Here is a 57,671-nt window from a genome sequence, read left to right as displayed (position 1 = left end):
CATATGTGGTTGAATATCTCCTGTCGCCACACGGAAAGTACCTATAAATATTAATATCACTAACCCTATAATGAAGAGATATACTGGATAGGATAATACGGTGGCAGATTCAGTTAAACCACGTAAATTTAATATTAAAATAAAAAGTACAAGTAAACATGCAATCAGTACTTTATGCCCATATAAACTTGGGAATGCAGCAACAAATGCATCAGCACCAGATGATATACTAACAGCAACAGTCAGTATGTAATCGACTAATAATGAGCCTCCTGCAAGCAATCCCCATTTTTCTCCTAAATTAGTCTTGGACACCATATACGCGCCGCCACCTTTAGGATATGCATAAATAATTTGCCTATAAGACATAATTAAAGCAGCTAATAAGATCAGAACAGCACCTGCAATCGGTAAAGTATACCAAGTTGCAACTGCACCCACTACTGATAATGTAATCAGTATTTGTTCGGGACCGTAAGCCACTGAAGATAATGCATCCGACGAAAGAATCGCTAACCCTTTAAACTTCGATATCTTTTCGTCTTTTAGTTCTCTGTTTTTTTTAGGTTGCCCTATAATAAGTCTTTTAAATTGATTGAACATAATCTCCTATTCCTTTTTATACTTTTTGATGGATATCACTATACGCCTATCTTTCCAAAAAGTATAGAGAGTTAATTAATATTTTTTATGTAATTATACACCTATTAACATATAAGGTGTCAAAAATAATGGTAAATATACCTCTTTAATTAATTTATTCAATAGAACTGGTATAATAAAATAAATCTCATTAGGCACTTAAGTAAATTTAACATATAAAAAAAGGAACGTTTATGACTACTAAAAAACTGTATTTTCTATCCATTTCAATTATCATTTTAGTCGCCATTTCAATTGCTATATATATAACATTAAATAGCAATACGAAGACGCGGTTAACCAATGATTCGCAACAACAAATAGATACAATTATCGAGCATGATTTACAAAAGGGACATATTCCTGGAGCATCAATTTTAATAGTAAAAAATGGTAAAGTTTTTTTAAATAAAGGTTATGGTTATCAAGATGTTGATAAAAAAGTCAAAGCTTCTCCCACAACAAAGTATGAAATTGCTTCTAATACGAAAGCTTTCACAGGTCTTGCAATTTTAAAATTAGCTCAAGAAGGTCGATTAAACTTAAATGATGCCGTATCCAAACATGTGCCTCATTTTAAAATGAACTATAATGGTCAAAATGAAACTATTACGATTAAGCAACTTTTGGCTCAAACAAGTGGTATACCTAGTGATATTACAAGCGAAGACGCCGTAACAAATAAAAATAATCGTTTAAATGATGTAACCCATGCAATTATGGGTGATGAATTACATCATAAGCCCGGAGAAGAATTTGAATACTCAAATATGAACTATGATTTATTGGGTTTAATTATCCAAAACGTTACGAAGCAATCCTATACAAAATATATTACAAATTCATGGCTCAAGCCTTTGCATATGACCCATACATCATTCAAACAAACCAATAACAAATCAAAGCATGATGCTATTGGCTACGAATTACAAGGTTCGACACCTGTCGTCTCTAAACCTGAATTTAACCTTTGGGATACACCATCAGCATATATGATGACATCAACTGAAGATTTGGAACATTGGATAAAATTCCAACTTAATCCACCTGATAAATACAAATCATTAGTTCAACAATCACATAAAAATTTATCATCAACAATTGGTGAACCTAATGCCAATGCATATGCTTCCGGCTGGTTTACCAATAATGATGAACATTTAGTGTTTCATTCAGGAACGCTCGATAACTTTTCATCATTTATTTTACTAAATCCAAAACAAAATTATGGAATTGTTGTGCTTGCAAATCTAAATTCGGAATATGTACCCAAATTAGTTGAGCATCTTAACACACAAATTGTAAATCACAAGCGATATTCGACAGTTGCGTCTATGCTCAATCAATATAAAAATCAATTTAATATTGTTACCGTTTTGATGACAACACTTATTTTATTAGCATTTATATTCTCAGCTTATCGTGCTTGGCAAATGCGTCACGGGAAAATCATCCTGCGCAAATCAAAACTTACCACATTTTTAAGTTGGCTAACTTTATGTTTATTTATCGCTATAGCACTCATATTATATGCATTACCATATCTCATTCTCGGTAGCAATAACTGGTCTTTTGTACTGACTTGGCTGCCAATAGAAATTAAATTAACGTTAACTACAACATTTATTGCATTATTCAGTATGTTAATTACAATTCTGTTAGTACTACATACAACGACAATTAAGAAACCATAAAAAAGACTTGTTCAATCGCCCATCAATCCGAAACATACATATTTATGTATGAGGATTAGCGATTTGAACAAGTCTTCATTATTAACATGCTATATGCAGAAATCGATTATTTAATTGGATTCATGCCATCTTTCCAAGTTTTATAAATCAGAGTACCACCTTGCGCTTTAAACTTCTCATTGCTTACGCCACGTTCAAATGGTTGCGCAGGTTGAATATCAATATTTGGTTCAACACCAAGTTGTTTTTTATACCATTCTGCAAATTCAGAACCTTTAACAGGCGCATCATCTGCTACATTATAGATACCATTTTCAAAATGAATAGCTTGAATAGATGTTTCAACTGCATCATCAAGATGCACAAATGATGTTACGCCATCTGAAAGTGTCACTTGACCATCCATAAATTGATTATAAATCATGCCATCTTTTCCGTACCAAGTACCTGGGCCATATAACCAGCCAAAACGTAAAACAACGTATTCATCCATACGAGCCGTTTCTTCTTCTAGACCAACCACACCATCAACCGTTACTTTTCTATCACCAGTTGAGTTAAAATCAAGTGAAGTTTCCTCATTTGCTAATCCTTCGCCCGGTTCATACATAAAGGCAATACTTTGGGCAATTACTTTCTTAACATCATGCTTTTTCGCCGCATCAATTAAATTTTTAGAACCTTCAATACGTACTTTCGTGTTTGCTGCCATATCAACATTTTTTAAATCCGTAATTTGGTTGATAATGATTTCTGGTTTAAAATCTGCTAACGCTTGATCAATGGTATCAGCTTTTAATATATCACCAATATATGCTTTTACATTAACAGCAGCTAGCTTTTGTTGACCATTCTCAGATGTAGTAAAACCAGCAACCTCATGCCCCTCTTCTTTTAGTCTTTGAACTAATTTAATGCCAATAAGGCCCGTTGCACCAGTTACAAAAATTTTACTCATTATATACACCTTTTCTCTATTTGTCTTTTAATATAATTACTTGCTTGATGAGTGTACAAAATTCACGTGAGACTTCCAAATGATTTGCCTCAAAATTTTTCAAAGTGTCGTCGTAAAAACTGTCTAGCAAATGCTAGTAGTATGTCGTAGACCTATGACAAATCTGAATTATGACGAAGACCAATCAAGAAAAACAGCACCAAGATCATTTCAATTTGAAAGTACCTTACTGCTGTTCTTTATTTATTACATTTCAATTTTAATAATGACCGTAATTATCACGTGATAGTCATTTCCTTGTAATCATACCTAAAAACACTAATTAATCCTGTGCATGTCGCTGACTTTCTTTAGTATGAATTAAATCAGTAATAAAGCGATTGACTGGCGCTTCAATATGACGTTGTTTACCTAATGTTGCAACTGCACCATTAATATAATCAATTTCAGTTTTTCTATTATTAACAATTAAATCTTGATACATGGATGGATAATGCGCACCAACTTTTTCATTTAAATCAACTAAATATTCAAATACTTCATCAACATTTAAATGAACATTATCAATCGTCGCTACATGCACTATTTCTTGCGTTAATTTATAAATCAAACACTTCGCATAACTACTTTCATTCAGTGATGCCATATTACACTCCAACACTGTGCTTAATGCATTTGCCGTACCATTAACACAAATCTTTTTCCAAATCGATTGGTATAAATCTTTACTAATGACACCATTCAATTCCGCTTCGTTAAGTAAATCAGCAACTTTTATAACATTTTCTTTACCTCCATCCACTAGTTCACCTATTTCAACTGGTCCACTACCAAGTAAATGACTGTGCCCAGGGCTTTCAAGACCTGCCGTCCAAGTCGTAACACCTCTGACAATTTGTGATTGAGCAACATACTGCGCAATGACTTCTTCATGCTTCAAACCATTCATCGTACATACGACAATCGTTTCATTATCAATATGTGGCTTCATAGCTTCCATCACTTCTTTTAATTGCATAGACTTTGGAAATAGAAAGACAACATCGTAAATGCTTCCGTCCGGTTGATCATTAAAATGGTACATCGGAATGTTCAACTCGAATGCCTCTCCATTAATCGTTATATTTAATCCATGTTGCTTAACCGCTTCAACATGAGATGTATATCCGTCAATAAGTGTGACATCATATCCTGCTTGAAATAGTTTGGCACCAAAGCCACTACCTAATGCACCCGATCCAGCAATTGCAATTTTCATCCTATAAACCTCTCTTCATCGTTGTTGTTCATTTTAAAAATACTACTTTCGCATATTAGCGTCAATTTGAAAATCATTCGCTTAATATACACACACAGCTTTTATCGTCTATAAAAGAACACACCTAACATTAAACGTCAATACGCAACATTAAGTGTGTATGATATACTTGCTTTCACAAAATTTCCTTTAAAATCTCTACATAATAACTTGCTTTCATTTCAGTTTTACAAATTCGTTTGATTTTTAGGAACTAATAGTAAAATGACTAAAAATGCAACAATTGCTAGCAAGGCATTAAACATCATACCTGTGAAACCACCTAAGTTCAAATTTAAATTAGCTGCTAACACAGTATAAACCGTACCAGATACTGCTACTCCAAATGCATTTCCTAATGATGACGCCATTTTATATACGCCTGAAGCAACACCCGACTTATCATCTGGCGCACTAGCAACTGCTGTATCAGTTGATGGTGTAGCATATAATCCTAAACCAGTACCAAATAATAAATATCCAACTATACTAGATACGATATACCACATTTCTGGTAAAAATGTTAACGACAATAAGATTAACCCAATCACTGTAAAGCCACTTCCTAGTAATAGTGGGCGTTTCGGACCATGTTGAGATAAAATCTTTTCACCTACACGAATCATTGACAACACTGCTATTAAATACGTTAATGAAATATAACCCGTTTGCGAAGAATTAAATCCTAATTGTTGTTGATAATACGTGTTAATGACGATAAGTGCACCACCTGCTACACCATTTAATAAGAAGTTTGAAATAGTTGCACCACTGTATCCTCTATTTTTAAAAATTGAAAAATCAACAAGTGGATGCTTTATTTTATTTTCGTAATATACAAAACCAACTAATGAACAGATAAACACTACAATTAAACCTAGAATTAACGGTGAAACTAAACCAAAATGAGACGTCTGTGTGATGATTACATTTAAACTTAACATTGTCACCACTAAAATGACTAACCCGATAACGTCAAACTTTTTAGCTTCTGCTTTCATACCTTTGATTGGTTCTGCTTTAGTCTCAGGTGCGTGTTTGATTAAGTACATTGCTAATAATGTTAATAGAATTGAAACAACAAATATTGAACGCCAACCTATATATGTAGCCATTAAGCCACCAAACAACGTACAAATACCACTACCACCCCAAGAACCAATAGACCAATAGCTTAAGGCACGTTGTCTTCTTGTACCAATATAATATTCGTTAATAATAGCAAGTGTGGATGGCATAATACATGCTGCAGACAAACCTTGAATTATTCTACCTATAATTAAAAATGCTGGCAAAGGTGTAATAATGATGAGTAATGAACCTACAACATTTAATATCAATCCTACATAAGTAATTTTGACGCGACCAAATTTATCAGCAACATCACCAGCACCTACGATAAACAAACCAGCAAATAAGGCAGATAAGCTAACAGCGATATTTATCGTTCCAACGTCACTACTATATGTTGATTGTAATGGGACAACAAGATTAACAAGTGACTGCGCGAATAGCCAAAAGGTAATAACCCCTAAAACGATACCCAAAAGCAATCGGTTGTCACCTCTAAATTGTTTTGATGTGTCCATGAATTAGATAAGCCTCCTATGTTTAAGAAAAACAAATTTTTAATATGATATATTAAGAAACAATATCATAAATTTGCAGAAAATTATAAATAAAACATCTCATTTTTTAGTATTTTTACAATAATTAACGATTTTTATCCAAAAACTTTCATGATAATAATTGCTATTTTAGTGTAAACGCATACAAACATAACCTATAAAAAGGCTACTCAAAGATTATTTGAGCTCCTTGAGTAGCCTCATTTTTTATAAATCATGAAACGGAATCGCTAAATTATAAACATCTTCTACTATTACATATTAATACTTTGCGGACGATGATTAGATTGATTTTTACGATGTCGTGTCGTTGGGTCTAATCGTTTTTCTAAAAATCTTAATAGTACATCAATGACGATTGCAATGATAGCAATCGGAATCGCACCTGCTAAAATAAACGTTGTGCCATCCGTCGCATTTGTACCACGAATCACAATGTCACCAAGCGTAGGTGCTCCTATAAATGATCCAACGGCAACAACACCTATCGCAACAACCAAGGCAATACGAATGCCACCGATAATAACCGAAACAGATAACGGTAATTCAATCATTCGTAGCACTTGATTGCGTGTCATTCCCATACCTTTGCCAGCATCCTTAATATTCGCATCAACACTAGCTATACCAGTATAAGTGTTTTTTATAATTGGAAGTAACGCATATAAAAACACTGTTAAAACTACTGTTTCTGAGCCTAAGCCCATGACTAACATTAAAATAGCTAACATTGCAATGACTGGAACTGTTTGAATTATATTTGCAATTGTAATTACAAATCCAGAAAGTTTTGTGTATCTTGCAAGCAAGATTCCCAATGGAATACCAATTAAAGCAGCAAACAGCACACCATAGACAGACATTAATAAGTGTTTGAAAAATAAATCCCATAGATAGCCAAAGTTCGTAACATAATAATTGAATAATTGCTGTAATAAATTACCTTCCATTACTTATGACCACCTTTCTGTTTATCAAAATAGTGGTGTTTTTTCAAAAATTCTTCTGCGACGACAGCAGGTTCTTTACCTTTACCATCCGCTTCATAATTCAAGCGCTGCATCTCTGAAGTTGAAATCTTTCCAGTCAACTTATTAATCGTCGTTTTAAGTTCTGGGTGTTGACGTAATAATTCATTTGTTGCAACAGCACTCGCAGCATAAGGTGGGAAAAATTGTTTATCATCTTTAAGTACTTTCAAATCATACGCCGCAATTCGACCATCTGTAGAATAACCTAATGCAACGTCTAACTTCTCTGAGTTTAATGCGTCGTAGACTAGACCTATTTGCATTGGTCTCACTGTACCAAAGTCGAAACCATACTCTTTTTTAAACCCTTCATAGCCATCGCCTTTACGATTCATCCATGAACTATCCATACCTAAACGTAAATCTTTACTATGCTTTGCTAAATCTGAAACTGTCTCTAAATGATATTTTTTAGCAGTTTCCTTCGTTACCATGAATGCATACGTATTCGCAAAACCATACGAATCAAAAAACGTTTGATCAAATTTCTTTTTAAATCCTTGTTGTGTGGCTATCATTGCTTTCTTAGGGTCTTTAATTGGTGCTTCCTTCAAAGCTCCTGTTAAATCTGTACCATTGTATCTAACACCCGATATATTAGCATCGCCATTAATTAAGGCATTATGTTGAATCGTACTTGACCCTAAATTATTTACTAATGTTGGCTTTATCTTACCATGTGTATCATGCTCTATTAACAACCGTAACATATGTGAAATAATTTGCGATTCGCTTGTTGATAATGCTGTAATTTTGACATCATTTTTCGTGCTCTTACTACCTAGTCCAGGCAAACTACATCCAGATAATACGATAAGCGATAAGACAAGCACGACAAGTATATATTTAATTTTCTTCATTATCTTAGCCTCCTAATTATCCAGATACTTTTAAGCCTTTGGGAACTACCCATTTTTCAACTAAAGCTAATAAGGCATCAACACCTAATGCTAGTGCAGTAACGAGTACCGTTGCAGTTACAATCATCAGTGGATCATATAAATTTAATCCATTGAAAATGAAATCACCTAATCCACCCGCACCTACATAACTTGCAAGTGTAGCCCAACTAATTACATACACAGACGACAAGCGAATACCGCCTAGTATAAGCGGTAAGGCTAATGGCAATTCCACATCCTTCATCAATTGAAATTGCGTCATCCCCATACTTTTTCCAGCTTCTTTAATGTTGCTATCAATATTTTGAACACCGAGTACCGTGTTATTTAAAATAGGTAATAATACATAAATAAATAGCGCTACAATTGCAGGCGTTTTACCAACACCAAAAATCGGTATCATAATAGCAAGTACAGCTAGTGTTGGAATAGTTTGTAAGACACCTGCTACAGTCAATATAATATTGGCAGTTCGCTTTGTTTTTGATAATAAAATGCCTATAGGTACTGCAACAATGATGGCAAGTAATAATGCCACTATAGAAATATAGAAATGTTCCAGTGTTTTCGACATCAACTGTCCACCATGTTCATGTAGGAACTCAATCATGATTTATCATCTCCTATGTCATGTACTTTGACATTAGTAGTATGTTGCTCATGCACTTTTGAGGACGTAGTGTCTTCCCCCACATGTTCTGTTTGCACTGTATCCTCACTATCGCCCCAAATTGTATCATATACAATATCAACAACATTGGCACGCGTAATCAGTCCTACTAAACGCTGTTGATCATCTACGACAGGTACATTCCTAACGTTTCTTTTTAAAATCGTACGTACAGAATCTTGTAACTTAGAATCAATTTGAACGGTATAAATATGTTGTTGCATTGTATCTCGTAAACTTTTGTGTCCACGTATACCCTGATTTATATCTTCAATGTCTAAGAAGCCTAGTAAATGGTTATTACTATCTACTACAAAAATAGTATCAACACGTTTTTGTCTCATAATATGAACGGCGTCATTCAGTGTTGCTTCTGCTTGTATCGTGATTGGTTTAATCATTACACCTTCTACAGTCTTGTCATTGGGACGGTCTTGAATCAGTCTATTTTGTCCTATAAAATCACGTACAAAATCATTTGCGGGATGTCTTAAAATATTGTCTGGTGTATCAAATTGCACCACCTTACCTTCTGACATAATACAAATTTTGTCTGCTAATTTAATCGCTTCATCCATATCATGTGTTACAAAGATAAACGTCTTGCCTAATTTTCGTTGTAACGTTTTAACTAAATCTTGTAACGTATCTCTCGTAATAGGATCCAATGCACCAAAAGGTTCATCCATTAAAATAATATCTTGTTCGGCCGCAAGTGCTCTTACGACACCGATACGTTGTTGTTGCCCACCTGATAGTTCTGCTGGATAACGTTCTAAAAATGACTCCGGTAAATCCACAAGTTTAATTAATTCCTTTGCACGTTTATCCTTTTCTTCTTTAGTCCATTTCAACAATTTAGGTACCAACACAATATTCTCTTTACTCGTCATATGAGGCATTAAGCCAATTTGTTGAATAACATAGCCAATATTTCTACGTAATTCGACAGGATTCATACTCCGAACGTCTTTACCATCAATTTCAATTTGTCCTTCTGTCGCTTCAATCATACGGTTTATCATTCTTAAAGCAGTCGTTTTGCCACTTCCACTGGTTCCAATAAATGCGATAAATTCCCCAGATTGAATATCTAAAGAGATGTCATCTACTGCCTTTTTATTACCAGAATAAATTTTCGTTAAATGCTTAATACTTAACATAATCATTTCTCCTTCCTCATAAAAAATATGACGAATGATACGCATAAAATAAAAAGACCATCATCGCAATTGTTAAACAAATAGAGTCATAAGTTAAACAAGTACACATCATGGTCTTGATTATGTAGAATTTTATATTTTTCATCTGTAATGTGAATACCTAACAGTAAACGGCGCTATGTATGTTGAATTTCTACCGATTACTTTGTTTGCACATTCGTATATTCGACATTTAAAACTAACATACTCTATATGATGTTATTAAACATTATTATTTTATCTTTTGCAACTAAATAGATAACTCATATTTTTTAAAAGCGAATTTATTATCGCTCAATTGGTTGTTTTATAGCAAAAAAGTGTCAAAAATGTGAAATATTATTGCAAAAGTCGAAGTTTTGTAATAATGCACACGCATCCATTGTTACAGACGGACAAACGCCCATCCGCCACTCACAAAGTCATCCTTATATTTTAATATCTTCATCATTCATTGTAGAAATCCTTGCCTTTTGCTAACAGTTCCTACTCCCAAGCCTGTAACGGAATTCCAACGTCAAAGTGTTGCCTATGACAGGCACACCTAAAAAAACAACCAACAGCATGAGCCATTGGTTGTTTCGTGTCATCTTGTATGTTGTTGTATAACCGGTATGCTTTTACTCATTAATTACTTATCATGCATCCCTTTACCTTCTAGTATTTGGTTAATATACTTTTCAACACGCTTTTGTCTTGTTTCACTGCGTTTAGCTTGCCCAATATGATATATATATTGATGTTGTCTGCCTGGCGTTAATTTATAAAATGACGACTCTAACTGTGGCATTTCTTCGAACTTAGCTTCTAACTCTTTAGGAATAACATATTCCTCTGTTTTCTTCATTTCAACTTTTTTACCAGCTTTTTCAGCTTTAATTGCTTCAGCTAGATAATATTTAATTTCTTCGGTACGTGCTTGAATCTCTGTTAAATTTTCAAATCGTAACTGACGAGCTGCTTGCACCTTTTCAGTCTGTTGAATGAGTGTATGATATTTATCCTCCAAAATGGCACCTTTATGAAATAATAGTGCAACATAATTTTTGAAGCCATGGATAAGTACTACATTTTTATTATTCAACGTGTAACAAGGATGCATCCATTTATACGCTTCCTCTAATTCTGTTTCATTAAAGATTAACGCTCTCAAATATTTATATTCTTCTTGCCATTGACTCTCTTTATTTAAAAATGCCTCAACTTGTTCATTCGGTTGTTTCTCACTCATAGTCATCACTTCCATTTCATTTTTCAATACACATTGTATTATATATCCTAATTTTATAAAAAACTAATTTTACAAATGCTTTTGCATTATTACAAAAAATGAATTTGACTATTATTATAATAAGCGTATAATTGTCGCATATTATTTTTTGTATTTTTGGCAATAACGAAGGAGTATTTATGAATAAAGACAAGCAATTGCACAACGACAAAATCAATCTATCCCAATTAGTCTTATTAGGGTTAGGTTCTTTAATAGGATCTGGTTGGCTATTTGGTGCGTGGGAAGCATCATCAATAGCTGGACCAGCAGCAATCATATCATGGGTTCTTGGATTCCTAGTCATTGGAACCATTGCCTATAACTACATTGAAATCGGCACAATGTTTCCTCAATCAGGTGGCATGAGTAACTATGCCCAGTATACACATGGCTCATTATTAGGCTTTATTGCTGCTTGGGCGAACTGGGTGTCTTTGGTGACAATAATACCTATCGAAGCTGTGTCAGCTGTTCAATATATGAGTTCTTGGCCGTGGCATTGGGCGAAACCAATGAAACATTTAATGGAAAATGGCTCTATTAGCACATATGGATTGCTAGCTGTATATCTCATCATTGTTATTTTTTCATTATTAAACTATTGGTCCGTAAAACTTTTAACATCATTTACGAGTTTAATTTCTGTATTTAAATTAGGCGTACCCATGTTAACCATCATCATGTTGATGTTATCAGGATTCGACACTTCAAATTACGGCCATTCGGCAAGCACATTTATGCCTTACGGAAGTGCACCGATTTTTGCTGCAACAACAGCATCAGGGATTATTTTTTCATTCAATTCATTCCAGACAATTATTAATATGGGTTCAGAAATTAAAAATCCTGAAAAAAATATCGCAAGAGGCATCGCTATCTCACTGTCAATCAGTGCAGTGTTGTACATCATTTTACAAAGTACGTTTATCACTTCTATGCCTCAATCAATGTTACAACATAGTGGATGGAATGGCATCAACTTCAATTCACCATTTGCTGATTTAGCTATCTTATTAGGAATTAATTGGCTCGCAATTTTACTATATATTGAAGCTTTTGTATCACCATTCGGTACTGGCGTGTCATTTGTCGCCGTTACAGGTCGAGTTTTACGAGCAATGGAGAAAAATGGACATATCCCTAAATTTCTTGGGAAGATGAATGAAAAATATCATATTCCACGTGTAGCAATTATCTTTAATGCCATCATTAGTATGATTATGGTTACGTTATTTAGAGATTGGGGTACGCTAGCAGCAGTTATTTCTACTGCAACTTTAGTAGCCTATTTAACTGGCCCAACGACAGTGATTGCATTAAGAAAAATGGGACCAACAATGACTCGTCCATTTAGAGCAAAAATTTTAAAAGTAATGGCACCATTATCATTTGTATTAGCTTCATTAGCTATATATTGGGCAATGTGGCCAACAACGGCTGAAGTTATTTTAATCATTATACTTGGATTACCAATCTACTTCTTCTATGAATATCGTATGAATTGGCGTAATACAAAGAAACAAATTGGTGGTAGCTTATGGATTATTGTATATTTAATCGTGCTATCAATACTGTCATTTATAGGAAGCAAAGAATTTAAAGGCTTAAATATGATTCACTATCCATTTGACTTTATAGTTATTATTATTGTGGCGCTTATCTTCTATTACATCGGTACAACGAGTTCATTTGAAAGCGTCTATTTCCGTCGCGCAACACGAATCAATACGAAGATGCGTGAGTCACTAAATAATGAATCAAAGTCATCTCATTAAATATTTTAAAATGCAGTGCCATATATGATTTCAACACACACATTAACCAACCATTGATTTCAACATCTTGGTTGGTTTTTTATTTTGAAAATGGGTTATAAATAACTAACATAACAAGATGGTGAGAGTGATATTGTAATGAAATGTCACTGTAGAAGAACATCATATAATGCTGAAAATGGTTTGAGTTAAAACAGATATCAAGCTCGTCTGATTCAGTCACAAAATTGTCTTGTTATACTTGTCACCTATCATCTATAGACCGTGGTATGATTAAATTGGGGATGATAAAGGAGGTTAATAAATATGAAGATTAATACTACAGGTGGTCAAATTCATGGTATTACACAAGATGGTTTAGATATCTTCTTAGGCATTCCTTATGCAGAACCACCAGTTCATGACAATCGCTTTAAACATTCTACGTTAAAAACACAATGGTCAGAGCCAATTGATGCAACTGAAATACAACCCATCCCACCGCAACCAGACAACAAATTAGAAGATTTTTTCTCCTCACAATCTACAACTTTTACTGAACATGAAGACTGTTTATATCTAAATATTTGGAAACAACATAATGATCAGACGAAGAAACCTGTCATCATTTATTTTTATGGTGGTAGTTTTGAAAATGGTCATGGTACAGCCGAACTCTATCAACCGGCACATTTAGTACAAAATAACGACATTATCGTTATTACATGCAATTATCGTTTAGGCGCATTAGGATATTTAGACTGGTCATATTTTAATAAAGATTTTCATTCCAATAATGGACTTTCAGATCAAATCAATGTCATAAAATGGGTGCATCAATTTATTGAATCCTTCGGTGGCGACGCTAATAACATTACTTTAATGGGTCAGTCTGCAGGCAGTATGAGCATTTTGACTTTACTTAAAATACCTGACATTGAGCCATACTTCCATAAAGTCGTTCTGCTAAGTGGCGCACTACGATTAGACACCCTTGAGAGTGCACGCAATAAAGCACAACATTTCCAAAAAATGATGCTCGATTATTTAGATACAGATGATGTTACATCATTATCGACAGATGATATTCTTATGCTGATGGCGAAGCTAAAACAATCTCGAGGACCTTCTAAAGGGCTTGATTTAATATATGCGCCTATTAAAACAGATTATATACAAAATAATTATCCAACAACGAAACCAATTTTTGCATGTTATACAAAAGATGAAGGCGATATTTATATTACTAGTGAACAGAAAAAATTATCGCCGCAACGCTTTATCGACATTATGGAATTAAATGATATTCCTTTAAAATACGAAGATGTTCAGACGGCGAAGCAACAATCTTTAGCGATTACACATTGTTATTTCAAACAGCCGATGAAGCAATTTTTACAACAACTCAATATACAAGATTCAAACGCAAAACTATGGCTTGCTGAATTTGCATGGCATGATACTTCTAGCGCACACTATCGCAGTGCTTACCATATTCTAGATATGGTATTTTGGTTCGGAAACTTACAAATATTAGCAGCACATCAATATCCAACAACTGCTCACCTTAAATTTTTAAGTCGACAAATGCAAAATGATTTAGCTAATTTTGCTAAAAGCGGTAAAATGCCTTGGCCGATGTATCATAATGAACGTCGCTATTATCGCTCATATCAATAACGTTATAGCATCTAAAAAAGCACACCTGAATTTGATAGCAGGCGTGCTTTTCATATGAGAATTATGATGATTTAAATGTTTTAGCATAATGATTATTTTTCAATGTGAAAACAACGATTAATCCTAATGCGCCAATGATGGCACTCGTATACGTGATAGCTTGAACAGAAACATGTGTCATGACCAAGCCTCCAATAATGCCTCCAACACCAATACCAGCGTTTAAACTAGACATGTTCCAACTCATTACTTGGCTTGTGTCGCCTTCAACATGTTGAATCACACCGCTTTGCACTGCTGGATTAGTACTCCATTGCATGATATTCCAAATAAATAGTCCTGCTAACAATAGACCTGAACCAGGTAAAATTAAATTCATAAGTAACATCATGACGATAAAAATAGAAACAGAAATCATTAACCAACGCTTACTTGTAATTTTATCGGAGAATATACCACCTAATGATGTTCCAATAACGCCAGCGATTCCATTTACTAGAAGTGCTAATGAAACGAATGACATATCATGACCATTAGATAAAATAAGTGGATTTATAAAGACGAATGTCACTGAGTTTGCAATCAATACTAAAAACGTAATAATTAAATATTTTGCTACTTCAGCAGGTCTTAATATTTTCGAAGTAACATGATTTTCATGAGAAGGTGCCTCATGATTCACAGGGCCTCGTTGTATTTCCTGATCCTTCGGTAAATAGATCATCATCAAGAAGCCAACAATAATACTCACAATAATTAAGAATAGAAATGTATAGCGCCAACCTACTAAATCGCCGATAACCGTTCCAATTGGTACACCAAAAACATTGGCACCACTAAACCCTGTATAGACAAGTCCAATCATTTTGCCACGATTTTTAGGTGCTGATAACATCGCTGTAATAGCTAATACTTTTACGATAATTAGTGCTGCTGCTGCAGATGAGATAATTCTACCAACTACTAATATTGAAAAATTTGGCGCTACAGCAATAATGCCATTACCAATGATAAATATAAATAATGTCCATAATAATACAGGCCTTGATGAAAAACGGTTCGTTAATTTAACCAGAATAGGTCCACATATCGCAAATGTTAAAGCGTACATTGTCACTAATTGACCAACGACAGCTTCTGATACATGTAAGTCCTGACTCATCAAGTTCATAATTCCTGCAACCATCATTTCAACCATTCCTACGATAAAAATACTTAAAATGAATGTAAATAGTCGCATGATTGACATTTTAAAACTCCTTTCAACAAAATTTCCGATATTCATTTCCCTTAGAATAACGATTTATTAAAAATGTGTGCAACACAATTTTATATATAACCGTTCTATTATATAATATTTTGCTTTAATTTTCTGTGCTTAATTGGAAAATTATTGAAATTGTTTTTCAGTATTTGAAAAATTAACACAAGTATGTCATTTAATAATTATGTATAATTACTTCAGTTTCAACAATGACTCCAAAAAAGCACGCACGCTTTATATGTCAGAACAGATAACTGACTACAAAGTATGCGTGCCTTTATGAATATTTTCGCTGCGCTAAATAATAGCATTACTATATGTGTGCATCACTTCATTTCCAATTAAAACTAATGCCTAAATCTGATGCGGTAAAATCTATCATGACTCACTCTTAACATCCGTATTTCGTGCTACTAATTGATGTCTTGCATTGAAAAATTGACCATAGCTTAAATATGTCGCAATCAAAGCAGACATAATGGTCGCAGTTGTATGAATAAACACGACTAACAATTGAAATTTAATCGCTTGTAAAGGTGGTACGCCACCAATAATTAAGCCTGTCATCATACCAGGAATCGACACAAGCCCATATGTTTTAACTGAATCAATTGTTGGCACTATAGCTAAACGAATACTTTCACGTATTGCACCTTTAGAAGCCAATTTAGGTGTAGCTGCAAGTGATAATTTAGATTCAATATTAGTACCATCTTGTACGAATGTACGATCTAAATTTTGGTAAGCTAAATTAATTGCAATCAAGCCATTATTAGCAAGCATGCCGCCGATAGGTATAACTTCATTGGCTGTAAATTGGATGGCCCCTGTCACAATAGTACCTGCAAGCGGTAATGCCGTTCCAACAAAGATAGCAACAAAGGAAATCAAAAAGACATGGTGCATGACTGGTGATGATCGACTAATCGTATTCCATGATGCGTTGACAATAATGACAAATACACATAATACTAATAGCCATTTGTCATTAATTTTAAAAATATAGTGCAGTAAGAATCCTAAAATGATTAATTGTACGACCGCACGTAGTGTCGCCACAATCAAATCTTTAATAATATGTAGACCTTCTTTATAAGAAATGATGATTGGAATAACTAATAGCAATGCCGTCAGTCCTAATGCCGTATTACTCATGTTGGTTCAACTCCTCTGTATTAGAAATTTGACCTTCAACAATGGTTATACGCTTTTGAAAGTGTCGCATACTTTGGTCATCGCTGTGGGTAATCCACATAATTGCCACGCCTTGATCTGCTAATTTAAAAATGATATTTTCTATTTTTTCTTTATTATTAATATCTAACGCACTTGTTGATTCATCTAATAGAAGGATGTCTGGGGTATACATTAATTGGCGTGCAATCGCGATCCTTTGACGCTCGCCACCTGACATATGTTCTATTTTAGAACTTAGCTGATAGTGTCCTAAACCTACATCTTTAATCAATTGCTTGGCACGCTTCTTATCAAATTTATCATTACGTGCAAGAGACGGAAAAATCATATTATCTTCAATCGTTTCACCAAACAAATCGCTTTGTTGCATCAAATAGCTAATGTGACGGCGTAATATTTCTGGTTCGTAATCATCATATGGTTTACCTTTAAAGTAAAGCGTTCCACTGGTTGGGCTAATTAAATTACATATTAATTTTTGAAATGTACTTTTACCACTACCTGAAGGACCAATAATCGCAATGGTTTCACCTTTATCTACTTTTAAATTAATATGGTTTAGTATGACTCTATCACTTGCCTCATACACTAAATCTTTTATCTCTAACAACATATTTCCCCCTCCTCGTATCATGAGTTATTTCGATATAATAGGGTATTCCTTTTCTTGAATAGTGTGCTTACCTATAAGTCGACCTAGTCAATGCTTATTACCCCTTAAAATCGCTCTAATAAGCCATATCAAATATAGTATTCCCATTTTTGAAAAATTTAGTGCCATTTCATTCCGGAAAATTTTTTTAATATTTATGTCAAAATTGAAGTACACTGCAGTGACTTATTCTCACTTTTTGAAAATAAAAAGCCTTTAACATGACATCTCATGCTAACTAAGAATCTAGCTTAGTTCTTGCATGACATCATATTAAAGACTTTCTTTATTATTTATGGATTTGACTACCACATTATATTTTTATAAGTTTCATCATTCAATGAACGGACAATTTCAGTAACAAGACGGATAGAATTTTCATAATCATCCACATTGAGTACCGATACATTAGAGTGCATGTATCGTAACGTGACACCTATTGTCATCGTTGGAATACCTTCATTTGCGACATGAATACTTCCCGCATCTGTACCTCCACCTGGTGTCGTATCCCATTGTACTTCGATGTTATGTTTCTTAGCTACACCTTTAATATGCTTGCGCAAACCTTGGTGCGCAATACTTGTAGCATCCATCATAATAACAACTGGACCACCGCCTAGTTTACTATCGCTCGTTTGACCTGACATACCTGGGGTATCATAAGCAATACCCACATCGACGGCTATCGCCAAATCTGGTTTAATTGTATTCGCTGCCACTTTCGCACCACGTAACCCAACTTCTTCTTGCACTGTGGCACCACTGTATAAGTTAATGCCAATATTTTCATCTTTTAAACGTTTTAATACCTCAACAGCTAATGCACAGCCATAGCGATTATCAAATGCTTTCGCAGTTAAATATTTATTATTTGCAAGCACTTCAAATTCACTATATGGCGTAACCATATTGCCTACTTCAACGCCAGCTTCTTCAGCTTCTTCCTTGCTACTAACACCAATATCTATAAACATATTTTTGATTTCCATCGGCTTTTTACGTTCTTCAGGCGTTAAGACATGCGGCGGTTTAGAACCGATGATACCTCTAATTTCTTTGCCTGAATCTGTTGTAATCGTTACTTTTTGAGATAGCATGACTTGATTCCACCATCCACCAACTGGCGTAAATGAAATAAAACCATGTTTATCAATCTTTGTTACCATAAAACCAACTTCATCCATATGACCAGAAATCATAATTGAGTATTGACCATTCTCAGCATTTTTCTTTCCAAAAATGCCACCCAAGTTATCTTCAATAATTTGATCACTGACAGGCTCTATATAGTTACGCATTGCTTCTTTAACTTGCATTTCATAACCAGCAATGCCGTTTACATCTGTTAAATGTTTAAGTAATTTGACTGACTGATTCATGTTATTCATCCTCCTGTATTTCAACTTAAAACTATTGTATCACTAACTTTCAGAAAAACGTTCCCTACCGCTTTATCGTTTTCATGCTTAAATATTTTTAACTTTTTGTGAGAAGTACACTTAAAAAACCTCATATCTTCAAAAAAATGACAAAATTTAAATTTTTGAATAACATCATTTTTTAGTAAATGTTATAATTTCTTTATAATACAAATATCGAAAGAAGGCGACTGACTTTGAAAAAATTATGTTCATTAATTGTAGTAGCATTAGTTTGTATCATTGCATTATCAGCTTGTGGTAAAGAACAAACCAAAACATATGAAGGTGATGTTAGTGGTAAACATGTACTAACTTCTATCACATATAAAGATGATAAAGTTTTAAAACAGTCTACAATCAACACAATTAAATATGACGATCTAGGTATGGATAAAGACGAAGCCAAAAAGTTATTCGCCAAATCTGAAAGTATTTTCAAAGACCTTAAAGGCGTAAAATACAATGTAGACTATAAAGATAAAAAAGCAATTGAACACTTAGACATAGATTACACAGAAGTTGACATGAAAAAATTAAATAAACGTCTTGGTGTTTCAACTAAAGAAAATAAAGATATTAGTTTTGAAAAACTTGAAAAGCAATTAAAGCACAGAGGCTTAAAAGAAAAAGATAAAATGGACGACAAATAGTTTATAACATAAAAATGCCCTCAGATAAGACTAAGGTTACAAACCTTAATTCATATTCTGAGGGCTTTAATATTTGAAATTCTTGTGTGACCAACATCCACTACTAATATAAAATTATTTGCAGTAACGCTAAAATCCGCTGCTTTCATTTTCCCGAAATAAATAAGTTAACTAATGAGTTTTAATTTATAATCATGTATCGTTTGCAATTCACCATCGACTTTTCGATATACAATATGATCAGCAGTAATTTCTGTAGGACTGGATACGCCAACAGCTGCTGCAATATTGAATAAGCCTTCATGCAAACTTGTTACATAGTTTGTGACACGATATTGCTTTTCTCCAACAATCAATGCTTTTTCTTTTTTCGCATCTGTCGTTGCAACACCTACAGGACATGTATTCATATGACATTGTTGACTCATAATACAACCGACACTAATCATCATGCCACGTGCAATATTAACAAAATCTGCACCTAAACCTAGTGCAATCGCAATTTTATCTGGTGTCACTAACTTACCAGATGCCGCCAATTTCACTTTATCTCGAATACCATATTTTTCTAACATGCCAGACACAATAGGTAGAGCTGTAAATAGCGGTAATCCAACACCATCTTGTAATTCTTGGAATGTTGCACCAGTACCACCTTCACCACCATCAATCGTAATAAAGCTTGGATACTTATCTAATTCCACCATCGTACGTACAAGTGTTTCAATTTCTGAAACTTTGCTTACTACAATTTTGAATCCTACTGGTTTTTGACCTAATTGCTGCAACTGATCGACGAAACGAATCAAATCTTCAGCATTATGAATAAATTCGTAACGGTTAGGTGAATTGATTGTTTTATAAGGTTCAACATTTCGGATTTTAGCAATTTCTTCGTTTACCTTTTCAGCTTCCATATGACCACCACGAGTCTTAGCACCTTGTGCCAACTTCAGCTCAAATGCACGTACGTTAGATAACTGTGCGACCTCTTTAAATAAACCTTCACTAAAATTACCTTCCTTATCACGAACACCAAATAAACCGGGACCAATTTGGAAAATGATATCCCCATTACCTTTTAAATGATATTCTGATAAGCCACCTTCACCTGTATTCATCCAAGTGCCCGCTTTAGCTAGACCTTTAGATAAAGCTGTAATGGCATTTTTTCCTAATGCTCCATAACTCATACCAGATTGCCCTACGATACGTTTTAAAATAAACGGATGTTTTAAATGTTCACCTAATTTTATTGCATGATCATCACTTAAGTAATACGGATCAATCTTTGTCGGTACACGATATTCTTCACGACTAAATAAACGCTCATTCGCGATTTTATAAATGAATGTTGATAACAATGTTGTATTATCTACTGAAATCTCATTACGTTGCATCGGAAACATTGTGTTCTGTATGTAAAAGCCGTCTTGATAATCTTTAGTAGTACCGAAGCTGGTCATACGAGAGTTATATTTTCCAGCCAAAACGATATTTTTATAATCATTACGTGAAAAAGGTTTCCCTTCATTATCCCCAGAAAATAAATACTGACGTAATTCCGGTCCCATTTTTTCTGAAATATATCTAATACGTGCTAGTAAAGGATAATTCCTTAATACACTATGTTGTGATTGTCTTTTATCTTTAATTAACCAAATAAGCCCGATAACCATGACCGTAAGTAGGAAGCCTATAATGATAATATTAACTATAAATTGCATGACTGTAAGAAACGTCATTACAATCCCTCCCCCAAAATTTCAATTCAATATTTATGATACACCTTACAAAATAAAACACAATGGAAGCGCTTCATTTTATAAAACAATTTTATGATATGTTTTTCATTTTAAATTTTAATGTATAAAACATACAATACAAAGTAATATGTGCTAAAGTATATATATATAATACAACTATTTAAGAGGTATACTATGTCAAATACAAATAAACATTACATAGAAGAAGAATACGCTACCGAACAATCGCGTTTTTTCAAACGTGATATTGGATTTATTTTCCTTTATATATTTTTGGTTAACATCTTGCCAATCATTATCGTTTTTTTAACTTTTGGGTTAGTAGCTGTATTCACTCAACAAGCCCCATGGGGTTTCTCTTTTCCTATTTCAATGAACATCAGCTATTTACTCGCAGTTATTATTTCACTAGCTATTTTTCGTCGGATGCATGAAGATGCATTTGTTCCAATGATACGTTCGCAAATCGTTGCCAGTGCTAAATATAAATGGCATATTCTTATATCATTTACATTAAGTATCGTACTCTTTTTACTTTTAAATCATTTCGATATTTTCGCACTAAATGTAGATTCCTTTACTGTCTTTGACATTTACCCGCTCATTAGAGAATATGGTTCCATCAGTTTAATAGCTATATTTTCGTTAACCATTATATTAAATACTTTGATTTGTCAACTTATTTTCCGTCATATTTTAATTCAAGAATTAAGCAGATTAATACCTTTAAAGATTACAATAGTATTATCCGTTATCCTTGAAACACTGTACTATTATCCATACATTAATACATGGTGGGAATTCATTCCAGCATTGATACTAGCTAGTAGTGCGACTTACTTATATTTAAAATCAAACCGTAATTTTATGGTGAGCTATTTCTATCAATTAGCAGTTATACTCGTTTTGCATATTTTCATGTAAAATTTTTCAGAATATTATCCATTATCCATACACATCAAAAAGCACACTTAAAAGTCAGTATCACAACTCACTTTTAAGCGTGCTTTATTTAGATATACTGTCGTTCTAAAAACGAGCCATATAGAGAGCTTGAGACATAAATCAATGTTCAATGCTCTACAAAGTTATATTGGCAGTAGTTGACTGAACGAAAATGAGCTTGTAACAAGCTTTTTTCAATTCTAGTCAACCTTGCCGGGGTGGGACGACGAAATAAATTTTTCGAAAATATCATTTCTGTCCCACTCCCATGAATCGCCATGCTCAATATACCTTTTAAAATTTAAATATTTATTAACTTAATATGCTTTAATTCACTTCATTAAAGACTATTTGCTGGGCGTGGTGTTGGTTTTTTCAATAAACTCATAATCATTATTACAATGACTAACATACCACAAATTAGATACATCCATTTAAATCCTACTAAATCGGAAATAGGTCCCATCAATGCGCCACCTAACGATATACCTAAGTCTGCACAGGCAATAAATAAACCTAACAACATATTACGACCTACTTTTGGTAAGACGAAACTTAAGTATGATGTTAATGTTGGATACACCATTGCTTGTGTCATTCCTATTAATATTGCACTACCATAGAAAATAATTGCACCTACTTGCGGACCAAATGCCACTACAAATGACGCGATCACTAATAATGATAGTACAGATACCATATATTTAGGATGCCACATACCATCTGACGGAATGTATTTCCTTAAGTAAAATCTTGCCGCAACAACTGCGATGGCCTGTATTGTCAAAAAGATTCCCGCATTCGCGAATCCTAAACTCACTGTGTATAACGGTACAAATGTACTAACTGCACCAAATACAATCGATGCAACAATCATGATAATACCACTGTTCAACAACTCTTTATTTTTGAAAAATTGCGCAAAAACAGTTACAGCGTTAAACGGCATTTTTTCAATCTTATCTGACGTATCGGGTTCCTGTTCAGCAAAGGTCACGCGATAGCCAAAGAATGTTGTTGTTAATGCGATAAAGATAATGACAATTGCAAATAGTGAAATATTATTTGCATTCCAAATACCTACGGCAACTAATGGTCCGATTAAGTTTGGAATCGTTGAAAATAGCGAGTACAATGATACACCTTCAGAACGATGTTCCTCTGGTAATGCATCAATAATACCTAGCTGTAAAGACATAGAAAAGAATGCCGTACACACACCTTGCATAACACGTGCTACGAAATAACCTTCTAAGCCAGTAAAACCATAAATAATTAAAGCTATGGCATTGATAATCAAAATAATTCTTAATACTTTAATGGGACCGACACGAGCAATAATTTGTCCTGCCCATGGTCGAAATACCATTGCTGTTAACATGTATGCCCCCATAACGATACCGATAACCGTATTCGTTGCGCCTAAATCATGCCCTCGTAAAGGTATAAACACGTTTAAGATTGCATTGGCACTAAAGAACATCAATGTTAATATATATAATCTCAAAAAGGGCCAAGCCATTGCACCTTTCATTATCTCACTCCTTAGAATGATAGTTGTTTTTCTATTAATTCTCTTGTATAAGCATTGTCACTTTTATGCAATGCGCTTGTCGGAATTTGTTCTTCTATTTTTCCGTTTTTAAAAATAATTAATTGATCACATAAATACGTGGCAGCTTGAATATCATGTGTGATAAAAATATAACTCAACTGACGCGTTTCACGTAAATGAATCAATAAATCTAATATTTGTGTTTGAATTGACATGTCGAGTGAACTAATGGCTTCATCAAACAAAATATATTTAGGGTTAATACATATTGCGCGCGCAATCGCAACACGCTGTGCCTCTCCACCTGATAACATATTAGGGTATTTATCCATGTATGCCTTAGATAGACCGACTTCTTCCAACAATGTAATTGCTTGGACTTCCATAACATCTTTAGGTTGTCCATCACATTGACACATCACTTCAAATAAGATCTCTCTAACAGTCTGAAATGGGTGTAATGATGACGTATAATCTTGAAATACCGCACCAATTTGATGACGTCTCACTTTCTTCTTATGCATCGGTTGATCATTTAAGGTTACACAGCCTTTATCCGGTTTCTCAATACCTAATATCATACGACTCAATGTCGATTTACCGCTACCACTTTCTCCGATAATCGCAATCGTCGCACCGATTGGACACTCAAATGACACACCTTTCACGATAGGTGTTCGACGACGCTTAAAAACATGTGCGCTTTGATATGACTTTTCAACATCTTTAATTTTAATCATGTACATCACCCCTCATCACATGTTTAAAATGATCATTAATCTTCTTCTTAGTGGATAATAAATACTTCGTATAAACATGTTCTGGATGATGCAAGACTGATTCACGCGTACCATGCTCAATCAGTTGACCATTTTTCATCACAACAACACGGTCTGCAATCTTGTTAATAACCGTTAAATCATGTGAAATGAAAATCATCGCACAGTCAAAGTGTTTTTTAATATCTATAAATGCTTCCAGTACATCATATTGTGTAATTGTATCTAAAGCCGTTGTCGGCTCATCAGCAATGATTAACTTTGGTTTCAAAGCTAACGCTAAAGCAATCATCAATCGCTGTAACATTCCTCCTGATAACATGTAAGGATATGATTTTAATATACGTTTGGGATCTTTCAAACTTAAATAATCCATATATTCAATCAATGTCTTTTCAATTTCTTGTGTAGACATTGACGTATGTACTTTCATAGTCTCAAACATTTGTTTACCGACAGTAGTTGATGGGTCAAAGGCACGACTACCTTGTTGCATGACCATCGCAATATCTTTACCACGGTATTTTTTCAATTGTGCTTCCGATAACGACAACATTGGCTTACCATCAAAGGTTATATCACCTGTTACGCGTAATCGTTCTGGATTTAAACCTACAATCGATTTGCATGTAATTGATTTACCGCTACCACTTTCTCCAATAACGCCTAAAGTTTCACCCTTAGTTAATGTAAAATTCACATCACTCACGAGTGGTTGATCCGTCCAGGTATCTGTAATCGTCAAATGCTTAACTGTTAACAATGTCATGATTGCACCACTCCTTTTTTCACAGAACGAAGTTTATCTTTAGAAGAAATGCGGGGATCAATGGCAATTTGTAAAGCATCAGATAAGAAGTTAAATGCCATCACTATAATCACTATGGCAATACCTGGCGCAAACATCATTTCAGGATGTGTAAACATCACTTTTCTAGCTTCGTTAAGCATCATACCCCACTCTGCAGTAGGCGCTTTGACACCTAATCCTAAAAATGAAAAGCCAGATATTTGCAAGATCATTGAACACATCGAACTACTAGAAATGATAGCAATATCTGCTAATGTTAACGGCATAATATGTTTGTGAATAATTTTCATATCATTCATACCGATTGTTTTAGCAAATCTTACATGGTCAGAAGCAGTGTACTGCATAACACTTGTACGTATAACACGACAGAACCATGCCCAACGCGTCAATATAAATGCCATGATAATATTTTCGGCACCCATACCAAACAATGCAATCAATGCTAACGTTACAACATAACTTGGGAATGCCAACATAACATCACACGCACGCATGATTAAGGCGTCAACAAACCCTTGGAAATATCCTGATAAGAATCCTAAAATAGACCCAATAAGTACAGAAACAAATAGCGCAACAAAGACATATAACAAACTTGGTCTAATCGCATAAATTAACCTAGTTAAAATATCTCTACCTAAATGGTCCGTACCTAGTAGATGTTGAAAACTCATGCCAGCAAATTTGTTTGCTGTATCAATATGGTTAGGATCATAAAATGTCACAAGTGGTGCTGCTAATCCTAAAAAGACATATAATACAATAATGCCTAAAGCAATCACTGCACCTTTATCTTGTAATAATCGTTTTAAAATTATCATCGTGCGCCCTCCCTTAATCTTGGATTTAATAGCGCATTAATGATATCTGCTAATGTATTAAATACAATAAATAATACCGCTACAATTAATACATATGCTTGAATGACTGGAAAATCATGTTCAAGTATTGCTTTTAAACTTAATTGACCTAGTCCAGGCCATGCAAAGATATACTCGATAACAACTAGTCCACCCATTATCATTGGTATAGACATACAAAAGATTGATACCGCAACTTGTAAAGCATTACGCAACACATGCAACATTAATGTGATAGATTTCACACCGCTTGCTCTTAAATAAAGTACATAATCTTCATTTAATTGTTCCACCATCGAGCGTCTAACATTTCTAAAGTAAATACCAGCATAGGCAATCGTAATAACGATCACTGGCAATATGTAACTTTCTGGACCTGTTAATCCAGAAGTCGGCAATATGTTTAACTTCACTGAAACGTAAATAATAAGTATTGAAGCTATCCAATATGATGGTAATGCAGTTAGAAAGAAAGCCACTGAACGTATCGCACGATCAGTGAACTTTCCTCTTTTTAATGCACTAACTACACCTAAAATAATTGATGTAATCATCACCATAACACTTGAAATTATTGTTAATTTCAATGTATTCATAAATGCTGGACCAATGCGTTCAGCAACAGGATCACCTGTAATGTAGCTTGTACCAAAATTAAATTGCATCGCTTCAAGTAACCAATTTTTATATTGAATTAATAATGGATCATTGAAACCGTACTTCTCATTCGTTTCTGCAATCAACTCTGGTGTTACATTTGGCGTTCCTTGTGCATGTAAAATTGTCACAGCTGGATTTTCATTTGTAATATACGTCAATAGAAATGTCATAAAACTTACTACAATCATCAATGGAAACATGAGCGCAATACGTTTTAAGATAAATTTGAACATCTAAACGCTCCTTTATTTATACTGCATTTCATTGAATGGTAATTCGTACTGTGATTGTGTGAATGATACTTTTTCTAAATCTTTCGGCGCAACAACTGTCATACTACCGTGTGAAATAGGGATAAAGATACCTTCATCATCAATTTGTTTCAAAATGTTTTTATAAGCGTCTGAACGCTCTTTACCGTTTTGGATCTTAAATGCGTCATCAATGCTGTTGTATATTTTATCTTTGTTTTCAATGCCTGATGTTGCACTTTCATAACCATTTTTCGCTTTAAATGCTGCAATAGTACTTTGTGGATCGTACAATAATCCCCAAGTTTGGTTGAACATTAAGTCATAATCACCAGAAGTACGACGTTCAGCAATTTTATCTGATGTTTCGCCATTGATGTTTAACTTAATACCCATTTTCTTAAATTCTGCTTGTAAGTATTCTGCTTGTTCTTTTTGACTTGAAGAACCTTTGTCATAGTACATTGCCATTTCAAGGTTTTTACCATCTTTTTGACGAACATCGCTGTCTTTACCTTTCTTCCAACCAGCTTCATCTAATAATGATTCTGCTTTTTTAAGGTCATACTTACGTGTTGGCATATCGAAATTAATGTCTGTTACATTTTTCGCAAATAATTGAGTTGCTGGTTTTTCTTGACCATCTAAAATTTCTTTGGCAATTTTATCTCTGTTTACCATATGACCAATCGCTTGTCTGACTGTTTTGTCACTGACAGCGTTATCTTTTTTACCAGAATTGACAACTAACATTTTCGTATTCATAGGTTGACTACGCTTAACTTGATAGTCACCAGTATCTTTCAATTGTTTTAAAGAGTCTTTGTCTAAGCTATCTGTACCTCTATCATCTGTGAAGGCAAAGTTCGTTTCACCTTTTTTCATTGATAGGAATGCTGTTTCACCAGCAGGCATTACTTTTGCTTGTACTTTGTTAAGTTTAGACTTTTCGCCCCAGTATTGATCATTTTTGTTAAAGTCTGCAGACTCATCTTTTTTGTGTTCACCTAATTTAAATGGACCAGTACCATCGAACTTTTTAACGCCATCTTTTGTTGTGCCGTTTTTAAAGTCTTTTGGAGACACAAATACATATGGACGAGGCATCGCTAATTCAGCCAATGCAGGTTGATATGCTTCTTTCAAATTCAATTCAACCGTGTACTTATCTTTAACTTTAACATTGTCAATTAATGTTGAAATCTTTAACCAAGAATGCAATTTTTTGTTTTCTTGAACTGCGTCAATATTTTTCTTAACTGCGTCAGCATCAAATGGCGTACCATCATGGAATTTAACGTCATCTCTCAAATGGAACGTGTATGTTTTCCCATCTTCAGACACATCCCATTTTTTAGCTAATAAAGGCTTAATCCCATCTTTCGTGTTACGTACAAGCGGCTCGTATATCATACTTTCAGCAGACATCGATCCACCGTAAACATGCGGGTTCATATCCCCGATATCTTTAACCGTCGTATACGTTAATTGCTTGTTTTCTTTTTTCTCCTCTAAACCTTTATTACCGCCACAACCAGTTAAAATTAGCCCTGATGCAAGTAACATTGCACTCATTTTAGTTAGTTTTCTCATTTGCTTTTCCTCTTTCTAAATTGATAAGTTGCATTACTTAATCAAATCGTAATGATTATTTTTCTCAATTATTTGCTTATTTTTATGTAAATGTCAAACATAATTCAATAATTTTTTTCTATTATAAAACTTCAAACCCTTATTATGAAAGCGTTCTATTGATTTCCAAAAATTTTGTGACGAGTGCTTTATCTTCTTCAAATAAATTTGTATTAAATTGAGAAGATAAGTGTTGATCTTGATGCATATCCTTGTATGCCTGGCAACTTGCTTCATAGCGAGTTAGGAACTGATCAATCATTGGCGTTTGGATACCTAGCATTTTCCCAATATGCTGAATCATCGCTGTTCTGTAATAATCCTCACTTGGCATTCTTGGAATTTGAACAACATCCTGTTCATTTTTATAGACTTGCTTAAATGGTACAGCTGAAAAATCAAAGTAATGTCCGTTTTCGTCTGGCTGTGAAAATGGATCAATAAGGATTGCGGTATATCTTACATAAAGCAGATATTCTTGTAAGATATCTGGCAAGATTTCGAAATGCTCAATATCACCTTCATCCAAAGTTTCAGGACGTACTGGATAATTTTCCTTCACCATAAATTGAAGCAGGTTGACTGACGGCACTCTAAATGCTTGTAAAATAGCCATCATTTCCTTCCACATTAAACGCATTTCACGGATTAATGTCATCGTTATCGGTCCTTCAGGAAATAACTTATACACATAAACCGGTACATCCGTTCCTTCGAAAATGGCTTTCAATGAAAAGTCATTCATAAATAGTGGTGGGTGCACATAAAGCGAACTGTTACGTGTTTCAGCATGCAGTGGCGATTCAACGACTTCTAATTGAATCTTCAACTGCTCAGCTAAAGCAGAGATTCGTTGACACATTGTTGAGTTTGAATGTGTCGATCCCATGTACAATTTCTTTTTTACACCTGTTGTCAACACATGATTAGGTGCTTCTTTATCAACAATACGTGTATCGCCAAGATAAGTTGAAAATGAAATCACTTCGATATCCTGACTGAACTTAGACATAAATTGTTCCACAATCATTTGCGATCCAAATGTCGGTGAAATTAAAATGACATGTTTGACACTTTGCAAAGTTTCTAACGACAATTGCTGTAGTGTGTCATAATAAGCATCTGCTGTGCATGCCATGACAACCGTTTCGTATTCACCCTTAACGTTTTTTACATCTTTATACAAACGATTAATTTCAAACTTACCTTCCAGATGTTGATGCGCCTCGTTTTGTATTTTGACTTCAAATTGTTTCTCTTTTTTATACGCTTGATATAAGCGTTTTGATTTTTCTGATGTTGAGGCACGTCCAACCATATCAATCTCATAATCTGATTTTAAATAGCAAATATTCGCTAATTGGATTGCGACCGGACCAGTGCCTATCATTAATAATTTAGACATCCGTAATACCTACCTTTATAGCTGCTTTTTTATAAAGTGCTATATCAAAAATTTGCTGTGGTCTCATATGTTTATTCACACATTGCCACTTATCTTCCGCTGTTTCTTGTGACGGATAATTAAATATTGCTTTGATGCCATCACCAAAACGCATTGCAACTACGACATTTTCATTTGTTAAATCATATAATTCTTCTAAAATGCTGTACTTTAAAGGAATTGTCGAGCTGAATATGATATGCGTCACATCTTTGATATCTTTAAGTTCAGATACCTTTTGATCCGTAATTGTTATATCTTCATTTGGTGCTAAGACGTTAACGATTCTGCGTCCTAGGTCAACGGCTTGTGGATCAATATCAATACCGATAACTGAAGCACCTGTTTCTTTTGCTACTTGAATTAACGTCATTGGATATGCACCTGAACCAACTAACAATAATTTGTCATGGCTAGCTATACTACATTGTCCAAACTCTTCATCAATACAGTGTTCTATATTGTCAAAGTAACCTGTGGTAGACGCCTGTCCGTCTAATAGACGTCTAGCTCTAATGACTTCCACTTGTTTAACACACTGCGCTGTAATATATTGCAGTGATTTTATTAATTGTGCTTTTTCTTCAACGTCACGCCAAGCATTAAATTGTTGTTCATAAATAGGATTTAAAATAAATTCACTATAGTCGTCCATCAATGTTTCTAATGCTTCGATATATTGATCGTCTTGTAATACACGCTCGTAATGCGCTTCAAACTTTTCTAAATATTGTTGTAATATCAATTTGATTTCATTATTAAAGTTATTCATTGTAGGCTCCTTATTCTATATATGCTTTTCCTGTAGCTACAGTTGTAACCTGTCCTTTAATTGAAGTTTGATATCCCAATTGATGACATCGCTTTGATGTCACTAAAATACTGCCCCCTGGCTGATGTACTGTAAAATCTTTGCATGCGTCATTACGTTGATAATTATTAAAAACCCCAATTGATGCTGTACCAGAACCACAGCTATTTTCCCAAATTAAACTTTGTATTTCTGGTATATAGATTAATGGCTGTAAAAATTGACGTTGTTCATCAAAAAGCATCATACCTACTGTTTTATATTTGTGATTCCATTGTTGCTCACGCACATATGTTTCAACCAAATGTTGAATTTCTGTTGTTACTTGATTAACTGGAATCACATAATGTACATATGTTTCATAAATAATTTCTATTGCTTTCCATGAATGATTACCCATATTAATTGTTGTTGGCACAACACGATGGGCTTGTGGCATTTGAACTTCATAGTATTGGCAATCATGAATTGCACATTGCACTAAATCCGAACAGCCAGATACCTTCACCTTAAACTGTTGGTCTTTAAGCAAATGACTTTCCTGCAAATGATGTATATATGACATCGTCGCATTACCGCAAAATTCATTACCGCTCATGACTAAGTGAAAATCATTGCCATCATCATTTTGTGTTGATTCTATAAAGCCTACCTGTTCACAACATACATGTGTTGCGGCCATCAACTGATTGGCGATAGATGCATATTCACTAGCATCATGTTTTGAATGAACAAGTATCGTCATATTCCCCGAAGGATTATACTTAGAAAATTCTATAACCTGCCGATTCATACGACACTCCTTTAGATGTATTTTTTAGAGCCTCTGTAATTTTAATTACTAGAGGCTCTTATGCAGTTGTTGCGAAGCAAACAACTGTATTCCTCTATACCTGTAATTTTTTAGAAGATGAACCTAATAGTTTCCCATTTATTAGGTAAGTCATGCTAATCCGCAAAGTGGAAAGCATGACTTAGTAATCGGTTGTTGCATCAACATGCAACCGTAAACCTTATTTAAAGTTGCTTCTTGTGGCTCTACAAGCGAATGCAGTTGTCCGTTAACTACATTCACTTAGATGCTTTTACAGTTTTCACCTCAACTAAAACTTCAAAAAAGTTGCAGAAAACAAATCGTAACTATTACGATTTGATTATATACTATATTAGTTGAGAATCATTGTCAATAAAGGTTGTAAATGAATGCTCATTTATAATTTGTGAATCCCTCCATAAACATCGTATTCTCAGCACATTCAAGTCTTTTTGAAAATTTTTATCAATAATTGAGTAGAAGTTCCGTTCTCGTCAGTTCAAAATTTTACGTAAGTTGTCTCTGCGTATTGGTTTAGTGAGAATAACCCACACTAGTGGAAACGTCCTTTTGTTAATCTACAATGGATACCCTTGTCTTTCGCTAACATTTCCTATTACCAATCCTGTAACGGATTTTCATCGTCAAGTTGTTACCCATGCAATGCGCACCAAAAAAGCTTTGTACAATTTCGTACAAAGCTTTAAAAATTCAAATAAAAATATCATTATTTTAATGAACTAGCCATATCAGATTTTATTTCGTTTGCTAATACTTGTAATTCAGGGAAATAATTATTAGCAAAGCCAATTATTATTTTATTTTTTACAAACGTGTTAATCTCTCGATCTTCTGGAATCGTATTTCCTATTAAATTCAAAAGCTCACTATGACTTATGTTCTCTATACTTACTGTATTTAAATATTTTAAAATCGCAAGATGCAATTCATCAAATACTTCATGTTCAAAATCAAAGTCCAATAATAATAAACTAACGGAATTAGTTTCTAACTGATTACCTCCAATTTTATCTGCAATCTCTCTTATAGCTTGATATAGCAATCTAAAACTTTCTTTTTCTTTTAACATAAAATTCTCCTTAATTTATTAGAATAGACAAAATACAACTTATTTTAAAGATACTCCAAAAGTTCGAACTCGAGATTCTGATAAATTAGATGCACGACCTACAATACGTTAAAACTAGCCTTAAGCAATACACTTCAAATGAACAATATGTGATTTTCAAAGATTAATTAATCTCCGCTTCATATGCCTGTCATTGTGACAATATGCATACATTGCCTACTTCATGCCAAATTATTTTCCGCTGGATATCGATTTTAAAACAATTATTCCAATGTCCGCTTCCACGAATCATCACTCAACATCTCGCCAGGCCATGTGTAATCCATAACACCACCGTCAATGCGAATTGTTTCACCAGTAATAAATGAACTCTCATCAGATGCTAAAAAGACAACGAGCTTGCCTACTTCTTCTGGTTTACCTAAACGTCCCAGCGGTGTCATCCATTTCTGATTTTCTCTGAATGCTTCGCCTTCCTTATCTTCGCTAGTACCTGTCAGTTTATCTACTAACGGGGTTTCAATCGTACCTGGTGCAATTGCATTAGCTCGAATGCCATCTCTACCATATTCTATTGCAATGGATTTAGTAAAATTAATCACTGCCCCTTTCGCAGCATTATATCCTGAGCGATACAAATCTGCTGCCTGTCCTGAAAATGAAGATGTGTTAACAATAGAGCCACCTTTAGTCATCATTAAAGGTAACATCATTTTCGTCATTAAAAATGTCCCACGCATATCTACATTCATAATCTTGTCATATACGTCTGTTGGATACTCATGAATTCTACCAGCCGCATTATCCACACCGGCATTATTAAATAACACATCAACATGCCCAAACTGTTCTCTAATTTCTGATGCAAAATTGTCAATTTGTTGTTCGCTTGCAATATCCACAACATAAGCCTTTGCTTTGTCACCATTACTTTTAATTTTATCGACAGTCTCCGATACCGCTTCAGCTATGTCTACCGCCAATACATACGCACCTTCTTGAGCTAAAGCGATTGCAGAAGCTTGTCCGATACCTGTACTTGCTCCTGTTACGACTGCAACTTTATTTTCCAAACGTTTCATTCAGTCACTCCTATACAACATATCTTAAACTTACAGTCCTTATTTTCCACTGTTCAATGCTTCATAAACCTTATAGCTAAGTCTCCAGGCAGTCTTAGCTACTCTCTGCTATAGAATTTCTATTGAATAACTCAAAATATTTAACAATATTAGATTTTTCATTTTCTGAAAATTGTTACTTTTGAGAGTATTTTTTGTTACACTTTAAATATTTAACAAAGGGGGGGAATCATTGATGACATCAAAACATCAACAAAAGGGGTCTATCGTCAATCGTTTCTTGAATAGTGTTGAAAAAATTGGAAATAAATTGCCAGATCCTAGCGTCTTATTCTTTTTAATGTGTGTGGGCTTAGCCATTATGACGTGGGTTATCTCATTATTTAATGTATCTGTTAAGCATCCAGGTACGCATCAAACCATTTATATTAAAAATATAATTAGCCATGATGGATTTACGATGATAATGAATGATACGATTAAAAATTTCTCAGAGTTCCCAGCATTAGGCTTAGTACTAGCAGTGATGATTGGTATTGGTGTTGCAGAGAAAACAGGATACTTCGACAAGTTAATGATTTCTGTTGTGAATCGCGCACCACGTTTCTTAATTTTACCGACTATTATATTAATTGGTATTTTAGGTAGTACAGCCGGCGATGCTGCTACAATTATCTTGCCGCCGCTCGCAGCGATGCTTTTTATTAAAATTGGCTATCACCCTATCGCTGGACTAACGATGGCATATGCTTCCGCTGTAGGTGGCTTTGCCGCAAATATAGTTGTTGGTATGCAAGATGCTTTGGTCTATTCATTTACAGAACCAGCAACACGTATCGTTTCAGAATCTATTAAAACAAACGTTGCTATGAACTGGTACTTTATCGCAGCGAGTGTCGTTGTATTACTTCCTACGATATTGCTAGTTACAACTAAACTGATTATTCCTAGGTTAGGTCAATATGATGATCGTTTAATGCATGATGATCATGAAGAAACGTCTTCACATATTACTGACAAAGAAGCACATGCTTTAAAATGGGCAAATATCAGTTTCATAGTCACAATTATTTTATTAATTATTACAGCTATTCCTGAACATAGCTTTTTAAGAAATGCTAAAACAGGCAGCTTACTAGACGATGCGCCATTAATTAACGGTGTCGGATTAATTATTCTTGTTGTATTTTTAGTACCTGGATTAGTTTATGGGATTTTAAGCAAAGAAATTAAAAATACAAAAGACTTAGGTAAAATGTTCGGCGATGCTGTAGGATCAATGGGAACATTTATCGTTATTGTGTTTTTTGCAGCACAGCTACTTGCATATTTAAAGTGGAGTAATTTAGGAATTATCGCTGCTGTTAAAGGTGCCAAATTATTAGAACATCAAAACGGTATTGTATTGATACTAGGTATTATTGTACTGAGTGCAATGGTCAACATGTTAATCGGAAGCGCATCGGCTAAATGGGGTATTTTAGGACCGATATTCGTACCAATGTTAATCCTTATCGGCTTTCACCCCGCATTTACACAAGTCATTTACCGTGTAGGAGATTCAATTACCAATCCAATTACACCGATGATGCCGTACTTACCTTTACTATTAACTTATGCACAAAAATACGATAAACGCATGAAACTCGGAGCCTTACTTTCTAGTTTAATGCCGTATTCAATCGCGCTAAGTATTGTGTGGACAGTATTTGTCATTATTTGGTTCTTATTAGGTATCCCTGTTGGACCAGGTGGACCGATATTCGTTAAATAACAGCACTCAAGGGGATAAATTAAAATGCCACTATACATGATTTGACCTGTATAGTGGCATGATTTGTTATGATATAGCGTTCGAGATGAAACTCTGTATTTATATGAACAATTATAGTTTATCACTAATAATATTTAGTCTGTTCCAACCGTTAATTTGGTTTACAACAAAGACAAGATCAATAATTTGTTCTTCATCATAAAATGATTTTAGCCGGTCAATAATTTCAAACTTCTTAAAGTCTTTGATTGAATTTAACATTTCTGCAAATTCAAGCGTCACTTTTTCTTGATCAGTAAATAAATCTAAATGTCTAAAACTCAAGACTTCATCAATTTTCATTTGCGTTACACCCAATTCCTTTAATTCTTTTTTATGGATATCAACACAATAATGACAACCGTTAATTTTAGAAATTAATAACTTAATCAATGCACTAAGTTCATCATTAACGGGTGATTGATGAATAAACTTTTCACCTTGGCTCATTACAGACATTAACTCTCCATTTTGTTTCTTGTAATTATACGGCATTTGCAATCTCTCCTTCTTTACATTGTTTAATATCAATCCAGTGATACTACACTTCGAACAATATTTGATAGAATTTGAAATTCTGTATAACATCTTGTCAATCTGTGCTTTAGTTAAAACATTTAGCGCTTATATTTAAAAAATATATAAAATATGAAAACAGATTGAAAGGATATTATACCTTGCTCTACCCTTTTTTATAAAAAATCACACACATTTGAGAAAATTTGATAATGTCAATAAATCACGTCATCGCCATTGTTATTCGGTATATAATGTTTTTATAATGGTCAAACTATTATTTCATTTACATTAATGGGGTTTACTTGTGTTAATGTACTGTAAAAAACTGGCGAAGTATTGGTGATGATGAGGTGATTGATATTAATTGCGAAACACCTTCGATAGCAATGAAATAGATTATTGGAAGATTAAATCAAAAATAAAGAAGACCCTAGTGGCCTTCTTTTTTATCTAATTCTTCTTTGATTTTTTCTGGTGATTTTAATTGATTTGCTGGTTTTAGTAATTCACTTAATTTTTCACTTTCTATCATATCTCCACCAAATTGATAATTATGTTCTGGAGACCCATATGCAACAAAATCATCTTTTTTGTTTTCATTGATGTAACCTTCAATTACTGCATCTCCCATAGGTCCTCTTTTTAAACTTGTGAAATGTACAGATTTGATGGTATTGGATTCTTTGGTATTATGCTTGAGATAAAGTGTAATGCGCTCTTGTTGTTCTTTATAATAAATTGCTTTTTGTTTTTCTTTTTCATCATATTTCATTTTAAAATGTATGACCGTAGCGACTATACATATACATAAAATAACACCAATAATTATAAAAACATGTTTTTTGGTCATTAAACCATCTCCAAATTTTAGTGATTCTTCTTTTTATTTAGTTCTTTTTTATATCATCAGGTGACTTTCTTTCATGTGCTGGTTTTAATAATTTATCTACTCCTTCACTTTTTATCATAGCGCCACCAAATTGATAATTATGTTCAGGTGTAGCATAAGCAACAAAATCATCTTTTTTGTTTTCGTTTATGTATCCTTCAATCACAGCACTTCCCATAGGACTTGTTTCCAAGTTAGTGAAATGTACAGATTTGATCGTGTTCGGTTCTATAGTATTATGCTTGAGATAAAGTGTAATGCGCTCTTGTTGTTCTTTATAATAAATTGCCTTTTGTTTTTCTTTTTCGTCATATTTCATTTTAAAATGGATACCTGCAATAAGCATACATACGCATAAAACAACACCAATGATTATAAAACCGTGTTTTTTGGACATTAAAGTAACTCCTAACTTTAGTGACTCTTCTTTTTATTTAGTTCTTTTTTTATATCATCTGGTGATTTTCTTTCATGTGCTGGTTTTAGTAATTCACTTAATCTTTCACTTTTAATTAAATCACCACTAAATTGAAAGTCATTTTCCGGGGTAGAATAGGCAACAAAATCATCTTCTTTATTTTCATTGATGTATCCTTTAATCACTGCACTTCCCATAGGACTTGTTTCCAAGTTTGTGAAATGTACAGATTTGATGTTATTGGGTTCTTCGGTATTATGCTTGAGATAAAGTGTAATGCGCTCTTGTTGTTCTTTATAATAAATTGCTTTTTGTTTTTCTTTTTCATCAATTTTAATTTTTAAATAGACACACACAATAATAATTAATATAATTAACATAATACTAGTTAATATTAAAATTTTCTTTTTCAACATATATCACCAGCTCCTAAAATGCGGTGGAATTTTATACAGTTTACATAATTATGATACTACATAACACACTCTTAAAAAGTAAAAGTAGCTATTTAGTAATGAAGAAATACTATATTTAAAATTGTATGTTTATATCAAGCTAAGTTTAACGGATTAAAGGGAGCAGGTCTATCACCTGTTGCTAAAACTTATAGACTCAAAACCAATTAATTGTATTTAATATTTGCAGAGACAAATTCGAATCACTTGTTAGACTTCGAGTTTTATTCTGTCGAAGATTCAAATACAATATTTGATAAACATTAAGCAATTAAAAGTGTTGATATAAAGTTCATCTAAGATCATCGGAATATTGCGGTTATGAAGTGGTTAACAGATAAATACAGTGAAAATTGTACTAAAAATTCAACTTTTCATTTTTATGTGTAAGTATGATTAACTTGAAAGCAAAATTAAAACGACCGCATAGTTTTAGCGGTCGTTCTTTTTAGACTCTAATTCCTTTTTTATCTCATCAGGTGTTTTGGTTTGATGTGCTGGTTTTAATAACGTGCTTAAATTTTTACTTTTGATCAAACTTCCACCAAATTGATAATGATGTTCTAGTGACCCATATGCAACAAAATCAGCTTTTTTGTTTTCATTGATGTATCCTTCAATCACTGCACTTCCCATAGGACTTGTTTCCAACTTTGTGAAGTGTACAGATTTGATCGTATTCGGTTCTTTAGTGTTATGCTTGAGATAAAGTGTAATACGCTCTTGTTGTTCTTTATAATAAATTGCTTTTTGCTTTTCTTTTTCGTCATATTTCACTTTTAAATAAATGACTGTAGCAACTATACATATACATAAAATAACACCAATAATTATAAAAACATGTTTTTTGGTCATTAAAGCAATTCCTAAAATGTGGTGAAAAATGAAAAAGTTTTTATAGTTCTGTAATTATGAACATTATAGATTATAAATCATAACACTAATATCGTCGCCTTCACTCACTCGATTGTTAAAATCACCAGTTACTGAGAATTATGCAAGGAATAATTTCCTATCATGCTTTTATATCATTATTGCCTTACTAATATTAACAAAACCGATAGCTATTACATTAAATGTCTATCTCCCACACCTCAAACACCTTTTTATACAGGACGCACTGTAATTTCATTCACGTTAACGTGCTTTGGTTGTGTTAATGCATATAATACTGCTTCTGCAATATCTTGTGGTTCAAGTTTTTTACGATCTGTTGGATTGTATGCGGCAGTTATTGCTGTATCTACCATTCCTGGAGAAATGCTTGTTACTTTAACGCCTGTCTTTGCCAACTCTTTTTCTAATCCTTGAGTAATAGTGTGAACTGCTGCTTTCGTCGCACTATAAATCGTACTGCTTTTCGTTACTTCAAAGCCAGAAATAGATGCAATGTTAATAAGATGGCCACTTGATTGTTCTAACATAGTTGGTAATGCAGCCTGTGCCGTGTATAAAGTGCCTTTGATATTCGCATCAATCATACTATCCCACTCATCTACTTGATAATCAGTAATCTTAGACGATAACATTTGCCCCGCACTATTGATAACAATATCCAAACCACCGAATGTTTGTTGTGCAATTTTTATCAATTCATCGACTTCTTCTTTTTTCGTTACATCTGTTGGCACTACCTTCACACTATCTTGAGCTAATTGATTCGCCACATTTTGTAGTTTATCTTTATTTCTACCGGCTAAGATGACTTTCGCACCTTCTTCATGTAGCAAAGTTGCAATTGCTTCTCCAATACCACTACCTGCACCTGTAACTACTGCTACTTTATCTGTTAATACTGTCATAATGATCGACTCCTTTGATTCTTTTTTATTTTTTCAGGGTAAATCATAAGTACATATTACTATTTATACTTTTAAAAAGCGTATCACAATTCATATGCTGGTTATACTAACTCGATTTATTTCTGCTGATAAAGTACATTTTTAAGTTATTCGAAATATACAAATGATCGTTGTTCATATTTTTCATTTTTAAAAATGTTGAAAAATTGTCACTTCTTTATTGTAAAAGTCGAAAGTTAGTACTAAAGTTATAAGTATTAGTAAACAATGGCAAGGCTGTTAGAAAAGGGGGAGTTATTGTGACATATCATGAGCGTGTGTTAGCACTGAGAGCAGAAAGTAAAAGAACTGCATTTGATTTTAGATTTGAGGATTTATTTAGCAAAGAAGAATGGCTAAGTATGTCGCTTGCAGAAAGACAAAAAGCTGAAAAAGCATTTCGACACGAAGTTAAAAATATGGACGATGTAAGAATGCCCTTCTCAAGTGTCCATGACGCCCAAGTAAAATTATATAATGTTGTATATTCTTATAACGGCATTAAACGTAATTTTAAACAAGTTGAAAATGAAGGATTCTAATATCATTTCGTTTATATATAGCAGACATGATAGAATTTTATATGTAAATCTTGTAGGTAATCGTTTTAAAAATAATATAAGCATGACTAAAGCCACATCCAATATAGGACGTGGCTTTTAGTATCGTTCCAGATTTGTGGGGAGTTAGGGTTTACTTAATTAAAGGGGTCTGCCCTCAATTGCTCACCAACGAGGGCAAGTTACATCAATCACACTTCAATTGCCGCCGACTAGGGGTAGTAATCATTGGCAATAAGAACTAGTTAGTGACTAACGATTTACGTTCCATAGCAAAGTGATACAAACGCTCAGCATCAATGTAAGGCATAGAATCAATAGTTAAGTAACCATCTTTGATGTCACCAATTAATCCTTGGTTTACACCAGTGTTCACGTAAATATCATAGCTACTTACGTCTGAGAAAATAAGCGCTTCAATCTCTTTTCTCATAATCATCACTCCAATGTTTATATATTATTTATATAAACTCTCTCGTCTCTCTCTATTTATTAACTTCTTACAAGACTAATATTACATGAATTTCCAAATAAATAAAGGGGTTTGTGATGTATTTCACAAATTTATCACTATTTTGGAAAATTAAGAAATAGTTAATTATATAAAAGTTTAATAAGTAAGAAAATATGATAAAATGTAGGTGTTCTTTAGACATTAAAAGCTTCTAACATGATACGGAATTTGAGGTTCCAATATCACATTAGAAGCTTTTTTGTTGTGGTGATTATATTAATAATGGCATGAATGAACGCATGCTGTCTTAGCTTCTGGAATCAGCTAGAATATTAAATTTCCGTTTTTTGAATATTTTTTAACTTCTTACTAATATCATCCAGTTCATTCTTCGCCTTTTTAACCCAATCCCCTTGAGCTACATTATCAAATTCACCTTTAAATTTTTTGAAATGACTACCTATATTTCACAGTTCACTTTAGATATCGAACTTGTTTCTTCAGAGTTACTTGTTATATTACCAGGTTTTATTTGATATTCAGTTTGACTCATACCTTGTATCCTCACTTGGAGTAAATTCAACTGAATCTGTAAAATAGATGTTTTCTTCTTTATTTTCTACAAAGGTAAATTCTAGATTTTTTGATCCTATTGATGAACCTTTTAAATCACCATCACCTTTCAATAATAGTTTCGGAGCTTTGTTGGTTGGAATATTATATCTTTTTCGAAGTTGCTTCACATTGTAGTCATTGTTATTCAATTGATATTCTGCTGAATAACTAGGTACATTTGGATTATATGCAATGTCACCATCTTTATAATCATTAATATCTTTAAAGTCACCGTATTGTACAAAAAACTTAACGTCTTCAATTTCTTTTCTTAATTTATCATCAGCTATCGGTTTGGTTGAAATGATTCTATTATGTTCGATTTTCACTGGATATTTTGTATCTTTACTATGTGAATACCCTTTACTATCCTCGGTTATTTCTCTAACAACAAAATTACCTTTCGTTGTTCTAGTATTACGATTTATATAGAGCACCATTCCTCTAGATTCCATATTGCTATTATTTGTCTCAATAATCATTTTAGAGTGAATTATCCAAGTGCCTTTGTCACCCTTTTCAAACTCTTCGTCACGAAAGCCTTCTTTATCATAAAAGTCTTCAAGATTTTTGGTTGGATACAAGCTCAACGTTTTGTTGAAGTTTTCTTTAATTTGTTTATCTTTACTACTTTCTTCTTTTTTCATTCCGCAAGCGCTAATAAAAACAGATAGTATCATCAAGCATAGACACAATTTTAACCTTTTTGAATGAATCATCATTTCTCCACCTTATATTTTTAATACTGATTCAATCTTTAATTTATACAACTAAAGCGAAAAATTATTTTGAACACTTTATGAAATTTTCATTTCAAACTTCTATTAACTCTATTCAGTAGGTTTGAAATTAATACTATCAGAAAAATACACATTTTCTTCTTTATTTCTTATAAAGTTAAATTCTAGTTCTTTAGAACCTACGGATGAGCCTTTTAATCGCCATCACCTTCATACAGTTTGAAGTCATATTTACCAATTGTAAATGACGACTAGATGATATATAGTTCAAGAAACATCAAAATTCGTTAAAACATAATCAAATTTTATTATGTTCAAAACTTTATTTTCCAAAAAATAAAAAAGAAGTTAAACAAAGATTGGTTGCTTAACTTCCATTATTGAATTCATTAGTCCGATTTGACATAGATCCCGAAAAATAATGGCTAATAGCCACTTATAGTCGAAATTATGAACTATATAATTCATTTATTATTAAATGGATTATATACTTATTGTGTTTATTAATACCTTTTTATACTTTAATATCTTGAATTTTTTCTAAATCATTACTAATATCTTTTAATTCGTCTGTGGCATTTTTCACCCAAGCCCCTTGTGCCGCATTTTTAAAATCATCTTCAAATTTTTTGAAATGACTTACCATTTGGTCAAGTAATATTTTCTCATCACTTTTCAGCTTATTTTGATGATCATGATGCATACGAACATGTTCAGGCGCAATAACCTCACTAATCTGTTCTTTTTCCTTCATTTGTTCCAATACTGCTAAATCTGGTAAACCACTAAAATCAAGTCCCACGCTTATTCATCTCCTTCAATTCTGTCAGATTGTTTTAGATATTCTCTTCTTAACTCATCTTTATAATCTTCTAATTTCATTTCGTGATGTCGGATACGTTGATTCGTTTCTCTATCGAAAGATTCTATAATACGTGTCATCCTGATCATAGCGTCTTCACTATAATTCATTTTATGTTTGAGATATAAGAAATGATCATACATTTGTTCACATTTCTTGCGTGTTTGATGTCTTAATTCATCAATTTGATTGAATGCATCATTCAATTGTTTTCTTTCTTCATCATAGGCATTTTCAAGTTCATTAATATTTTTATACGTAGTAAACATTACATCATCCCATCAATCTGGCTCGCTAACATTTGGTCATTAGAAACAATTGCTTCGATACTCTGTTTAATTTTTGCGATATAGCCATTACAATTTTTATAAACATCATTTAATTTCTTTATCTTATCATCAATTTTTCTTTTGGGATCTGTTTCAAGTTTACTTTCATACGCGCCACCTTTTCTTAATTCATCTATAACCTCTTCAGAGGTTATTTTTTCACCAATTTCATTTCCAACTTCTTGCGCTTTTTTCCAGTTGTCTCCAAATTTATGTGCCATCGCGTGATACATTTTTTTCAAATGTTGGCTTTCTTCATTCACTAATTGATTTAAGCCTTCGGCAATGGTTAGTGCTGTTAAAGCTTCTAATAATTGTTGTTGGGAGGAAGAGAGTGATCCACCCGTTGTTTGAATCCAATTCGCTCTTAACGTCTCTACTTTATGTAATCTATGCCTCGTTTGTTTACGAACGGATTTTAATGCTTTATTATTTTCGTCTTGGTAGCCTTTAACTTTGTTTAATTCAGCTAAGATTATAGCCTGTGTTCTGCTCATTAAAATACCACTCATTGCATGGCCTTCTCCATTTTTAAGTACTATTTTTTCTCCAGCAGTTTCATATAAATGATTGCGGACACCTGCATCTAATTCGTCTTCATCAGACACAAATCTTACAATGTGACCATCGTACTTTTCAATCAATTTTTTAAGTTCTTCTTGATCGGCATAAAGGCCGCTCACATCTTTGATCGCTAATGGAGCTGGATTATACACAACGATATGTTTAATATCATTACTCATACCTAAAATCATCGCATCTCTACCGCCCAGCGAATGTCCGGTAATAATATCAATATCATAGTCTTTTTTGATATTTTTGATAAAGTCTTGGGTATTTTTATAATGTGGATCTTTATCTGTGACGGAATGAAGGCCAATATTGACATCGGCCCCAATATCCTTTAGCGTTTCACTCGCATCTATATATCCTTGATAAGAAGGAACACCAAATGTTTGTTTTAATATTGCGTCTTTGTGTACATTAGTACCTGTCATACCTAAAGTAACTTTGCCAGTGTCTTTATTTAAAAAGGCGCTTGTAGTCGTACCTGTTTTGGGGTCCGTATAACTTTTAAGATATGAAAGATTTTTAGGGAAACTATTTTGTGATTTTAATATTTCTATTTGCGTTTGAATACTTGCATTATTTAAATCGTTATTATTTGCGTTTTCTATTTCATAACTTATACTAGATATTGCGCTTGTTTCTTCAGAGTTACTCTTTATATTGTCAGAATTTATTTGATATTTAGTTTTGTTCATGATTCATTTCCTCAGTAGGTTTGAAATTAATACCATCAGAAAAATACACATTTTCCTCTTTATTTCTTACAAAGTTAAATTCTAGTTCTTTAGAACCTACGGATGAGCCTTTTAAATCGCCAGATCCTCTCAATTTTAATTCAGGTGCCCTTTTGGTTGATATATCATATCGTTTTCTTAATTGTTGGACATTATAATCATCATTATTCAATTGATACTTTGCGGAATAACTTGGTACGTTAGGATTGTATGAAATATCCCCATCTTTATAATCTTTAAAATCTTTAAAATTCCCATATTGTACAAAGAACTTAAAGTTTTCAATCTCTTTTTTTAACTTCTCGTCCGTTATGGGCTTCGTTGGAATTATTCGATTACGTTCCATCTTGACAGGGTATTTTTTATCTTTATTATGAACGTATCCTTTTTTGTCTTCTGTTGTCTCACTTATTAAAAAATATCCCTTAGCTGTTCTAGTGTTACGATTGATGTAAAGTACCATCGCTCTGGATTTTAAGGCTCCTCCTTTTAATTGGATGTACATTCCAGAATTAATAATCCAAGTCCCTTTATCTCTTTTATCAAATTCTTGATCTCGAAAGCCTTCCTTATCGTAAAAATCATCAAGATTCTTGGTTGGATACACATTTAATGTTTGATTAAATGTGTCTTTAATTTGGGCGTTTCGACTATTTATTTTTGTCATAATGATACAACCTCCAATCAATATAATGAGTAATACCAAACATATACCGAGCGTTAATTTTTTTGAATGAATCATCATTTCTCCACCTTATATTTATAATTCTGACTCAGTTTTTAATATTTACAACTAAAACGAAAAATTGTTTTGAACAAATGAATTTAATTGTAATTATTTTGTATTTTAAATCTTCTTATCAGAATTATAAAACAATTAAATCAAAAGATAAAGTTTCTGTGATTTATTATTAATTTTAAGAGTTATCGTTATAATCTTTTACCTAGTGCTTTATGGAATTTTCATTCCAAACTTCTATTAACCCTATTCAGTTTGACTCACGATTTATCATCCTCGCTTGGAGTAAATTCAACCGAATCTGTAAAATAGATATTCTCTCTTTTATTTTGTACAAAGATAAATTCTAAGTCTTTAGAGCCTATGGATGAACCTTTTAAATCGCCATCACCTTTCAACAATAGTTCTGGTGCTTTTTTAGTCGGTATATCATATCTTTTTCTTAATTGTTGGACATTATAATCGTCATTACTTAATTGATATTTTGCCGAATAACTTGGTACGTTTGGATTGTATGAAATATCCCCATTTTTATAATCTTTAAAATCTTTAAAGTTGCCATATTGTACAAAAAACTTGAAGTTTTCAATTTCTTTTTTTAACTCCTCGTCTTTTATAGGTTTTGTTGGTATGATTTTATTATGTTCCATTTTTACAGGGTATTTCTTTTTATTATCAATGGGTCTACCATCGTTATCATCTGTAATTTCATTGACAATAAAATTACCTTTTGTTGTCCTAGTATTGCGATTGATATAAAGCACCATTCCTCTCGTTTCCATATTTTTCCCTTTTGGCTCGATAACCATTTCAGAATAAATGATCCAAGTACCTTTATCTCCTTTTTCAAATTCTTCGTCACGAAAGCCTTCTTTATCATAAAAGTCTTCAAGATTTTTGGTTGGATATAATTTTAATGTTTGATTAAATGTGTCTTTAATTTGGGCGCTTCGACTATTTATTTTTGTCATAATGACATAACCTACAATCAATATAATGAGTAATACCAAACATATACCGAGCATTAATTTCTTTGAATGCATCATCATTTCTCCACCTTATATTTTTAATACTGACTCAATCTTTAATTTACACATCTAAAGCGAAAAATTTTTTAACACTTTATGAAATTTTCATTTCAAACTTCTATTAACCCTATTCAGTAGGTTTGAAATTAATACTATCCGTAAAATAGATGTTTTCTTCTTTACTTGTTACAAAAGAAAATTCTAAATTTTTATGTCCTATAGATGATCCTTTTAAATCACCATCACCTTTTAATAATAGTTTCGGAGCTTTGTTGGTTGGAATATTATATCTTTTTCGAAGTTGCTTCACATTGTAGTCATCGTTTTTCAATTGACATTTTGCGGAATAACTTGGAACATTTGGATTATATGAAATGTCACCATTTTTATAATCATTAATATCTTTAAAGTCACCGTATTGTACAAAGAATTTAAAGTTTTCGATTTCTTTTCTTAATTTATCATCAGCTATCGGTTTGGTTGGGATAATTTTATTATGTTCCATTTTTACTGGATATTCTTTTTCTTTACTACGTGAGTATCCTTTTTTATCTTCCCATAATTCTCTCACAATAAATTCACCTTTTGTCGTTCTAGTATTGCGGTCTACATACAGGACCAAGCCTCTGGATTCCATATTCTTTCCATTTGTTTCTATTGTCATTTTAGAGTGAATTATCCAAGTCCCTTTATCTCCTTTATCAAAATCTTCGTCACGAAAACCTTCCTTATCATAAAAGTCTTCAAGATTTTTAGTTGGATACAGGTTCAACGTTTTGGTGAAGTTTTCTTTAATTTGTTTATCTTTACTACTTTCTTCTTTTTTCATTCCGCAAGCCCCTATAAAAACAGATAGTATTATCAAGCATAGACACAATTTTAACCTTTTTGAATGAATCATCATTTCTCCACCTTATATTTTTAATACTGACTCAATCTTTAATTTATGCAACAAAAGAGAAAATTTTTTTAACACTTTATGAAATTTTCATTCCAAACTTCTATTAACCCTATTCAGTAGGTTTGAAATTAATACTATCAGAAAAATAGATGTTTTCTTTTTTATTTTCGACAAAAGTAAATTCTAACTCTTTAGACCCTACAGATGAGCCTTTTAAATCACCATCGCCTTTTAATAACAGTTTCGGTGCTTGTTTCGTTGGTATGTCATATCTTTTTCTTAACTGTTGCACATTATAATCATCATTCCTCAATTGATATTTTTCGGAATAACTTGGCACATTAGGATTATATGAAATATCACCATTTTTATAATCATTAATATCTTTAAAATTGCCATATTGTACAAAAAATTTAAAGTTTTCAATTTCTTTTTTCAACTTGTCATCTTGTATAGGCTTCGTTGGGATAATTTGATTATGTTCCATTTTGACTGGATATTTTTTTTCTTTACTTTGTGCATACCCTTTACTATCTTCCCACAATTCTCTAACAATAAAATTACCTTTCGTTGTTCTAGTATTACAATTTATATAGAGCACCATACTTCTAGATTCCATTTTTTTACCCTTTAGCTCAATTACCATCTCGGAATCAACAATCCAAGTACCTTTATCACCCTTTTCAAATTCTTGATCTCTAAAGCCTTCTTTATCATAAAAGTCTTCAAGGTTTTTGGTTGGATACAAACTTAATGTTTTATTGAAACTTTCTTTGATTTGTTTCTCTTCTTTCATACCACACGCGCTAATAAAAACAGCTAATAATACTAAATACAGCCAGAGCCTCAACCTTTTTGAATGAATCATCATTTCACATCCCCATTTTTATTTTTGATGCAAAGTTAAGTTCAAATTCCAATATTAATAATACTAGAGGGAATTTTATGATTAAATCCTCTTGGCTTTTAATTGTTAGTTGTATTTTCACATATCAACATCACAAATTATTTAAAAAGCGCAAATATCTTTATAATTTTTATTGGCCTAACCAACTAATTAATTAATTAAGATAAATTGCGCTTATATTTAAAATAATAACACTGAAACTCAATGTCTTTACTTATTAAAATTGATGTTTAAATACATCTTTACTAACATTCATTTTTCGGTTTACATTAATTTGTTATATAGCGATATATATCATCTCTTACAGCTTTATCGAGTGCTAAATCCATAGTTACTACGTTTGAACCATTCGGCATTTTATCTTGCTTCTCTGAACCTTCTATATATCCAGCAGTTCCTAAATAATAAAAATATATACCATCATCATCTTTTTTCTGTACAAAAATATACATTTTAATTCCTTTTGCTCTATGGGACAAAATTTTCTGAACTTCTTTTGATTTTAGCGTTCTATTAGATTTAGTAAACCATTTTAATTCATCTTGACTTAAAAATTCATCTTCATATTTTGTGCTATCACTTATATCCTCATGCTTATCATAAGTGATAAATATTGGCATTTCTTGGCTTCTTATCATGTATCCCATGATTACAGACGAACCATTTTTACTCCAATTAAATATTTTACTAAAATCTTCTCTTGAATATTTATTATATAAAATCAGTCCATTTTTACCTTTTTGGTATTTTTCATTGTTATACTTTGATAATTCAATAAGATCTTCTAAAAATATTTTAAATGTTTGATTACTTAGAGCATTAGTAAATGCATCGCTTAGTCTTATCATTCTTTCATTACGTTCTATAATGGGACTTCCATAGATTTTTTCAATTCCTGCGTTGTAAAATGAAAAATCTAAAATTCTTAATGAAGTATCTATATCATCTTCTGTTATATCCTTAACTTCGTTCAACATTTTATTTTTTAATTCATCATATGTTAATTCATTTTTTAAAAGTTCTTCTAAAACTAAACTATCGATTCTTTTCAATCCAGGTGCTATTTGCCTTGAAAAGAAAACCAGATTTTTAGATTCATTTTCCGTCAATAAAGCATCTATTTTTTTATACCATACTAAAAACTCGTAATAATTACTAAATTTAGAAAATATAACGCTTGGATCTATAGAATGTTGTTGTATAAAATCCATTAGTAACGGCATGTGTCCCAATCTATTTTCAACTTCTTCATAAGCTTTTAATAATAATTTATTTTGATTCAATGATACTGCATCCAATGAATTGTAAATCTGTTTTTTAGCAACTTCTTCAAAATTAATTGTAGATACTCCATTAATCGAATCGTTATTCGTTAAAAACTTCTTATAATTATCTTTATTTTGCGATTGATCTCCAGAAAGCGCAATCGGAATTAAATAATTGGTCTTATAATTACCAATAAAATCAATTACAGTAACATACTCTTTATTTGCACTTTTTCTTAACCCTCTACCAAGTTGCTGAATGAATATAATACTAGACTCAGTTGGTCTCAGCATTACAACTTGATTGACTTCTGGAATATCAATACCTTCGTTAAATAGATCTACAGTTATAATATAGTTAATCTTACCTTCTCTTAATTTTTCTATTACAATTTGGCGATAATTAACACTATCGTCTCCTGTTAAAGCAACACTTTTAATCCCTTTTGAACTTAGTTTATCCGCTAAATCATAAGCTTCTTTTTTGCTACTTACAAAAATTAATCCTTGTAAAATTTCACCTGAATATCCATAGTAATCTGTCTTTTGAATAATATAATTAACTCTTTCATCAGAAGTTAAATATCTCAGTTTAGTTACATCATCTTCTTTAATACCTTGATGTACATAATCAGTCACACCAAAATAATGAAATGGACATAAAATATCACTTTCTAATGCTGCTTGTAACCTTATTTCATAAGCAATATTATAATCAAACATTTCAAATATACTTAATTCATCTGATCTTTCTGGTGTTGCAGTCATTCCCAGCATAAACTTAGGTTTGAAGTAATTAAATACTCGTTGATAAGTAGATGCAGCAGAACGATGTGCTTCATCAAAAACAATATAATCAAATTCATTTTCATCAAATTGCTTAAAATTATCATCTCTAGATAATGTTTGAATGGTTGCAAATAAATATTTGGCATCGACATCTCTATGTTTGCCTGTCAACAATCCAAAATCACTATCATTTTTTGTAGGTAATACTTTTTTAAATTCTTCCTTAGCTCTATTTAAAATCCCCTCATTATGAACAATAAATAAAAATTTATTAGGGTTTACTTCTCTAACATCTAATGCACATAAAATCGTTTTACCTGTACCAGTTGCAGATATTATTAACGCCTTATCTTTGGCTTTATCCCTAATAGCTTTTAATGACCTTAATGCTTCTGCTTGCATTAAATTCGGTACAATTTCCACTGATTTTTTCACCTTATCAGCTAGCAGCATTTGAGTTTGTTCAACCTCCGCCAATTTTTCTAAGGAGCGGTACTCAAATGATTCTTTATATGAATTAATCCATTGCTGAGTCAGTGGGGTACTGTTTTGCCATAACAAGTCAAATTCATTTTTTACACTATCAACCAAATCCCCATTTTTCATAGTAGACAGTAAAACATTATGCTCATAATTAACCTTTAACGCATTCGATGTTAAATTAGAGCTTCCTATTACCATAGAACTATAATCCTTATGTTCAAAAATATATCCTTTGGCATGGAATCCAGCAATATCAGTTAATCTTACCTCTACATTTTTTAATTTAAGTAATTCTCCATACATTTTAGGACTATTAAACCCTAAGTAATTTGATGTTAATATTTTCCCTTTAACACCCTTATTGCTTAAATCTAATAGCTGAGCCTTTAAGCTGGCTAACCCGCTTTCTGTTATAAAAGCTACAGAAAAATAGAACGTTTCACATTTTTGAAGTTCATCTATAATTGTTGAAAGAACTTTTTCATTTTTATTATTTACTAAAAGCTTCGGTGTATAATTCCCTTTATGAGGAATATCTTTGTCTATAAAACCTTTTTTTAAAGATTGATTGAAATCATTTAGTAATCTACTCATATTATCCCTCAGTCATAATTTTATTAACGGCTGGTATATCTGCTGGAGCCCAATTTAATTTATCAAGTTCATTTATAGGCAACCATTCAATACTCTTATGTTCAATTAGAGTTGGTAACTCCTTGTTCAAATTACATTTGTATGTTGTTAACTTAACAATGCCAAAATCATATTCATGTTCTGTAGTTATAACTTTGTCACCAACAATTAGATCACATTTCATTTCTTCTCTAATTTCTCTAATCAAAGCGTCTTTTTCAGTTTCATTCTTTTCAACCTTACCGCCAGGAAATTCCCACATTAAAGGCAGACTCATTTTTTCACTTCTCTGTGCACAAAGAATTTTGTTATCAGAAAAAATAATAGCTCCTACTACATTGATTACTTTTTTCATAAGACTCACCCTTCAAATTAAAATCATCTTAATTGTTATTCTATCAAAAATTACAAAACTATATATAAAGCAATATTAAAAATTAATATTTTACATTCACATGCACACTCTACTCCATGCATTTTCATACACATCTATTATATAATACTTGTGAAAAGTATTGTCTTGGGGCTGTGTTTTTTACTTTTGGGGCGTATTTCTTTATAATTCATTACATAAATGTAAGGGCTTTAGTTTTCATGTTTTATTAAGTCTAACTGAGATTTTGAAAGGATGTTTAGCAACAATGGATAAAGAATTATGGATAGAAAGAGCTAATGATAGTTTAGTTAAACATTTTTATGAGCAGCAATCTGACATTGAACAGCGAGAAGGTTTTGAAAGTAAATTAACGTTTGGTACTGCGGGTATACGCGGAAAATTCGGTCTTGGTGAAGGTCGACTTAATAAGTTTACTATTGAAAAATTGGCATTAGGTTTAGCGCGTTATTTAAATGCCCAAACAAACAATCCAACAATAGTCATTCATTATGATATTAGACATCTTTCAACTGAATTCGCCCAAATTATTGCTAATGTATTAGCAAACCATCAAATAACAGTTTATTTACCTGATACATATAAAACGACACCGGAATTATCGTTCGCGGTGCGCAATCTTAATACTACTGCTGGCATTATGATTACAGCAAGTCATAATCCGAAAGACTATAACGGCATTAAAGTATATGGTTCTGATGGCGCGCAACTATCAACAGATGCATCAGAACTTGTAAGTCGCTATATTGAAGACGTTGGCAATCCATTACAGATTGATATATCTTTTTCAAAACACAATTCATCATATATCAAACCATTACCTAAATCTGTAACAGAAAATTACATTAAACATGTTCAAAATATGATTGGTTATATTCCTAAATCTGATTTACAAGTTGTGTTCACTAGTTTGCATGGTACAAGTGTTCCGATTGTACCTAAGTTATTAAAATCTTTGAATTTCAATCAATTTAATCTTGTAGAAGCACAATGTAAACCTGATCCGAATTTCAGCTCAGTTCAAAGTGCTAATCCTGAAGATCATCGCGCTTTTGATCAAGCAGTCGAACTTGCAAATAAAAGTCATGCAGACTTATTAATATCAACTGACCCTGATGCGGATCGACTTGGTATTGCTGAACGTGATGCACATGGTCATATCACGTATTTTAATGGCAACCAAATTGGTGCGCTGTTACTTAATTATCGTATTCAACAAACGTCTCAATTACGTCACCGCTTAATGATTCAATCTATTGTAAGTAGTGAGTTAACAAAGTCATTAGCACGCTATAATAATGTTGAATACAAAGAGGTGCTGACGGGCTTTAAATTTATTGCTCAGGAAATAAGACAACTGGACGATCATCAAAATATGATTTTCGCCTTTGAAGAGAGTTACGGTTTTCTATCAGAACCTTTTGTACGTGATAAAGATGCCGTACAAATTGTGCCACTCATTATAAAATACGCTTCTGAGTTAAAATTATATGGCAAAACATTGAAAGATGAATTAGAACAGATTTATCAAACTGTTGGTAGACATGAGGATACATTATTCTCGCATACGCTAGAAGGATTAGAAGGTAAGAAAAAAATTGAATCAATTATGACACATTTCCGTTCAAATCCACCGCAAGAGATTCAAGGACTGAAAGTGAAAGCAATTGAAGATTATTTAACTAGCGAGGTTTATCAGTTGGATAAAGATACAACGTCGCAGATTAATTCTCCTAAATCAAATGTTATTCGTGTCTTATTTGACGAAGGATTTATCGCTTTACGTCCTTCTGGTACTGAACCTAAAATTAAATTATATGTGTCGTTAAAATGTCCGAATTTTGATGATGTAGCTCAAAAAATTAATGCGATGATTTTTAGCTAATTAAAAATTTTATACATCGAAATATTACATTTCATTTTATACTTATCAGCCCTTTTGAAACTAGAATCCTTATGTTTTCGCGTTTTGAAGGGGCTAATTTGTAATAATTTTTCAAAAGTATATTAGAAAATTAATTTTCATGTATTTTTCATATTAAGCGGTAATAATATAATAATTAATACCGCGACCTATTTAATTGTTTTCGCGATGAAAAAGGTTTAGAATTACAAAAATAACTATTTTAAATTTAGTTACAAATATATTTTAGAAAGGATGTGAAATAATGAAAGGCTCTAAACAAATACTTTTGATTATGGGCATTATATCTCTTATTGTTTTATTTATTTTTACACTATTCATCATGGCGCAATATGCAAAACATTATGAACAAAAATCCGACAGTTCCAACGCACATACTTTAAATTCATCATCAGCCATAATTGAGCAACATACTATGTCGAATTTAGCGTCTCTAGATTTATACGCTCCTGTTCGTAACATTACTTCTAGTCGTGATATTCATCCCATTTATTTCATGACAAAAGATTAAAACTTCCTTTTTCATAACCCCATTCATTCAACTAATAAATTAAAAATTGATAAAAACGTACTGTTTTTTAGAAACATACATATATAAGAAACACATCCATTACTAAAAGACAGTACATTATATTCTATCGGGAAGGTGCAACAATGACCGTCAACATCATAGTTTCTATCGTGTTCTGTATCAGTATAGTTATAATAGGCATTTATGTCGCAATAACTAAAGATTTCACACTAATCTCTTTTATAAATCAAACGACCATTGCAGATAAACACAAGAACCAAATTGCATATATATTTACGCTATGTATAAGTTTGAGTGCCGTATTTTTAATGTCTTCAATTCTAAGCTTTGAATATGATTTTATTGCATTAGCATTCTTATTTTTAACGATAGCATTATTTCTTATCGCATTATTCTACGTTTGCTTGTATAAAATTACAAAATACCCATAAATGTTTGCGATAGTGTGTTGGTTAGATTTAATGGTACGCTGTTAGTAAGCAATTGTTTGCGAAAAAAATACAACCTTGTATGAATACAAAGTTGCATTAATATAGAATCATTTATGCTTTTTAATATCACAAATTAAATTGATTAAACTAGCTAAAATAGTCAAAATTGGAATCAAGATTACATAAATATCATAACCTCTAGATATTAGTATACATAATATAATTAGCGACCCTATTATAATTGCTAAATTATAAGCCAAACTAATTTTATATTTCATTTCAATTCCCACCTTAATAGCATTGATTAAAATTCTATTATGTTTACATAGACTTCTTAACAAACCTTAACCCAGCTAAGCATTGAAATAATTGCACCTCCTGATATAAATATATTACTTAAGCTTAGTAAAGGTATAATTAAACTTATCAGTCCTAAAGACAATGTATCCGCTGCGTAATTCGATGTAGATGAGATACTAAATACTTTCCCCATCAAATGATTTGGCGTTTTTATTTGAATGGCAACTGATCTTGTTAGTCCCTCTATAGATTGTCCAAGTCCCACTAAAGTTGCACCTATATATAATATCGCCATACTTGGAAACACATTAATTATCGATAAGCCAATCCCCCAAACTAAAACACCAATACTAAATTTAAAGATTAATCGTTTTTCTGACAGCAAACCCATAATCAATGACATTAGTAAAGACGCAATACCTAAACATGATGTAGCTAGTCCATATACACCAACGTCCTCTTTTAATATATTAGAAATAAACAATGGTAATGCAACACGCCAAAGGCCAGTATTAATCATTATGCAGGCAAATTGAATGATAATGATAAATGGAATTTCTTTAGATTGTTTCAAGAATTCCCAAGTTTCAGAAAATTCTTTTTTTGAGTGTCTATCAATCATGTTGTTATTTGTATATTTTAAAAGTGCATTAAAAATAAATCCTAAAAATAGCAATATACTGCAAATAAAAAAGACGCCAACATTACCAACTAGTATTACAATGACACCAATTAAAGCAGGTAAAATAATATTTGAGCCTCTTTGCAAACTATCGATTAACGCATTACTTGTTGCTAAATGCTCCTCCTCAATAATTTCAGGAAGAATTGCCCTAAACGCAGGATCCGTATAGCAGTTAATAATGGTGATAGCTGTAGATATGGTTAGAAGCGTCAGATAATTTAAATTTGATGTTATTGCAAGTAAAGGAATAATAATTATAATCAAACTTAGTATAAGATCAGATAGATAAAGTATTTTCTTTTTATTATGTTTATCAGAATATGCGCCACCGAAAATACCAAATATAATAAATGGTAGTGTTTGACTCATAACCATCATTGATAATTTTAAAGATGATTGGTTTGTCAATTCAACGGTAAACCAAATTATTTGCAACGAAAACAGCACAAAGCAACTCCGACGTAAGAAATTACCAATCAATAAATATGTAAAGTTTCTATTTTTCAAAACTTCTAAGTACAACATATTTATCACCTCTCATAAAAATAATTGAATGCATCCACCAGCCTTTTTAGACCTTCTTCTAAACTCTCTTTATCCAAAGCGCAATTAATTCTAATATAATTTAGTCAGTTAAATATCAGTTATTTCGAAATATACATACTACTTGAAACACCATACATAACCCCAAAAATGACTACTAAGAGGTTATATTCTACTAATTATGATTATATTAAATATGAAAATATTATCAAAAAATCAAATTTATAACAAAAATACACCCCTTAAAGTTAGGTCTTTCAATCCAACTTTTGGGGTGTATATCATTTTCATCATATTCTAGGTTGTTTTTAACAAACTAAATATAGTAAGTGCGAAACAACTATTATTTAAATATGAATTATTTTAATTTTTTCTTCTACGAGCCAATAATATTAATCCAGCAATTCCAATTATACTACTAAAGATCAAACCTTTTTGCGTGCTTTCTACACCTGTTTTTGGTAATTCTGCTCGTTTTTTCTCTTGATTAGCTACTGATTCTTTAGCAATTTTAGATTTTTTAACTTTATCATTTTTATCCATTGAATGAACTGGATCATTTGGTTTTGCTCTGTCTTTCGATAATCCTGGATTGTCAGGATTTACTGGGCCACTTGGATGAGTTGGTCTGCTCGGCTTCTCTGGTTTTTCAGGTCCTTTTGGATCTTTTGGTTTCTCGCCACCGAACTCTACAATCTTATCTACTGGTTGTTTTGTGATCTCTTCTGTTGGTTGACCCTCGCCAACTTTTTCACCTGTTAATGGGTTCACTGTGATTGGTGTTGTGATTGTCTTACTTCCTGGTTGTCCTTCTTGTTTTACTCGCTCTTCACCAGGTTGTAATTTTGGATTAAATTCACGTTTTGTCTCGAACGGTATTTCTACTGTTTTCGTTTC

55 protein-coding genes and 5 pseudogenes (1 of these 60 cut by a window edge) are annotated in these 57,671 nt (G+C 32.6%); 11 read left to right on the top strand and 49 right to left on the bottom strand.

The window, feature by feature from the left end; all coding sequences use genetic code 11:
- On the bottom strand, positions 1-603 hold the beginning of the coding sequence (locus ACXQH5_RS05380) for an APC family permease (RefSeq protein WP_000483052.1). Its footprint begins 1,227 nt before the window's first position; only the first 603 of its 1,830 coding nucleotides appear in the window; it begins with the start codon at positions 601-603; the stop codon falls past the left edge of the window.
- Positions 604-836: 233 nt separating this feature from the next.
- Between ACXQH5_RS05380 and ACXQH5_RS05375 the strand changes: the two genes are divergently transcribed.
- The gene (locus ACXQH5_RS05375) at positions 837-2,336 is read left to right on the top strand and encodes a serine hydrolase FLP (protein WP_000208570.1); all 1,500 of its coding nucleotides are present in this window, start codon (positions 837-839) and stop codon (positions 2,334-2,336) included.
- A 106-nt stretch (positions 2,337-2,442) separates the two neighbouring features.
- Here the strand turns inward: ACXQH5_RS05375 and ACXQH5_RS05370 are convergent, their stop codons facing one another.
- The 10 genes and pseudogenes from ACXQH5_RS05370 to ACXQH5_RS05325 form a co-directional block, all read right to left on the bottom strand.
- Positions 2,443-3,294 carry an NAD-dependent epimerase/dehydratase family protein gene (locus tag ACXQH5_RS05370; RefSeq protein ID WP_000034510.1) on the bottom strand — a complete coding sequence of 284 codons (852 nt, stop codon included), beginning with the start codon at positions 3,292-3,294 and terminating at the stop codon, positions 2,443-2,445.
- Positions 3,295-3,616: 322 nt separating this feature from the next.
- Positions 3,617-4,552, bottom strand: coding sequence for a 2-dehydropantoate 2-reductase (locus tag ACXQH5_RS05365; protein ID WP_000684059.1), 936 nt, complete (start codon positions 4,550-4,552; stop codon positions 3,617-3,619).
- A gap of 227 nt (positions 4,553-4,779) precedes the next feature.
- Positions 4,780-6,180, bottom strand: coding sequence for an MFS transporter (locus ACXQH5_RS05360; protein ID WP_000381267.1), 1,401 nt, complete (start codon positions 6,178-6,180; stop codon positions 4,780-4,782).
- Between the two features lie 293 nt (positions 6,181-6,473).
- Positions 6,474-7,169 (bottom strand): ABC transporter permease, encoded by a 696-nt coding sequence (locus tag ACXQH5_RS05355; protein ID WP_000398941.1) that lies wholly within the window; start codon positions 7,167-7,169, stop codon positions 6,474-6,476.
- A complete protein-coding gene (locus ACXQH5_RS05350) occupies positions 7,169-8,110 on the bottom strand; it encodes an osmoprotectant ABC transporter substrate-binding protein (RefSeq protein ID WP_000721555.1) in 942 nt (313 codons plus the stop codon). The genes ACXQH5_RS05355 and ACXQH5_RS05350 overlap by 1 nt, the downstream gene beginning before the upstream one ends.
- 16 nt (positions 8,111-8,126) lie before the next feature.
- A complete protein-coding gene (locus tag ACXQH5_RS05345; protein ID WP_000569116.1) occupies positions 8,127-8,762 on the bottom strand; it encodes an ABC transporter permease in 636 nt (211 codons plus the stop codon).
- Positions 8,759-9,985 carry a betaine/proline/choline family ABC transporter ATP-binding protein gene (locus tag ACXQH5_RS05340; RefSeq protein WP_000948987.1) on the bottom strand — a complete coding sequence of 409 codons (1,227 nt, stop codon included), beginning with the start codon at positions 9,983-9,985 and terminating at the stop codon, positions 8,759-8,761. Before ACXQH5_RS05340 ends, ACXQH5_RS05345 begins: the two co-directional genes overlap by 4 nt.
- Before the next feature lie 365 nt (positions 9,986-10,350).
- Positions 10,351-10,431, bottom strand: a pseudogene (locus ACXQH5_RS05335) (hypothetical protein); the annotation flags it as partial.
- A gap of 79 nt (positions 10,432-10,510) precedes the next feature.
- Positions 10,511-10,621, bottom strand: coding sequence for a hypothetical protein (locus tag ACXQH5_RS05330; protein WP_031845054.1), 111 nt, complete (start codon positions 10,619-10,621; stop codon positions 10,511-10,513).
- Between the two features lie 34 nt (positions 10,622-10,655).
- The gene (locus tag ACXQH5_RS05325; RefSeq protein ID WP_001291480.1) at positions 10,656-11,255 is read right to left on the bottom strand and encodes a YdeI/OmpD-associated family protein; all 600 of its coding nucleotides are present in this window, start codon (positions 11,253-11,255) and stop codon (positions 10,656-10,658) included.
- Positions 11,256-11,434: 179 nt separating this feature from the next.
- Here ACXQH5_RS05325 and ACXQH5_RS05320 point away from each other — a divergent pair, with 179 nt between their 5' ends.
- Both ACXQH5_RS05320 and ACXQH5_RS05315 read left to right on the top strand, forming a co-directional pair.
- A complete protein-coding gene (locus ACXQH5_RS05320) occupies positions 11,435-13,072 on the top strand; it encodes an APC family permease (protein ID WP_001030703.1) in 1,638 nt (545 codons plus the stop codon).
- A 306-nt stretch (positions 13,073-13,378) separates the two neighbouring features.
- A complete protein-coding gene (locus ACXQH5_RS05315; protein ID WP_000700919.1) occupies positions 13,379-14,731 on the top strand; it encodes a carboxylesterase family protein in 1,353 nt (450 codons plus the stop codon).
- Positions 14,732-14,792: 61 nt separating this feature from the next.
- Here the strand turns inward: ACXQH5_RS05315 and ACXQH5_RS05310 are convergent, their stop codons facing one another.
- The 4 genes from ACXQH5_RS05310 to ACXQH5_RS05295 all read right to left on the bottom strand — a co-directional run bounded on the left by ACXQH5_RS05310 (position 14,793) and on the right by ACXQH5_RS05295 (position 19,226).
- The gene (locus tag ACXQH5_RS05310) at positions 14,793-15,980 is read right to left on the bottom strand and encodes an MFS transporter (protein WP_000026185.1); all 1,188 of its coding nucleotides are present in this window, start codon (positions 15,978-15,980) and stop codon (positions 14,793-14,795) included.
- 393 nt (positions 15,981-16,373) lie between these two features.
- Entirely contained in the window at positions 16,374-17,150 is a 777-nt protein-coding gene (locus ACXQH5_RS05305; protein WP_000072152.1) for an ABC transporter permease, read from the bottom strand.
- A complete protein-coding gene (locus ACXQH5_RS05300) occupies positions 17,143-17,805 on the bottom strand; it encodes an ABC transporter ATP-binding protein (protein WP_000923515.1) in 663 nt (220 codons plus the stop codon). Before ACXQH5_RS05300 ends, ACXQH5_RS05305 begins: the two co-directional genes overlap by 8 nt.
- A gap of 344 nt (positions 17,806-18,149) precedes the next feature.
- Positions 18,150-19,226 (bottom strand): M42 family metallopeptidase, encoded by a 1,077-nt coding sequence (locus ACXQH5_RS05295; RefSeq protein ID WP_001076677.1) that lies wholly within the window; start codon positions 19,224-19,226, stop codon positions 18,150-18,152.
- Positions 19,227-19,462: 236 nt separating this feature from the next.
- Between ACXQH5_RS05295 and ACXQH5_RS05290 the strand changes: the two genes are divergently transcribed.
- A complete protein-coding gene (locus tag ACXQH5_RS05290) occupies positions 19,463-19,918 on the top strand; it encodes a YehR family lipoprotein (RefSeq protein WP_000732085.1) in 456 nt (151 codons plus the stop codon).
- 167 nt (positions 19,919-20,085) lie between these two features.
- Here ACXQH5_RS05290 and ACXQH5_RS05285 read toward each other — a convergent pair whose 3' ends face one another.
- Complete coding sequence (locus ACXQH5_RS05285; protein WP_000143488.1) at positions 20,086-21,663, bottom strand: FMN-binding glutamate synthase family protein; 1,578 nt, start codon at positions 21,661-21,663, stop codon at positions 20,086-20,088.
- 195 nt (positions 21,664-21,858) lie between these two features.
- On the opposite strand from ACXQH5_RS05285, the gene lnsB reads away from it, so the two are divergent.
- Positions 21,859-22,608, top strand: a complete 750-nt coding sequence (gene lnsB, locus ACXQH5_RS05280) for a CPBP family lipoprotein N-acylation protein LnsB (RefSeq protein WP_000072452.1) — start codon at positions 21,859-21,861, stop codon at positions 22,606-22,608.
- Between the two features lie 361 nt (positions 22,609-22,969).
- Here lnsB and cntE read toward each other — a convergent pair whose 3' ends face one another.
- The 12 genes from cntE to ACXQH5_RS05220 form a co-directional block, all read right to left on the bottom strand.
- Complete coding sequence (gene cntE / locus ACXQH5_RS05275) at positions 22,970-24,163, bottom strand: staphylopine family metallophore export MFS transporter CntE (protein WP_000675402.1); 1,194 nt, start codon at positions 24,161-24,163, stop codon at positions 22,970-22,972.
- Positions 24,164-24,174: 11 nt separating this feature from the next.
- Positions 24,175-24,924, bottom strand: a complete 750-nt coding sequence (locus ACXQH5_RS05270; protein WP_000590515.1) for an ABC transporter ATP-binding protein — start codon at positions 24,922-24,924, stop codon at positions 24,175-24,177.
- Entirely contained in the window at positions 24,917-25,732 is an 816-nt protein-coding gene (gene cntD / locus ACXQH5_RS05265) for a staphylopine uptake ABC transporter ATP-binding protein CntD (RefSeq protein WP_000173873.1), read from the bottom strand. The genes ACXQH5_RS05270 and cntD overlap by 8 nt, the downstream gene beginning before the upstream one ends.
- On the bottom strand, positions 25,729-26,598 hold the full coding sequence (gene cntC / locus ACXQH5_RS05260; RefSeq protein WP_000584765.1) for a staphylopine uptake ABC transporter permease subunit CntC: 870 nt from the start codon (positions 26,596-26,598) through the stop codon (positions 25,729-25,731). Before cntC ends, cntD begins: the two co-directional genes overlap by 4 nt.
- A complete protein-coding gene (gene opp1B / locus ACXQH5_RS05255) occupies positions 26,595-27,530 on the bottom strand; it encodes a nickel/cobalt ABC transporter permease (protein ID WP_000472235.1) in 936 nt (311 codons plus the stop codon). Before opp1B ends, cntC begins: the two co-directional genes overlap by 4 nt.
- A gap of 12 nt (positions 27,531-27,542) precedes the next feature.
- Positions 27,543-29,141, bottom strand: coding sequence for a staphylopine-dependent metal ABC transporter substrate-binding lipoprotein CntA (cntA, locus tag ACXQH5_RS05250; RefSeq protein WP_001229077.1), 1,599 nt, complete (start codon positions 29,139-29,141; stop codon positions 27,543-27,545).
- A 142-nt stretch (positions 29,142-29,283) separates the two neighbouring features.
- A complete protein-coding gene (gene cntM / locus ACXQH5_RS05245) occupies positions 29,284-30,585 on the bottom strand; it encodes a staphylopine dehydrogenase CntM (protein ID WP_000040590.1) in 1,302 nt (433 codons plus the stop codon).
- A complete protein-coding gene (gene cntL / locus ACXQH5_RS05240) occupies positions 30,578-31,396 on the bottom strand; it encodes a D-histidine (S)-2-aminobutanoyltransferase CntL (RefSeq protein ID WP_001058840.1) in 819 nt (272 codons plus the stop codon). Before cntL ends, cntM begins: the two co-directional genes overlap by 8 nt.
- Before the next feature lie 10 nt (positions 31,397-31,406).
- Positions 31,407-32,228 carry a histidine racemase CntK gene (gene cntK / locus ACXQH5_RS05235; protein ID WP_001081690.1) on the bottom strand — a complete coding sequence of 274 codons (822 nt, stop codon included), beginning with the start codon at positions 32,226-32,228 and terminating at the stop codon, positions 31,407-31,409.
- 150 nt (positions 32,229-32,378) lie between these two features.
- A complete protein-coding gene (locus tag ACXQH5_RS05230; RefSeq protein ID WP_001791265.1) occupies positions 32,379-32,510 on the bottom strand; it encodes a hypothetical protein in 132 nt (43 codons plus the stop codon).
- 466 nt (positions 32,511-32,976) lie between these two features.
- Positions 32,977-33,339, bottom strand: a complete 363-nt coding sequence (locus ACXQH5_RS05225; RefSeq protein ID WP_000910582.1) for a hypothetical protein — start codon at positions 33,337-33,339, stop codon at positions 32,977-32,979.
- A 263-nt stretch (positions 33,340-33,602) separates the two neighbouring features.
- Positions 33,603-34,421, bottom strand: a complete 819-nt coding sequence (locus tag ACXQH5_RS05220; protein ID WP_000824935.1) for an SDR family oxidoreductase — start codon at positions 34,419-34,421, stop codon at positions 33,603-33,605.
- Positions 34,422-34,656: 235 nt separating this feature from the next.
- Between ACXQH5_RS05220 and ACXQH5_RS05215 the strand changes: the two genes are divergently transcribed.
- Positions 34,657-36,195 (top strand): AbgT family transporter, encoded by a 1,539-nt coding sequence (locus tag ACXQH5_RS05215; RefSeq protein WP_000202040.1) that lies wholly within the window; start codon positions 34,657-34,659, stop codon positions 36,193-36,195.
- Between the two features lie 111 nt (positions 36,196-36,306).
- On the opposite strand, the gene ACXQH5_RS05210 is transcribed toward ACXQH5_RS05215, so the two are convergent.
- The 6 genes and pseudogenes from ACXQH5_RS05210 to ACXQH5_RS05185 all read right to left on the bottom strand — a co-directional run bounded on the left by ACXQH5_RS05210 (position 36,307) and on the right by ACXQH5_RS05185 (position 40,317).
- Entirely contained in the window at positions 36,307-36,729 is a 423-nt protein-coding gene (locus ACXQH5_RS05210; protein ID WP_001146762.1) for a carboxymuconolactone decarboxylase family protein, read from the bottom strand.
- 454 nt (positions 36,730-37,183) lie between these two features.
- Positions 37,184-37,603 carry a DUF1433 domain-containing protein gene (locus tag ACXQH5_RS05205; protein WP_000162194.1) on the bottom strand — a complete coding sequence of 140 codons (420 nt, stop codon included), beginning with the start codon at positions 37,601-37,603 and terminating at the stop codon, positions 37,184-37,186.
- Positions 37,604-37,620: 17 nt separating this feature from the next.
- A pseudogene (locus tag ACXQH5_RS05200) lies at positions 37,621-38,039 on the bottom strand (DUF1433 domain-containing protein).
- A 17-nt stretch (positions 38,040-38,056) separates the two neighbouring features.
- Positions 38,057-38,476, bottom strand: coding sequence for a DUF1433 domain-containing protein (locus ACXQH5_RS05195; RefSeq protein ID WP_000914135.1), 420 nt, complete (start codon positions 38,474-38,476; stop codon positions 38,057-38,059).
- A 471-nt stretch (positions 38,477-38,947) separates the two neighbouring features.
- The gene (locus ACXQH5_RS05190) at positions 38,948-39,370 is read right to left on the bottom strand and encodes a DUF1433 domain-containing protein (RefSeq protein ID WP_000162197.1); all 423 of its coding nucleotides are present in this window, start codon (positions 39,368-39,370) and stop codon (positions 38,948-38,950) included.
- Positions 39,371-39,621: 251 nt separating this feature from the next.
- Positions 39,622-40,317 carry an SDR family oxidoreductase gene (locus ACXQH5_RS05185; protein WP_000217461.1) on the bottom strand — a complete coding sequence of 232 codons (696 nt, stop codon included), beginning with the start codon at positions 40,315-40,317 and terminating at the stop codon, positions 39,622-39,624.
- 299 nt (positions 40,318-40,616) lie between these two features.
- Here ACXQH5_RS05185 and ACXQH5_RS05180 point away from each other — a divergent pair, with 299 nt between their 5' ends.
- Together ACXQH5_RS05180 and ACXQH5_RS05175 are read left to right on the top strand one after the other, a co-directional pair.
- Positions 40,617-40,898, top strand: coding sequence for a single-stranded DNA-binding protein (locus ACXQH5_RS05180; RefSeq protein WP_000220938.1), 282 nt, complete (start codon positions 40,617-40,619; stop codon positions 40,896-40,898).
- Positions 40,834-41,019: a hypothetical protein gene (locus ACXQH5_RS05175; protein ID WP_001791851.1), complete on the top strand. Its 186-nt coding sequence runs from the start codon at positions 40,834-40,836 to the stop codon at positions 41,017-41,019. The genes ACXQH5_RS05180 and ACXQH5_RS05175 overlap by 65 nt, the downstream gene beginning before the upstream one ends.
- 138 nt (positions 41,020-41,157) lie before the next feature.
- Here ACXQH5_RS05175 and ACXQH5_RS05170 read toward each other — a convergent pair whose 3' ends face one another.
- From ACXQH5_RS05170 to ACXQH5_RS05115, 12 genes and pseudogenes are all read right to left on the bottom strand, one after another.
- Entirely contained in the window at positions 41,158-41,349 is a 192-nt protein-coding gene (locus tag ACXQH5_RS05170) for a hypothetical protein (RefSeq protein WP_001224379.1), read from the bottom strand.
- Between the two features lie 560 nt (positions 41,350-41,909).
- Positions 41,910-42,707, bottom strand: coding sequence for a tandem-type lipoprotein (locus tag ACXQH5_RS05165; RefSeq protein ID WP_001824586.1), 798 nt, complete (start codon positions 42,705-42,707; stop codon positions 41,910-41,912).
- A 108-nt stretch (positions 42,708-42,815) separates the two neighbouring features.
- Positions 42,816-42,923, bottom strand: a pseudogene (locus ACXQH5_RS05160) (Csa1 family protein); the annotation flags it as partial.
- A 316-nt stretch (positions 42,924-43,239) separates the two neighbouring features.
- Positions 43,240-43,527 (bottom strand): hypothetical protein, encoded by a 288-nt coding sequence (locus tag ACXQH5_RS05155; RefSeq protein ID WP_000521958.1) that lies wholly within the window; start codon positions 43,525-43,527, stop codon positions 43,240-43,242.
- 2 nt (positions 43,528-43,529) lie between these two features.
- The gene (locus tag ACXQH5_RS05150; RefSeq protein WP_000495498.1) at positions 43,530-43,856 is read right to left on the bottom strand and encodes a hypothetical protein; all 327 of its coding nucleotides are present in this window, start codon (positions 43,854-43,856) and stop codon (positions 43,530-43,532) included.
- A complete protein-coding gene (locus ACXQH5_RS05145) occupies positions 43,856-45,181 on the bottom strand; it encodes a membrane protein (RefSeq protein ID WP_001044252.1) in 1,326 nt (441 codons plus the stop codon). Before ACXQH5_RS05145 ends, ACXQH5_RS05150 begins: the two co-directional genes overlap by 1 nt.
- A complete protein-coding gene (locus ACXQH5_RS05140) occupies positions 45,168-45,962 on the bottom strand; it encodes a tandem-type lipoprotein (protein ID WP_000581871.1) in 795 nt (264 codons plus the stop codon). The genes ACXQH5_RS05145 and ACXQH5_RS05140 overlap by 14 nt, the downstream gene beginning before the upstream one ends.
- A gap of 257 nt (positions 45,963-46,219) precedes the next feature.
- The gene (locus tag ACXQH5_RS05135; RefSeq protein ID WP_000972274.1) at positions 46,220-47,005 is read right to left on the bottom strand and encodes a tandem-type lipoprotein; all 786 of its coding nucleotides are present in this window, start codon (positions 47,003-47,005) and stop codon (positions 46,220-46,222) included.
- 109 nt (positions 47,006-47,114) lie between these two features.
- A complete protein-coding gene (locus ACXQH5_RS05130; protein WP_001838707.1) occupies positions 47,115-47,891 on the bottom strand; it encodes a tandem-type lipoprotein in 777 nt (258 codons plus the stop codon).
- 106 nt (positions 47,892-47,997) lie between these two features.
- Positions 47,998-48,756 (bottom strand): tandem-type lipoprotein, encoded by a 759-nt coding sequence (locus ACXQH5_RS05125; RefSeq protein ID WP_000581911.1) that lies wholly within the window; start codon positions 48,754-48,756, stop codon positions 47,998-48,000.
- Positions 48,757-49,064: 308 nt separating this feature from the next.
- Positions 49,065-51,926 (bottom strand): DEAD/DEAH box helicase, encoded by a 2,862-nt coding sequence (locus tag ACXQH5_RS05120; RefSeq protein WP_000088729.1) that lies wholly within the window; start codon positions 51,924-51,926, stop codon positions 49,065-49,067.
- 1 nt (position 51,927) lies between these two features.
- A complete protein-coding gene (locus ACXQH5_RS05115; RefSeq protein ID WP_000755953.1) occupies positions 51,928-52,320 on the bottom strand; it encodes a (deoxy)nucleoside triphosphate pyrophosphohydrolase in 393 nt (130 codons plus the stop codon).
- 116 nt (positions 52,321-52,436) lie between these two features.
- Between ACXQH5_RS05115 and ACXQH5_RS05110 the strand changes: the two are divergent.
- The 3 genes and pseudogenes from ACXQH5_RS05110 (at position 52,437) to ACXQH5_RS05100 (ending at position 55,246) form a co-directional block, all read left to right on the top strand.
- Positions 52,437-54,244: pseudogene (locus tag ACXQH5_RS05110) on the top strand (phospho-sugar mutase).
- Positions 54,245-54,527: 283 nt separating this feature from the next.
- A complete protein-coding gene (gene scrA / locus ACXQH5_RS05105; protein ID WP_000678764.1) occupies positions 54,528-54,794 on the top strand; it encodes a SaeRS system activator ScrA in 267 nt (88 codons plus the stop codon).
- A gap of 143 nt (positions 54,795-54,937) precedes the next feature.
- Positions 54,938-55,246 (top strand): hypothetical protein, encoded by a 309-nt coding sequence (locus ACXQH5_RS05100; RefSeq protein WP_001838708.1) that lies wholly within the window; start codon positions 54,938-54,940, stop codon positions 55,244-55,246.
- A gap of 107 nt (positions 55,247-55,353) precedes the next feature.
- On the opposite strand, the gene ACXQH5_RS05095 is transcribed toward ACXQH5_RS05100, so the two are convergent.
- The 3 genes and pseudogenes from ACXQH5_RS05095 to ACXQH5_RS05085 all read right to left on the bottom strand — a co-directional run.
- Positions 55,354-55,587: a hypothetical protein gene (locus tag ACXQH5_RS05095; protein ID WP_000946334.1), complete on the bottom strand. Its 234-nt coding sequence runs from the start codon at positions 55,585-55,587 to the stop codon at positions 55,354-55,356.
- Positions 55,568-56,756: pseudogene (locus tag ACXQH5_RS05090) on the bottom strand (MFS transporter). Before ACXQH5_RS05090 ends, ACXQH5_RS05095 begins: the two are co-directional and overlap by 20 nt.
- 381 nt (positions 56,757-57,137) lie before the next feature.
- A partial coding sequence (locus ACXQH5_RS05085; RefSeq protein ID WP_153158725.1) for a G5 domain-containing protein occupies positions 57,138-57,671 on the bottom strand: 534 nt, incomplete at its 5' end.

The organism is Staphylococcus sp. SA22 (genome assembly GCF_054165785.1).
This window is presented reverse-complemented; position numbering and strand designations above follow the sequence as displayed.

Excerpts from the sequence above, each read along its gene's own strand:
- ACXQH5_RS05315 (WP_000700919.1), top strand. The coding sequence starts at position 13,379 with ATGAAGATTAATACTACAGGTGGTCAAATTCATGGTATTACACAAGAT.
- ACXQH5_RS05270 (WP_000590515.1), bottom strand. The coding sequence starts at position 24,924 with ATGATTAAAATTAAAGATGTTGAAAAGTCATATCAAAGCGCACATGTT.
- cntL (WP_001058840.1), bottom strand. The coding sequence starts at position 31,396 with ATGAATAACTTTAATAATGAAATCAAATTGATATTACAACAATATTTA.
- opp1B (WP_000472235.1), bottom strand. The coding sequence starts at position 27,530 with ATGTTCAAATTTATCTTAAAACGTATTGCGCTCATGTTTCCATTGATG.
- ACXQH5_RS05165 (WP_001824586.1), bottom strand. The coding sequence starts at position 42,707 with ATGATGATTCATTCAAAAAGGTTAAAATTGTGTCTATGCTTGATGATA.
- cntC (WP_000584765.1), bottom strand. The coding sequence starts at position 26,598 with ATGATAATTTTAAAACGATTATTACAAGATAAAGGTGCAGTGATTGCT.
- ACXQH5_RS05185 (WP_000217461.1), bottom strand. The coding sequence starts at position 40,317 with ATGACAGTATTAACAGATAAAGTAGCAGTAGTTACAGGTGCAGGTAGT.
- lnsB (WP_000072452.1), top strand. The coding sequence starts at position 21,859 with ATGTCAAATACAAATAAACATTACATAGAAGAAGAATACGCTACCGAA.
- ACXQH5_RS05220 (WP_000824935.1), bottom strand. The coding sequence starts at position 34,421 with ATGAAACGTTTGGAAAATAAAGTTGCAGTCGTAACAGGAGCAAGTACA.
- ACXQH5_RS05295 (WP_001076677.1), bottom strand. The coding sequence starts at position 19,226 with ATGAATCAGTCAGTCAAATTACTTAAACATTTAACAGATGTAAACGGC.
- ACXQH5_RS05125 (WP_000581911.1), bottom strand. The coding sequence starts at position 48,756 with ATGATTCATTCAAAAAGGTTGAGGCTCTGGCTGTATTTAGTATTATTA.
- ACXQH5_RS05350 (WP_000721555.1), bottom strand. The coding sequence starts at position 8,110 with ATGAAGAAAATTAAATATATACTTGTCGTGCTTGTCTTATCGCTTATC.
- ACXQH5_RS05345 (WP_000569116.1), bottom strand. The coding sequence starts at position 8,762 with ATGATTGAGTTCCTACATGAACATGGTGGACAGTTGATGTCGAAAACA.
- ACXQH5_RS05145 (WP_001044252.1), bottom strand. The coding sequence starts at position 45,181 with ATGAACAAAACTAAATATCAAATAAATTCTGACAATATAAAGAGTAAC.
- cntA (WP_001229077.1), bottom strand. The coding sequence starts at position 29,141 with ATGAGAAAACTAACTAAAATGAGTGCAATGTTACTTGCATCAGGGCTA.
- cntM (WP_000040590.1), bottom strand. The coding sequence starts at position 30,585 with ATGTCTAAATTATTAATGATAGGCACTGGTCCGGTCGCAATCCAATTA.
- ACXQH5_RS05310 (WP_000026185.1), bottom strand. The coding sequence starts at position 15,980 with ATGTCAATCATGCGACTATTTACATTCATTTTAAGTATTTTTATCGTA.
- ACXQH5_RS05370 (WP_000034510.1), bottom strand. The coding sequence starts at position 3,294 with ATGAGTAAAATTTTTGTAACTGGTGCAACGGGCCTTATTGGCATTAAA.
- ACXQH5_RS05225 (WP_000910582.1), bottom strand. The coding sequence starts at position 33,339 with ATGTTAAAAGAAAAAGAAAGTTTTAGATTGCTATATCAAGCTATAAGA.
- ACXQH5_RS05115 (WP_000755953.1), bottom strand. The coding sequence starts at position 52,320 with ATGAAAAAAGTAATCAATGTAGTAGGAGCTATTATTTTTTCTGATAAC.
- scrA (WP_000678764.1), top strand. The coding sequence starts at position 54,528 with ATGAAAGGCTCTAAACAAATACTTTTGATTATGGGCATTATATCTCTT.
- ACXQH5_RS05375 (WP_000208570.1), top strand. The coding sequence starts at position 837 with ATGACTACTAAAAAACTGTATTTTCTATCCATTTCAATTATCATTTTA.
- ACXQH5_RS05130 (WP_001838707.1), bottom strand. The coding sequence starts at position 47,891 with ATGATGATTCATTCAAAAAGGTTAAAATTGTGTCTATGCTTGATAATA.
- ACXQH5_RS05100 (WP_001838708.1), top strand. The coding sequence starts at position 54,938 with ATGACCGTCAACATCATAGTTTCTATCGTGTTCTGTATCAGTATAGTT.
- ACXQH5_RS05320 (WP_001030703.1), top strand. The coding sequence starts at position 11,435 with ATGAATAAAGACAAGCAATTGCACAACGACAAAATCAATCTATCCCAA.
- ACXQH5_RS05170 (WP_001224379.1), bottom strand. The coding sequence starts at position 41,349 with ATGAGAAAAGAGATTGAAGCGCTTATTTTCTCAGACGTAAGTAGCTAT.
- ACXQH5_RS05365 (WP_000684059.1), bottom strand. The coding sequence starts at position 4,552 with ATGAAAATTGCAATTGCTGGATCGGGTGCATTAGGTAGTGGCTTTGGT.
- ACXQH5_RS05190 (WP_000162197.1), bottom strand. The coding sequence starts at position 39,370 with ATGACCAAAAAACATGTTTTTATAATTATTGGTGTTATTTTATGTATA.
- ACXQH5_RS05300 (WP_000923515.1), bottom strand. The coding sequence starts at position 17,805 with ATGTTGTTAGAGATAAAAGATTTAGTGTATGAGGCAAGTGATAGAGTC.
- ACXQH5_RS05195 (WP_000914135.1), bottom strand. The coding sequence starts at position 38,476 with ATGTTGAAAAAGAAAATTTTAATATTAACTAGTATTATGTTAATTATA.
- cntE (WP_000675402.1), bottom strand. The coding sequence starts at position 24,163 with ATGAAAGGTGCAATGGCTTGGCCCTTTTTGAGATTATATATATTAACA.
- ACXQH5_RS05285 (WP_000143488.1), bottom strand. The coding sequence starts at position 21,663 with ATGACGTTTCTTACAGTCATGCAATTTATAGTTAATATTATCATTATA.
- ACXQH5_RS05205 (WP_000162194.1), bottom strand. The coding sequence starts at position 37,603 with ATGACCAAAAAACATGTTTTTATAATTATTGGTGTTATTTTATGTATA.
- ACXQH5_RS05340 (WP_000948987.1), bottom strand. The coding sequence starts at position 9,985 with ATGTTAAGTATTAAGCATTTAACGAAAATTTATTCTGGTAATAAAAAG.
- ACXQH5_RS05360 (WP_000381267.1), bottom strand. The coding sequence starts at position 6,180 with ATGGACACATCAAAACAATTTAGAGGTGACAACCGATTGCTTTTGGGT.
- ACXQH5_RS05215 (WP_000202040.1), top strand. The coding sequence starts at position 34,657 with ATGACATCAAAACATCAACAAAAGGGGTCTATCGTCAATCGTTTCTTG.
- cntK (WP_001081690.1), bottom strand. The coding sequence starts at position 32,228 with ATGAATCGGCAGGTTATAGAATTTTCTAAGTATAATCCTTCGGGGAAT.
- ACXQH5_RS05175 (WP_001791851.1), top strand. The coding sequence starts at position 40,834 with ATGTTGTATATTCTTATAACGGCATTAAACGTAATTTTAAACAAGTTG.
- cntD (WP_000173873.1), bottom strand. The coding sequence starts at position 25,732 with ATGACATTGTTAACAGTTAAGCATTTGACGATTACAGATACCTGGACG.
- ACXQH5_RS05325 (WP_001291480.1), bottom strand. The coding sequence starts at position 11,255 with ATGAGTGAGAAACAACCGAATGAACAAGTTGAGGCATTTTTAAATAAA.
- ACXQH5_RS05120 (WP_000088729.1), bottom strand. The coding sequence starts at position 51,926 with ATGAGTAGATTACTAAATGATTTCAATCAATCTTTAAAAAAAGGTTTT.
- ACXQH5_RS05135 (WP_000972274.1), bottom strand. The coding sequence starts at position 47,005 with ATGATGCATTCAAAGAAATTAATGCTCGGTATATGTTTGGTATTACTC.
- ACXQH5_RS05140 (WP_000581871.1), bottom strand. The coding sequence starts at position 45,962 with ATGATTCATTCAAAAAAATTAACGCTCGGTATATGTTTGGTATTACTC.
- ACXQH5_RS05150 (WP_000495498.1), bottom strand. The coding sequence starts at position 43,856 with ATGTTTACTACGTATAAAAATATTAATGAACTTGAAAATGCCTATGAT.
- ACXQH5_RS05355 (WP_000398941.1), bottom strand. The coding sequence starts at position 7,169 with ATGGAAGGTAATTTATTACAGCAATTATTCAATTATTATGTTACGAAC.
- ACXQH5_RS05305 (WP_000072152.1), bottom strand. The coding sequence starts at position 17,150 with ATGAGTAATACGGCATTAGGACTGACGGCATTGCTATTAGTTATTCCA.
- ACXQH5_RS05210 (WP_001146762.1), bottom strand. The coding sequence starts at position 36,729 with ATGCCGTATAATTACAAGAAACAAAATGGAGAGTTAATGTCTGTAATG.